Below are 56,328 nucleotides of genomic sequence, written 5' to 3'. Positions count from 1 at the left end.
GCAGGCCGCCAGCCGCGGCGAACGCCTGGCCGACAGCAAGGTGCTCAGCCGTTACGAGCGGCGGCGTATGCCGCACAATCTGGCGCTGATGGCGGCGATGGAGGGCTTCGAGCGGCTGTTCCAGGCCGATCCGCTGCCGCTGCGCTGGTTGCGTAACACCGGGCTGAAAATGGTCGACCAGATGCCCGAAGCCAAGGCGCTGTTCGTGCGTCAGGCGTTGGGCCTCACCGGGGATTTGCCGGAACTGGCCAAGGCCTGAGCAAGCCTGCTTGCAACTCACGCTTGAATCCCGCGCTGCCGATGCGTCAGCAACATCTCGTAACGCCTCGGCCTTCGGTTCAGTTTGAGAAGCTAAATAGTAGTCTTTATCATTTACTTCCCTTTGATTTCGAGAGACTGCTCCCATGTTGGCACCGAAGCGTCTACTGACCGCCCTGGCCCTCACCCTCATTGGCGGTACTGTCCAGGCCGCCGACGAAGTGGTGGTCTACTCCTCGCGTATCGACGAGCTGATCAAGCCGGTCTTCGATCTCTACACCCAGAAAACCGGGGTCCAGGTGAAGTTCATCACCGACAAGGAAGCGCCGCTGATGCAGCGGATCAAGGCCGAGGGCGAGAACGCCACCGCCGACCTGCTGCTCACCGTCGATGCCGGCAACCTGTGGCAAGCCGAGCAGATGGGCATCCTGCAGCCGTTCACCTCCAAGGTGATCGACGCCAACATCCCCCGGCAGTACCGCGCCGCCTCGCACGCCTGGACCGGCTTGAGCCTGCGGGCGCGGACCATCGCCTACTCCACCGCGCGGGTGAAACCGTCCGAACTGAGCACCTACGAAGCCCTGGCTGACAAGCAGTGGGAAGGCCGCCTGTGCCTGCGTACGGCGAAGAAGGTCTACAACCAGTCGCTGACCGCGACCCTGATCGAAACCCACGGCGCGGCGAAAACCGAAGAAATCGTCAAGGGCTGGGTCAACAACCTGTCCACCGACGTGTTCTCCGACGACGTCGCGGTGCTCGAGGCGATCAACGCCGGCCAGTGCGACGTGGGCATCGTCAATACCTACTACTACGGCCGCCTGCACAAGCAGAAGCCGGATCTGCCGGTCAAGCTGTTCTGGCCGAACCAGGGTGACCGCGGCGTGCACGTCAACCTGTCGGGCATCGGCCTGACCAAGCACGCACCGCACCCGGAAGCCGCCAAGGCCCTGGTGGAGTGGATGACCACGGAGGAAGCACAGAAGATCTTCGCCGACGTGAACCAGGAGTTCCCGGCCAACCCTAGCGTGCCGCCGTCCGCCGAAGTGGCCGCCTGGGGCAAGTTCGTGGCTGATACCCTGCCGGTGGAAGTCGCCGGCAAGCGCCAGGCCGAGGCCATTCGCCTGATGGACCGTGCTGGCTGGAACTGATCCGCTGGTTATACTGCGCCCCGCCTTTGCGGGGCGTTTTGTTTAGCCGGTTCGCAATTGCCTTTTATTGATCCTTCTCGTTCGAGAGTCTTTCGTGGCCCATCCCGCCCAACGTCGCTGGTACCCGCTGGTTTTTGCCGTCGCCGCCCTGGTGTTGCTACCGCTGAGTGTGCTGCTGCTATCGTGGCAGGTGGTCGACCAGCAGATCTGGTCGCACCTGTGGGAGACCCAGATGCCGCGCCTGTTGGGCAACACCCTGACCCTGGTGCTGGGCGTCGGTATGGGCGTGACGCTGCTGGGCGTGAGCCTGGCCTGGTTGACCAGCCTGTGCGAGTTTCCCGGAAGGCGCTGGCTGGACTGGGCGCTGATGCTGCCCTTTGCGATTCCGGCCTACGTGCTGGCCTTTGTCTTTGTCGGCCTGCTGGACTTTTCCGGCCCGGTGCAGACCCTGCTGCGCGAATGGTTCGGCACGGGCCTGCGCCTGCCGCGGGTGCGTTCCACCGGCGGGGTGATCCTGGTCCTGGTGCTGGTGTTCTATCCCTATGTGTATCTGCTGGCGCGCACCGCGTTCCTGGCCCAGGGCAAGGGCCTGATGGAGGCCGCGCGGGTGCTTGGGCAGACGCCCTGGCAGGCGTTCTGGCGCGTGGCCTTGCCCATGGCGCGGCCGGCCATCGGCGCCGGTGTGGCGCTGGCGCTGATGGAAACCCTGGCGGACTTCGGCGCGGTGGCGGTGTTCAACTTCGACACCTTCACCACCGCCATCTACAAGGCCTGGTATGGCTTCTTCAGCCTGTCCAGCGCTGCGCAACTGGCCAGCCTGTTGCTGCTGGCGGTGATGCTGGTGCTGTACGGCGAGCGTCGCGCCCGCGGCGCCAGTCGCTCGGGTCACGAGCGGCCGCGGGGCAAGGCGCTGTACCACCTGCATGGCATCAAGGCCTTGGCGGCCACGGGCTGGTGTGCGCTGGTGTTCGCCTGCGCCTTTGTCATCCCGGTGCTGCAACTGGTGGTGTGGTTCTGGCAACGTGGCCGTTTCGACCTCGACGAGCGTTATGCCGGGCTGATCCTGCACACCCTGTACCTGGGCGCCATGGCGGCCTTGATCACGGTCAGCGTGGCCCTGTTGCTGGCGTTCGCCCGACGCCTGGCGCCGACCCGGGCGATCCGTTCCGGCGTCAGCCTGGCCAACCTGGGTTACGCCTTGCCGGGCTCGGTGCTGGCGGTGTCGATCATGCTGGCCTTCAGCTACCTGGACCGCGAGCTGGTGATACCGCTGTCGGGCTGGCTCGGGGGGGCGGGCAAGCCGTTGCTGCTGGGCAGCCTGGCGGCGTTGCTGCTGGCCTACCTGGTGCGGTTTATCGCGGTGGCCTACGGGCCGCTGGAAAGCAGCCTGGCGCGGATCCGCCCCTCGTTGCCGGAAGCGGCGCGCAGCCTGGGGGTCAGTGGACCACGACTGTTTTTCAAAGTGTATCTGCCGCTTTTGCTGCCCGGCACCCTGAGCGCGGCGTTGCTGGTGTTCGTCGATGTGCTCAAGGAAATGCCCGCCACCTTGCTGATGCGCCCGTTCGGCTGGGATACGCTGGCGGTGCGGATCTTCGAGATGACCAGCGAGGGTGAATGGGCGCGTGCCGCGTTGCCGGCCCTGACCCTGGTCCTGGTGGGATTGCTGCCGGTGATCGGACTGATCCGACGCTCCGCTCATCGAATCGGTTAGGTGCCAGTGTCACACCTTGCGGCTACAATGCGCGGCATTCGGTGCGGTCGATCTTTCTGATTGGGTCTCTTGAATTGTCTGAGAGCCATCTATTTCAAGGCTTCCAGCTCATCCGGCGACCGCCCGCACCTTCGCCACGCCCGGAAGGAGAAACCCATGGGACAGCGCACGCCTCTGTATGACCTTCATCTCGCCCTGGGCGCGAAGATGGTCGATTTTGGCGGTTGGGATATGCCTCTGCATTACGGCTCGCAGGTCGAGGAGCACCATCAGGTGCGACGCGATTGCGGGGTTTTCGATGTATCCCACATGACCGTGATCGATGTCGACGGACCCCAGGCCAAGGCATGGCTCCAGCACCTGCTGGCCAACGACGTCGAACGCCTGCAAAGCCCCGGCAGGGCCTTGTACAGCGCCATGCTCAACGAGCACGGCGGCATCGTCGACGACATGCTCGTCTACCGCACCGACGCCGGTTACCGGCTGGTGGTCAACGCCGCCACCCGTGACCAGGACATGGCCTGGATGCAGGCGCAACTGGGTGCTTTCCAGGTGCAACTGCACGAACGCTCCGAGCTGGCGATGCTGGCGATCCAGGGGCCCCACGCCCGCCACAAGATCGCCGAGCTGGTGACCCAGTCGCGCGGCACGCTGATCCAGCAACTCAAGCCCTTCGAAGGCCAGGCCGATGGCGACTGGTTCATCGCGCGCACCGGCTACACCGGTGAGGATGGCTTGGAAATCGTCCTGCCGGCCGACCAGGCCCCGGGGTTCTTCAACGATCTGGTCGGCGCGGGCATCTCGCCGATCGGCCTCGGCGCCCGGGACACCCTGCGCCTGGAGGCCGGCATGAACCTGTACGGCCAGGACATTCACCAGGAGGTTTCACCGCTGGTGGCCAACATGGCCTGGAGCATTGCCTGGGAACCGGCGTCGCGCAAGTTCATCGGGCGCACCGCGCTGGAGGCCGAGCGCGCGGGTGGGGTGAAGCACAAACTGGTCGGCCTGGTGCTGGAAGAACGCGGCGTGCTGCGTGCCCATCAGGTGGTGCGCATCGCCGATGTTGGCGAAGGGGAGATCACCAGTGGTAGTTTCTCTCCTACGCTTAGCAAATCGATCGCCCTGGCACGGGTGCCCATGGCTACCGCCGACCGTGCAGAAGTGGAAATCCGTGGCAAGTGGTACCCGGTCCGGGTGGTAAAACCGACCTTCGTGCGTCATGGCAAAACCTTGATCTAACTTAATTTCCGGCGGGATCTACCGCTGACATTTCTTCTTGAGGACACAGAACATGAGCGATATCCCTGCTGACCTGCGTTTTGCCGAAAGTCACGAGTGGGCCCGTCTGGAAGCCGATGGCACCGTGACCGTGGGCATCAGCGACCATGCTCAGGAAGCCCTGGGCGATGTGGTGTTCGTCGAGCTGACCGAAGTCGGTAATGTCTTCGGCGCTGGCGACCAGGCCGGTGTGGTGGAGTCGGTGAAGGCCGCTTCCGACATCTACGCCCCGGTGGCCGGTGAAGTGATCGCGGTCAACGAAGAGCTGAGCGCCAGCCCGGAGCTGCTCAACAGCGACCCGTACGGCGCCTGGATCTTCAAGCTCAAGCCAAGCAATGGCGCTGACCTGGACAAGCTGCTGGACGCTGCCGGGTACCGGGCCGCCATCGGCGAATAAGGCCTTGCATCGATTGCCAGCCGGCCCGCTCCCTTTGCCGGAGCGGGCCGGCTGGCAATTGCCTTTACCGCTGCAACACTTCCTTTACGGTCGCCACCGACCGCTCTACATCGTCCTTGGTCATGGCCGTGAACATCGGCAACGAGACGATCAGGCGTCCCACCCGTTCCGCCACCGGGAACATGCCCTCCTTGAAGCCGCGCTCGCGGTACAGGCTCAGCAAGTGAATCGGCGGGTAGTGATAGCCGATGCCGATCCCGCGTTCCTGCATCTGCTCCATGAAGGTCGCCCGCGCTGGTTTGCCGTCATGCCGCTCCGGCAGTACCAGCTGGAACAGGTGCCAGTTGCTGTTGCTGAAGTCTGCCGGTGGCAATTGCGCGCCGTAGCGGGCTTCGAAGTCGCTGCCAAAGCATTCGAAGTAGTGCCGGGCCAACTCGCGGCGGTGAGCGGTGAGGGTTTCGAGGTGGGCGAACTGGCCCAGGCCGATGGCGGCCGCGACGTCGGTCATGTTGAATTTGCCGCCCAGCACGTCCACGTCCAGGCCATCGAAGCCGTGGCGGGTCACGCCCTGCAGGCGGTACTTCTCAGCCAGGCGGGCCTCTTCGGCAGTGTTCAGCACCAGGGCGCCGCCCTCGCTGCAGGTGACGTTTTTGTTGGCCTGGAAGCTGAAAGACACCAGGTCGCCGCCGGCGCCGATGCGCTCGCCGTTCCAGCTTGAGCCCAGCGCCTGGGCGGCGTCTTCCACGACCCGCAGGCCGTGTTTGCGCGCCAGGGCATACAGGCGTGGCATGTCCAGCGGCAGGCCGGCGAGAAACACCGGGATGATCGCCTTGGTCCGTGGCGTGATGGCCGCTTCCACCTGGGCCAGGTCGATGTTGCGGGTGACCGGGTCGATGTCGGCGAACACCGGGGTGGCGCCCACTTCGAGAATCACGTTGGCCGTGGCCACCCAGGAAATCGGCGTGGTGATGACTTCGTCGCCAGGACCGATGCCGGCGATACGCAGGGCGATCGCCATGGTGCAGGTGCCGGAATTGAAGGTGCGCACCGGGCGCCCGCCGCAGTACTGCGAGAGTTGCGCTTCGAAGGCCTGGACCTTGGGACCGCTGGTGATCCAGCCCGAACGCAGGACTTCGCCGACGCTGGCGATGGTGGCTTCATCGATGGTGGGTTTGGAGAACGGCAGGAAAGGCAGCTGGCTCATGACGATGGGGTACCCGATAAGCAGAAGTCGAGGCAGGGCGGCGGGCCGCGCCGGAGTCGAGCATCATGCTACCGGTTCGCCCGGGCTGCCACACCGTCGGCGTCCGGGATCGGCTGCTATGCTGCTTTGACCGTGTTCCATCGACGCCGAGCGCCGCCTGAGAGAGAGCCCGTCATGTCCCAGTTGCCGTCCTTGAGCCAGTTACGCGATCCCAATGCCTTTCTGCGGCGTCACCTTGGGCCCGACGCCGCCGAGCAGCAAGCGATGCTCGACAGCCTGGGCCTGGGCAGCCGGGTCGAGCTGATCGAGCAGACGGTGCCGCCGGGCATCCGTTTCAACCGTCCGCTGGACCTGCCGCCGGCGCTGGACGAGCAGGCCGCCCTGGCCAAGCTGCGCGGTTATGCCGAGCAGAACCAGGTCTGGACCAGCCTGATCGGCATGGGTTATCACGGCACCCTGACCCCCACGGTGATCCTGCGCAACGTGCTGGAAAATCCCGGCTGGTACACCGCCTACACACCCTACCAACCGGAAATCGCCCAGGGCCGGCTCGAAGCCCTGCTCAATTTCCAGCAACTGACCATCGACCTCACCGGCCTGGAGCTGGCCAACGCTTCGCTGCTGGACGAAGCCACGGCCGCCGCCGAAGCCATGGCCCTGGCCAAGCGCGTGGCCAAGTCGAAAAGCAATCTGTTCTTCGTCGACCAGAACTGCCATCCGCAGACCCTCTCGGTGGTGCAGACCCGCGCCGAAGGGTTCGGCTTCGAACTGGTGGTCGACACCCTGGACAACCTCAAGCGACACCAGGTGTTCGGCGCCTTGTTGCAGTACCCGGACACCCATGGCGAGATTCGCGACCTGCGGCCGCTGATCGATCACCTGCACGCGCAGCAGGCGCTGGCCTGCGTGGCCGCCGACCTGTTGAGCCTGTTGCTGCTGACGCCGCCGGGCGAGCTGGGGGCCGACGTGGTGTTCGGTTCGTCCCAGCGTTTTGGCGTGCCCATGGGTTACGGCGGGCCCCACGCGGCGTTCTTCGCCAGCCGCGAGGAGTACAAGCGGGCGATTCCGGGGCGGATCATCGGCGTGTCCAGGGATGCCCGGGGCAACGTGGCGCTGCGCATGGCCCTGCAAACCCGCGAGCAACATATCCGCCGCGAGAAGGCCAACTCGAACATCTGTACCGCCCAGGTGCTGCTGGCCAATATCGCCAGTTTCTACGCGGTCTATCACGGCCCGGAAGGTCTGCGGCGCATCGCCCAGCGTGTCCACCGGTTGACCTGCATTCTCGCCGCCGGCCTTGAGCGCAAGGGCATCGAGCGGCTGAACCGGCAGTTCTTCGACACCCTGACGCTGGAGGTCGGCGGCAGCCAGACGGCGATTATCGAGAGCGCCAAGGCCGCACAGATCAATCTGCGGATCCTCGGGCGCGGGCACCTGGGCCTGAGCCTGGATGAAACCTGCGACGAGAGTACCGTTGCCCGCCTGTTCGATGTGTTCCTCGGCGCCGACCACGGGCTGGACGTGGCGCAACTGGACGCTGAAAGCCTGGTCCCGGGCATTCCCCAGGATCTGCTGCGCAGCACGCCTTACCTGAGCCATCCGGTGTTCAACAGCCATCACAGCGAAACCGAGATGCTGCGCTATCTCAAGCAGCTGGAGAACAAGGACCTGGCGCTGAACCAGTCGATGATCCCGCTGGGCTCCTGCACCATGAAGCTCAATGCCAGCAGCGAGATGATCCCCATTACCTGGCCCGGCTTCGCCAACCTGCACCCCTTTGTCCCGCCGGAGCAGGCGCTCGGCTATTCGCTGATGATCGAGGAACTTGAACGCTGGTTATGCGCCATTACCGGCTTCGACGCGATCTGCATGCAGCCCAACTCCGGGGCCCAGGGCGAGTACGCCGGGTTGCTGGCGATCCGCAAATACCACGAGAGCCGCCAGCAGGGAGCGCGCAATATCTGCCTGATTCCCGCCTCGGCCCACGGCACCAACCCGGCCTCGGCGCAGATGGCCGGCATGCAGGTGGTGATCGTCGATTGCGACGACGCCGGCAACGTCGATCTGCAAGACCTGAAAGACAAGGCCCTGGCCGCGGGCGAACACCTGGCGTGCCTGATGGTCACCTATCCGTCGACCCATGGGGTGTACGAGGAGGGCATCGGCGAGATCTGCGAGGTGATCCACAGCCACGGCGGCCAGGTGTACATGGACGGCGCCAACCTCAACGCCCAGGTCGGGCTGACGCGGCCGGCCGACATCGGTGCCGACGTTTCCCACATGAACCTGCACAAGACCTTCTGCATTCCCCACGGCGGGGGCGGGCCGGGAATGGGGCCGATCGGCGTGCGTGAGCACCTGGCGCCGTTCGTGGCCAACCACCCGGTGGTGGCCATCGACGGACCGCTGCCGCAGAACGGCGCAGTCAGCGCGGCGCCCTGGGGCAGCGCGAGCATCCTGCCGATCAGCTGGATGTATATCGCCCTGATGGGACCGCAACTGGCGGATGCCAGCGAGGTGGCGATTCTCGCCGCGAACTACCTGGCCGAACACCTGAGCGGGGCCTTTCCGGTGCTCTACAGCGGGCGCAATGGTCGGGTCGCCCACGAATGCATTCTCGACCTGCGGCCGCTCAAGGCGCAGACCGGCATCAGCGAAGAGGACGTGGCCAAGCGCCTGATGGACTACGGCTTCCATGCGCCGACCATGTCGTTCCCGGTGCCGGGCACGCTGATGGTGGAGCCCACCGAAAGCGAATCCAAGGCCGAGCTGGACCGCTTTATCGAGGCCATGCTGAGCATTCGCGCCGAGATCGCCCAAGTCCAGGAAGGCAACTGGCCGGCCGAAGACAACCCGCTCAAGCGCTCGCCCCATACCCTGGCGGACATTGCCGGGGTCTGGGAGCGGCCCTACAGCATCGAGCAGGCGGTCATCCCCAGCCCCCATGCCAGGGCGCACAAGTACTGGCCGACGGTGAACCGGGTCGACAATGTCTACGGCGACCGCAACCTGTTCTGCGCCTGCGTACCGGTGGATGCCTATCGCTGAGCTCGAACGGCGGGCAAAAAAATGCCGCTCTTGTGAGCGGCATTTTTCGTTGCGTCAGCCTGGCTACAGGCTGGCGGTCACTGCTGGGCGACGGCGTTTTTCGCCAGGATGGCGTTGGCCAGCTCCATGTCGGTGGCCTGCAGGCCCGGGTTGTCGGCACGGACTTTCTGCATCGCGGCTTCCAGGTACGGACCGCGGATGTTGCCTTCACTGGCGACGAAGCTGCTGGCGTCGTCCTGGGCGGCGACGATCAACTTGTGATCCTTGGAAGTCAGGTAGGTGGAAGCGGTGGTGGCGCCGGTGGAAAGGATGTTACGCCAGAAGCTGTCGGCCATTGCCGAACCTACAGGCAGGGAAAGCAGGGCCAGGGTGGCGACAGCTGTTTTGAAACGCATGGTGGGTGACTCCAGCTAGGGGGAAAACTGAGCCCTTTGATAGGCGTTGGCCCGATTGAGTTCCCTGCTGCTCCAACAAGCTTTCGCCGGCGTGGACAGGGGCTGAACGACCTCTTCAGGAGCGGCCGCCGCTCCTCGCTACCAAGCCGATGTACTGGAACGCAGGGGCGGCATTTGCCACCATGGGCGACTTTCTCGACTGCACGGATGCTGGCCTTGATTTTTGGCGCGATGATCTACGCAACCCTGCTGAACCTGGTGTTGCTGTCCTTTATCGGACTGCCCTTGCTGCTGATAGCCTTGCTCATTCCGGCCTTCCGAAACCGGATGCGTCGTCAGCCCCTGCACTTCGGTGCGCTTGCAGGGGTATGCGCAATCATCGTGGTTTGCACACTGTGGAAAATCCACCGTGACGATCAATTGAGTAAGGCGCTCCATCCGCAACTTGAGCAGGACGTACAGCTTGATGGCCTGCCGTTGCCCGCAGGTGCCAAGCTGAATCTGGAAACACTTGAACCTCTGGATTCGCAAGGCCAGCCGCAACCTCACGGACTGCGCAGTCTCTATTACGCCAAATTCGCTGCACCACACACCATCAACGGTGTGGAGGTTACAGAGTTGCAGATGTACGGCAGCGGCCCTTTCTCAAAGATGCTGCTGAGCCGTGACCAGGTCGTCGCGGGCTGGCCCTGCGCCGGCGGCACCTGGGTAACGCTGGACATTGCCGACGCGGACCGCTTGCAGCCGAGCCGCTGGCGCTTCTCTGAATGCACCCTGGTGACCGGGGCCGATGTGGCAGGGGTGAAGTGGCCGAGCTCCAGCGAGGTCAGGCAGTACGACGGCAGGTTCAGCATCGACACCATCGGTCTGGCTTCACCGGCGGTGGTTATCCAGGGGATAGCGCTGTCGAGCCTGAGCCTGGATCTCGACAAGCAGCGGCAACCGGGACGTTGGAGCGGGCAACTGGCGCAAGACCTGACCCTGGGCGATTGGCACTACCCCCACCGCATGAGGGTTCGCCAGGACACGCCGGGTACCCTGATGTTCAGCCCGAGCAAATCGGACTCCGCGCAGAACCTGCGCACGGGGGAAACGCTCGATGCCGGGCGTTCGATACAGCAACGCAGGGAGAACGGCGCGGTGCTGTGGATCAAGCCCAATACCGGGTTGGGTGTCCTCGACTGGTAGCCGGACGGCTCATCGCTGCTCGCTTTGTGGCGTTACCCGCAATATCTCCTCGAGGGTGGTCAGTCCGGCCGCGACTTTCTGCGCCCCGGACAGGCGCAGGCTGCGCATGCCTTCCAAAAAGGCCTGGCGGCGTATGGCGAGCAGGTCGGCGTCGGCGCTGATCAGGGCTTTGAGGCTGTCGCTCAACTGCATGATTTCATACACCCCGGCGCGGCCCCGGTAACCGGTATCGCGGCATTCCAGGCAACCGGTGGCGCCGTGGGCATGGCTGGGCAGCGGTGCCTGCCAGGGCCGGGTCAGGTTTTGCCAGTCGCCTTCGTCCAGGGTCAGCGGGGTCTTGCAGTGCGGGCACAGGGTGCGCACCAGGCGCTGGGCCATGACCCCGAGCAGCGTGGCCTTGATCAGGTAGGGCGCGACGCCCAGCTCCAGCAGGCGGCTGATGGCGCCGGGCGCATCGTTGGTGTGCAGGGTCGACAGCACCAGGTGGCCGGTGAGGGCGGCCTGGATCGCCATCTCCGCGGTTTCCAGGTCGCGGATCTCGCCGATCATGATGATGTCCGGGTCCTGGCGCATCAGCGCGCGCACGCCGCTGGCGAAGGTCAGCTCGATGTTGTGCTGGACCTGCATCTGGTTGAACGCCGGCTCGACCATCTCGATCGGGTCCTCGATGGTGCAGAGGTTGACCTCCGGCGTCGCCAGTTTCTTCAGGGTGGTGTACAGGGTGGTGGTCTTGCCCGAACCGGTGGGGCCGGTGACCAGGATAATGCCGTTGGGCTGGCGGGTCATTTCCTGCCAGCGCCGCAGGTCATCGCTGGAGAACCCCAGCTGGTCGAAGTCCTTGAGCAGCACCTCGGGGTCGAAGATGCGCATGACCATTTTCTCGCCGAAAGCCGTAGGCAGGGTCGACAGGCGCAACTCCACTTCGCCGCCTTCCGGGGTCTTGGTCTTGACCCGGCCGTCCTGGGGTTTGCGTTTTTCCGCGACGTTCATCCGGCCCAGGCTCTTCAGGCGGCTGACCACGGCCATGGTGACCTGGGGCGGGAACTGATAGACGTTGTGCAGCACCCCGTCGATGCGAAAGCGCACGGTGCCTTGCTCGCGGCGCGGCTCGATGTGGATATCGCTGGCCCGCTGCTGGAACGCGTACTGGAACAGCCAGTCGACGATATTGACGATGTGCGCGTCGTTGGCGTCGGGCTCCTGATCGCTGGCGCCGAGGTTGAGCAGTTGTTCGAAGTTGCCCGGGGCGTTGCTTTTCTGGTCGGCGCTGGCCCCGGTGACCGACTTGGCCAGGCGGAAGAATTCCACGGTCAGGCGCTGGATTTCCACCGGGTTGGCCACCACCCGCTTGATCGGCAGTTTCAGCACATGGGTCAGGTCGGCTTCCCAGGCGCTGACGTAAGGCTGGGCGCTGGCCACCGTGACGGCTTCGGCGTCGATCGACACCGCGAGGATCTTGTGGCGTTGGGCGAAGGCGTAGGACATCAGCGGGGTGACGGCGGCGACGTCGATTTTCAGTGGGTCGATGCGCAGGTACGCCTGGCCGGCCTGTTGCGCCAGCCACAGGGTCAGGCTTTCCAGGTCCAGGCGTTTGCCGGGCCGGCGGAGGTCGTCCAGGTGCTGGCTGGCGAGAAACTCCAGCGGGTGCAGCTGACTGTTGGCGGCGTTGCGGCGGGTGGTCAGGGCGTGTTCGGCCGAGTCCTGGCTGATGAAACCCTGGGCGACCAGGTCGCGCAGCAGATCGTTGAGATCCAGCCAGCGGTCCTGGGTAACGAGAGGAACGGACATGCGGGCTCCTTGTGAACAATCCGGCAGCGGGCGGGTTAGATGCGCCTCTGACCACGCAATGCCAAGAATAGTCCCGGGATGGCGACCGTCAGTCGCCCAAGCATTGCAGGGTTTTGCCAGGCGTCCTCAGCCGGCGGCCTGCAGTGGCTCGCGCTCGGCGAGTTGCAGTTGTACCGAGCACACGCTGACCAGGTTGCGCAGTTTTTCCGCGATGACTTGCGCACGGTGCCAGCTCAGGCCGTCGAGCAGCACTTCCATCAGCAGCGAACCGTCCTGCTGTTGCACCTGGACCTGTTGCGGCAGCAGGGACTGCAGGGCGAAATGATTGAGCACCCGGCACAGCACATCGGCTTCGGCATCGGTGACCAGTTGGTAATGCACCCGGCAATGGGTGTTGGCGACATTCCACACATCGGCGCGGGAACTGACGGCTTCGAGAGGGGGCATGGGATTCTCCGGATCAATGGAGAAATTTTTACATTCGGTTGCAGGTATTTCTTATCTAAGATGGGGGTATTTTCGAAGTTGTCGAATCATGTGATTCGTATTTTTTGGTTATTGGGGAATATCTATGCATAGCGAACTGGACGCCTACGACCGCCGCATCCTGGCCCTGCTGCAAGAGGACGCTTCGCTGTCCAGCGCGCAGATCGCCGAGCAGGTGGGGTTGTCCCAGTCACCTTGCTGGCGGCGGATCCAGCGGCTCAAGGAAGAGGGGGTGATCCGTGGCCAGGTGACCTTGCTCGACCGCAAGAAGATCGGCCTCAACACGCAGATCTTCGCCGAGGTCAAACTCAACGCCCACGGCCGTTCCAACTTCACCGAGTTCACCGAGGCGATCCGCGGTTTTCCGGAGGTGCTGGAGTGTTATGTGCTGATGGGCGCGGTGGATTTCCTGCTGCGCATCGTCACGGCGGACATCGAGGCATACGAGCGTTTCTTCTTCGAGAAACTGTCGATGGTGCCGGGGATTCAGGAAGTGAATTCGATCGTGGCGCTGTCGGAGATCAAGTCCACGACGAGTTTGCCTGTTCTGCGTTGATGCGGCTGCGGCCATTGCGAGCAAGCTCGCTCCTACACAGAGCGCTTTCCTGTAGGAGCGAGCTCGCTCGCGATGAAGCTCTTACATGCGCAGCAAGGTCTTCCACGCGCGGTTCTGGAACACCGTGATCGCCTGTTGCTTGCGGGCATCCAGGGCTTCGTCGGTGATCGGCTCGTTGGCCAGTTGCGCCAGCTTGTTCAACTCGCCGTACAGACGGTCCAGCTCCGGGATCTCCAGCACGTGACGCGCGTGATGCAGCCAGGACTGGATGCGTTCGATGCGCGGCAACTGCTCGGCCAGGTCTTCCGGCTGTTGCTGGTAGCGGGGCAGTTGCAGGGCGCTGGCTTCGTCGGCCAGCAGGCGCGGCAACCAGCTGCCCAGTTGCGCCGCACCCTGGCGGTTGCCACGGGTATTGCGCTCGGCGGTCCAGCTACGGGCCAGCAACCAGCGCGAGGTGTTCAGCGAGAACAAGCCCCAGCGCACATCCTGCAGCTCTTCGATGAACTGCTCGGGTGCGGCCTTGCGCACGTCTTCGTCGTCCAGGCCGGCTTGCACCAGCGGGCGCCAGTCTTCCAGCAGGCCGTCCAGCGACGCGCGCAACTCGGCGGTCGCCTGGCGCGGCGCGGCCTGGCCCAGGCTGCTGACCAGGGCGCGCAGTTCCGCCAGGTTCTCGACCCAGTCCTGCAGCAAACGCCAGTGACCGTTGAAGCGATATTGCTCGGCCAGGCGCTGGCTGCTGCCCAGCAGGTGCCAGGTCAGTGCCGCGAAGGCGTCGTCCAGCGACGTTTCCGCGCTCAGTTCCGGGGCGGGCAGGCTCAGGGAGTAGCTGTTGGCGTCGAACAGGCGGTAGCCGCGCTCGGCCTTGCTGATGTCGCAGGGCATCAGCGGCAGGCTGGCGGCCAGTTCGGCGGCCAGGTCCAGCAGGGCGGCCGGTTCGCCTTCGCGCAGTTCCAGTTCCAGCTCGCAGATCTCTTCCTTCTGCTTGCCGGCGATCACGTGGCCCAGGTCCAGGGCGGCTTCGATCACCACCTTGGCCTTGCCGCGGCCCCAGGCGATTTCCGCACGTTCGCGGACGAAGTCGGTGGTGAAGATCGGCTTGAGGGTTTTCTTGTCCAGCCCGGCCAGTTGCTCGGGCCAGCATTCGCCGTCGAGTTTCTTCAGGTCGAGCTTGGCTTTGGCCAGGTGCCAGTCGTACTCGTTGCGTTCCGACAGGCCGGCGACGCTCTGGCCGCGGGTCTTGAGGGTCTGGATCACTTCTTCGCCGTCGCGGCGCAGGCGCAGGGCGACCTTGGCGCGGGCCAGGTCGCGCTCGGGCGTGTCGAAGTACTGGTTCATCAGTTCGCGGTGTTCCCAGCCACTTTTGTTGCGTTTTTTCAGGAGCGGGTGCTCACGCAGGGCGGCGAGGGTTTCGCGGCTGACGCGGAGTTTGATTTCGGTTTCTTTCTGCATGGCCGGAAAATCCAGGATCGGGAGCGCAGCCGGGGGAATGTGTGGCTGCCAAGGTCGTGCAGTGTACAGGACTCGCCGCGTCGAGGTGCCGTGGCGGTTTATTCCTGCCGCAGGATGGCTCTATGATGGACTTCATCTTTGAACCCGGGAGCCAGCGCATGCCATTGCCGTCCATGAAAGAGCAGTTCGCTGCGCTGATTGCCACACCTTCGGTCAGCTGTACCCAGCCGGCGCTGGATCAGTCCAATCGTGCGGTCATCGATCTGCTGGCGAGCTGGCTCGGCGACCTGGGTTTTGCCTGCGACATCCAGCAGGTCAGCCCCGGCAAGTTCAATCTGCTCGCCAGCTTCGGCAGCGGCCCCGGCGGCCTGGTGCTGGCCGGGCACAGTGACACCGTGCCCTACGACGGCGCGCTGTGGCAGACCGACCCGCTGAAGCTCACCGAGGTCGACGGGCGCTGGGTCGGCCTGGGCAGCTGCGACATGAAAGGTTTTTTTGCCCTGGTCATCGAGGCGGTCCGGCCGCTGCTGGAGCAGCCCTTCAAACAACCTTTGCTGATCCTCGCCACCTGCGACGAGGAAAGCTCCATGGCCGGCGCCCGGGCCCTGGCCGAAGCCGGCCGGCCGTTGGGGCGCGCTGCGGTGATCGGCGAGCCGACCGGGTTGCGGCCGATCCGCATGCACAAAGGCGTGATGATGGAGCGCATCGATATTCTCGGGCGCAGCGGCCATTCCTCCGACCCGAGCCTGGGGCACAGCGCCCTGGAAGCCATGCACGATGCCATCGGCGAGCTGCGCGGCTTGCGCCTGGCGTGGCAGCGCGAATTTCGCAACCCGCAGTTCAGTGTGCCGCAGCCGACCCTGAATCTTGGGTGTATCCACGGTGGCGACAACCCGAACCGCATCTGCGGCCAATGCTCGCTGGAATTCGACCTGCGGCCGTTGCCAGGCATGGACCCGCAGGCGCTGCGGGCGGCCATCCGGCAGAAGCTGGAGCCCGTGGCCGAGCGGCACCAGGTGAAGATCGACTATGCGCCGCTGTTCCCCGAAGCACCGGCCTTCGAGCAAGCCGAAGACTGCGAACTGGTGCGGGTGGCCGAGCGCCTGACCGGGCATCGCGCCGAAGCAGTGGCGTTCGGCACCGAAGCGCCTTATCTTCAGCGCCTTGGCTGCGAAACAGTGGTGCTGGGCCCGGGCGACATCGCCTGTGCTCACCAGCCGGGGGAATACCTCGAAATGTCACGCTTGCAGCCTACCGTGCATCTACTACGTGAACTGATTAACCATTACTGCCTGACGCCGGCCTGATTTCTACTAAATCACCGACGGCCAAGCCCGTACCTCAAGGAGAGCGAGCGTGTCGCCAAGCCTGTTCCGACGATAACCACCAGCCCGCTGTGCGTTTTCCCGTTTCGTCCTTTTATAGGCTGCTTCTTATTTACAGGCTCAGGTTATGCCCGATTACGTCAATTGGCTTCGTCACGCTTCTCCTTATATCAATGCCCACCGCGACTGCACCTTCGTGGTCATGCTGCCCGGCGACGGCGTAGAACATCCGAACTTCGGCAACATCGTCCATGACCTGGTGCTGCTGCACAGCATGGGCGTGCGCCTGGTGCTGGTGCATGGCTCGCGTCCACAGATCGAAGCCCGCCTGGCCGCGCGCGGCCTGACCCCGCATTACCACCACGGCATGCGCATCACCGATGCGGCGACCCTGGAATGCGTGATCGACGCCGTCGGCCAGTTGCGCATCGCCATCGAAGCACGGCTGTCCATGGACATGGCGTCCTCGCCCATGCAGGGCTCGCGGCTGCGGGTCGCCAGCGGCAACCTGGTGACCGCCCGGCCGATCGGCGTGCTCGAAGGCATCGACTATCACCACACCGGTGAAGTGCGCCGGGTCGACCGCAAGGGCATCAACCGTCTGCTGGACGAGCGCTCGATTGTCCTGCTGTCGCCCTTGGGCTATTCGCCGACCGGGGAAATCTTCAACCTCGCCTGCGAAGACGTCGCCACCCGCGCGGCCATCGACCTGGCTGCCGACAAGCTGCTGCTGTTCGGCGCCGAGCGTGGCCTGCTGGATGAAAGCGGCAATCTGGTGCGCGAGTTGCGTCCGCAACAGGTGCCGGCGCACTTGCAGCGCCTGGGCAGCAACTATCAGGCGGAGCTGCTGGATGCCGCGGCCGAGGCTTGCCGGGGGGGCGTAGGGCGTAGCCATATCGTCAGTTACGCCGAAGACGGCGCGCTGCTGACCGAACTGTTCACCCGTGACGGTGGCGGTACGCTGGTGGCCCAGGAGCAATTCGAACGGGTCCGCGAGGCGGCCATCGAGGACGTCGGCGGTCTGCTGGATCTGATCAGTCCGCTGGAAGAGCAGGGCATTCTGGTGCGGCGTTCCCGCGAGGTGCTCGAGCGTGAGATCGAGCAGTTCAGCGTAGTCGAGCGCGAGGGGATGATCATCGCCTGTGCCGCGCTCTACCAGATCGCCGACTCCGACGCCGGGGAGTTGGCCTGCCTGGCGGTGAACCCGGAATACCGCCACGGCGGCCGCGGCGACGAACTGTTGGAAAGGATCGAAACCCGGGCCCGGGCCCAGGGCCTGAAAACCCTGTTTGTCCTCACCACCCGTACCGCTCACTGGTTCCGTGAGCGCGGTTTTGCCCCTAGCAGCGTCGAGCGCCTGCCGTCCGCGCGGGCCTCGCTGTACAACTACCAGCGCAACTCGAAAATCTTCGAAAAAGCCCTCTGAGCTTCATCCCGTTCGGCAACCCGCTCTTGACAGGAGCGGGTTTTTCGCTTTCGCTGCCGAGCTTGATTTATGTTTCAGAAAAATAAATGCGTGCGATACAAAAACTGTAACAAATTGACGGGACTATCGGCGCCTAGCCATTATTGCGTCGCCTTTTCGATACTGGTTGACGTATCTGGCTTATGTTTTAACTGATCGATCTAAAGATCAGTGGGGAAATACCATTCAGGAATTAAATGGGGTGCCGATACCTTGTGCCACGGCTCGAATGAGCATGCCTGTATATATTCCTGAATGGTATGAAAAAGGATGAAATAATTCTTTTTGGGATTATGAGAAGTTCATTACCCTGCAAGAACCCAATCACCGCGATTAGACCTTGGTCGTAGACACAGTTGGTTACGATTGACTTATGGGTCACGGTCTGGCGCTAATCGCCCACCGATGGACCCGGGGCAGCAGACCCTGGGCCTGAGTACACAAGAATTAGAAACGAGAGGAGCGAAACATGAACAAGTCCACCTTGGCCCTGGCTGTGGCCGTTGGGGTTCTGGCGCAGCAGGCAGGCGCCGCCGGTTTCATCGAAGACAGCAAGGCCACTCTGGGTCTGCGTAACTTCTATATCAATACCGATAACCGCGATGCCGACACCAAGGCGTCCGGCGCACAGAAAAAGTGGGAAGAGTGGGGCCAGGGCTTCCAGCTCAACTTCACTTCCGGCTACACCGAAGGCACCGTCGGTTTCGGTCTCGACGCCATCGGCCTGTTGGGCATCAAGCTGGATTCGGGCGGCGGCACCAACGGCGCCTCTGCTACCTCTTATGGCGGCACCGTCTTCCCGAGCGAGTCCAACGGCAAAGCGGTCGATAACTACTCCAGCCTGGGCCTGACCGCCAAAGCCAAGATCTCCCAGACCGAACTGAAGCTCGGCACCCTGCAGCCAAAACTGCCAGTCATCGTGACCAACGATGGTCGTATGCTGCCGCAAACCTTCCAGGGCGGTCAGATCACCTCGAACGACATCAAGGACCTGACACTGGTGGGTGGTCAGATCGAGCATGCCAAGGGGCGTAACTCCAGCAACAACGAAGAGCTGTCGATTGCGGGCGCCAACGCTCACACCGCTGCTGGTCGTGACAGCAACAAGTTCATCTACGGTGGTGGTGACTACAAGATCACTAAAGATCTGACCGCCCAGTACTACTACGGCAACCTGAAAGACTTCTACAAGCAGCACTTCGTTGGCCTGCTGCACAACTGGGCTATCGGCCCGGGTGTATTGAAGTCTGACCTGCGCTACTTCAACAGCCGTGACGACGGTGCCAACGGCCACGATCCGGCCTACTACACCACCGGTGACTACGGTACCGGCATCACCAAGGGCAAGGTTGATAACAACCTGATCAGCGGCCTGTTCCTGTACTCGGTTGCCGGCCATACCTTCGGTGGTGGCTATCAGGTGAGTAACGGTGACAGCGATTTCCCTTGGCTGAACCAGGGTGACGGTTCGTCGGCTTACCTGACGACTGACATGCAGATCGCCAAGTTCGCCCGTGCTGGTGAACGTACCTGGCAAGCTCGCTACTCCTACGATTTCGCCAAGGTAGGTCTGCCTGGCCTGACTGCCGGTGTGATCTATCTGCGTGGCGACAACATCGATACGACTGGCAAAGAGGGTTCCGTTACCCCTCAGCGTTCCGTTTCGGCTACCAACGCCAGCGAGTGGGAACGCGACCTGACCGTGGCCTACGTGATTCCGGAAGGTCCGCTGAAGAACCTGGGCCTGACCTGGAAAAACGCCATGTGGCGTAACGACATTCCGGGCCAGCGCTCGCAGGACGAAAACCGCCTGATCGTCAGCTACTCGATCCCGCTGTTGTAATCCGACGTTGAAACCTCGCCCGGCGCAATGCCGGGCGAGGTGTTGTCATCCAGGTCGGACCCACCCCCGCAGGTCCTCCCTGAAACCCCTCTTTACAGCTACTCAAGGCCTTCTCGAACCTTGTCGAGGATGGTGTGCCCTGGGTGTGCGCGAATCCAGTGAAGAGATTTTTAATATTCACTTATCGTCTAAATAAATCGATATTTATTCTTTTTAAATATTCCCAGGCGCAGGCACAGTGGGGCTCATAACGCACTCACAGGAGCAGCAACATGAGCCTCAGACTTGGCGACATCGCCCCCGACTTCGAACAGGATTCCAGTGCTGGCAAGATTCGTTTCCACGAGTGGCTCGGCGACAGTTGGGGCGTGCTGTTTTCCCACCCGGCGGACTTCACCCCGGTGTGCACCACCGAGCTGGGGTTCACCGCCAAGCTCAAGGACCAGTTCGCCGAGCGCGGCGTGAAGGCCATTGCCCTGTCGGTGGACCCGGTGGACTCGCACCACAAGTGGATCGAGGACATCAACGAAACCCAGAACACCCTCGTCAACTTCCCGATCCTGGCCGACGCCGACCGCAAGGTCTCCGACCTGTACGACCTGATCCACCCGAATGCCAACGACACCCTGACCGTGCGTTCGCTGTTCGTCATCGACCCGAACAAGAAGGTGCGCCTGACCATCACCTACCCGGCCAGTACCGGGCGCAACTTCCACGAGATCCTGCGGGTGATCGACTCGCTGCAGCTCACCGACAACTACAAGGTGGCCACCCCGGCCAACTGGCAGGACGGTGACGAAGTGGTGATCGTGCCGTCGCTCAAGGACGAAGAGGAAATCAAGAAACGCTTCCCCAAGGGTTATCGCGCGGTCAAACCCTACCTGCGCCTGACGCCACAACCGAATCGCTGACACCAAGGGCCTGCAGGCGCGAACCGGCATTGCCGCCGCTTGCGGGTCATGTACCGCTTCCACAAAGCAGGGGTTTTAAGGCCGTTTCGACGGCCTGTTTTTTGCCTGGAGAATGGCTTTTCTTATATTCATTTAAAGAATAAACAAATGAATAAATAAGATTTATGGATATATGAATAGGCTGTTAAGGTCTGCTCAGCTCAGCGAGATCGCAAACCGCGAATCGCCCATTACCGCTAAAGGAAACCTCTGCATGCTGGTCGTCTCACTCGGTGGCAGTCCCAGCCAACGCTCCCGCTCCGGGGTGCTGCTGGAACACGCCAAACGCTGGTTGCAGCAACAAGGTGTGGAAGTGGTCGACTATCAGGTCCGGGATTTCCCGGCCGAGGATCTGCTCCACGCGCGCTTCGACAGCCCGATGGTGATCGACCTGTTGCAACAGATCGAACAGGCCGACGGCTTGCTGATCGCCACGCCGGTCTACAAGGCATCGTTTTCCGGCGCGCTGAAAACCGTGCTCGACCTGCTGCCGGAACGCGCCCTGAACCACAAGGTGGTGCTGCCGATGGCCACGGGCGGCAGCATCGCCCACATGCTGGCGGTGGACTACGCGCTCAAGCCGGTGCTGTCGGCCCTCAAGGCCCAGGAGATGCTCCAGGGCATCTTCGCCGAGGACAGCCAGATCGCCTATGGCGAAGGCAGTGCCCAGGCGCAGCTGGCGCCGGCACTGGCACAGCGTCTGCGCGAAGCCCTGGAACAGTTCCACGGCGCCATGGCGCGGCGTCCCAAGCCGCTGGACCCGAATCTGTTGAATGACCGTTTGTTGAGTGCTCGCTGGAGCATTTGAGCCCCACCCGGAATTTGCATCACTCGCCTTACTTAGCCGCCAACGGCCTAGCAGGTGCAGCCAAAACCCAACCGCAAAAAGGAGAGCGCCATGCGCCCTGTGATTTTGCGTCGTGGTCTGGTCGCTCTGTTTGCTGCGGCTGTGTCCTTCGGCGCCATCGTTCAAGCCCAAGCGGCCGAGACCCTGCGTATCGGCTATCAGAAGTACGGCACCCTGGTGCTGCTCAAGGCCAAGGGCTCGCTGGAGAAGCGCCTGGCGGAGCAGGGCGTGCAGGTGCAATGGACCGAGTTCCCCGGTGGCCCGCAACTGCTGGAAGGGCTGAACGTCGGCTCCATCGACTTCGGTGTCACCGGCGAGACCCCGCCGGTATTTGCCCAGGCCGCCGGCGCCGACCTGTTGTACGTGGCCTACGAGCCACCGGCGCCGACCAGCGAAGCGATCCTGGTGCCCAAGGACTCGCCGATCAAATCGGTAGCCGAGCTCAAGGGCAAGAAGGTGGTTCTCAACAAGGGTTCCAACGTGCACTACCTGCTGGTCCGCGCCCTCGAAGACGCCGGCCTCAAGTACAGCGACATCCAGACCGTATTCCTGCCGCCCGCCGATGCCCGCGCCGCCTTCGAGCGTGGCAGCGTCGATGCCTGGGTGATCTGGGACCCCTATCAGGCGGCGGCCGAGAAGCAGCTGCAAGCCCGCACCCTGCGTGACGGCAGCGGCATCGTCGACAACCACCAGTTCTACCTGGCGACCAAACCCTACGCGCAACAACACCCCGAGGTGATCAAGGCCCTGGTGGAGCAAGTGCGCGCGGTGGGCGAATGGTCCAAGGCCAACCCGGACGAGGTGACCCAGCAGGTGGCGCCACTGCTCGGCCTGCCGGCGGACATCACCCTGACCTCGGTGAAACGCCAGGGGTATGGCGCGAACTTCCTGACCCCGGACGTGGTGGCGGCCCAGCAGAAAATCGCCGACAGCTTCCACCTGCTCAAGCTGATTCCCAAGCCCCTGAACATCAAAGACGTGATCTGGACGCCTCCAGCCGCCGTTGCCAAAGCGCCGTAACTCGATCCCCTTAGGAGACAACTCCATGAGCCTCAATATTTTCTGGTTCCTGCCTACCCACGGCGACGGTCATTACCTTGGCACCGCCGAAGGCGCTCGCGCCGTCGACCACGGTTACCTGCAGCAGATCGCCCAGGCGGCCGACCGCCTCGGTTTCGGCGGCGTGCTGATCCCCACCGGGCGTTCCTGCGAGGATTCCTGGCTGGTGGCGGCCTCGCTGATCCCGGTGACCCAGCGCCTGAAATTCCTGGTCGCCCTGCGCCCCGGGATCATTTCCCCGACGGTGGCGGCACGCCAGGCGGCAACCCTGGATCGCCTGTCCGGCGGCCGGGCGCTGTTCAACCTGGTGACCGGTGGCGATCCGGACGAACTGGCCGGCGACGGCCTGTTCCTCAGCCATGAAGAGCGCTACCAGGCTTCGGTGGAATTCACCCGTATCTGGCGTCGGGTGCTGGAAGGCGAAACCGTCGACTACGACGGCCAGCACATCAGCGTGAAGGGCGCCAAGCTGCTCTATCCGCCGCTCCAGCAACCGCGTCCGCCGTTGTACTTCGGCGGCTCCTCGGAAGCCGCGCAGGACCTGGCCGCCGAGCAGGTGGAGATGGTCCTGACCTGGGGCGAACCGCCGGCCGCGGTGGCCGAGAAAATCGAGCAGGTCCGCGCCAAGGCCGCCAAGCAGGGGCGCAGTGTGCGCTTCGGCATTCGCCTGCACGTGATCGTGCGTGAAACCAACGCCGAAGCCTGGCAAGCGGCCGAACGCCTGATCTCCCATCTGGACGACGACACCATCGCCCGGGCCCAGGCTTCCCTGGCGCGCTTCGACTCGGTCGGCCAGCAGCGCATGGCGGCCCTGCACGGCGGGCGCCGCGACAAACTGGAAGTCAGCCCCAATCTCTGGGCCGGTGTCGGCCTGGTACGGGGTGGCGCGGGCACCGCGCTGGTCGGCGATGGCCCGACCGTGGCGGCGCGGATGAAGGAGTACGCGGACCTGGGTATCGACACCTTTATCTTCTCCGGTTATCCCCACCTGGAAGAGTCGTACCGGGTGGCCGAGCTGCTGTTCCCGCACCTGGATATCGAGCGTCCCGAGCTGCCCAAGGGCGCCGGGTACGTCAGCCCGTTCGGCGAAATGGTCGCCAACGACATCATTCCCAAAGCTGCGTCCCAGAGCTGAGGCGTGGCCATGAACAGACAATCCTTGTGCCATCGCCTGGCACCCTGGGCCCTGCCGCTGCTGTTGCTGGCGGTGTGGCAGTTGGCGGTCTCGGCCGGCTGGCTGTCGACGCGAATCCTGCCGGCACCCAGCGCGGTGATCGAAGCCGGGGTCGGCCTGGTGCGCAGCGGCGAAATCTGGACCCACCTGGCGATCAGCGGCTGGCGCGCGGCGATCGGCTTCCTGATCGGCGGCAGCATCGGCCTGGCCCTGGGCTTCATCACCGGCCTGTCGAAGTGGGGCGAACGCCTGCTCGACAGCTCGGTGCAGATGATCCGCAACGTGCCGCACCTGGCGCTGATTCCCCTGGTGATCCTGTGGTTCGGCATCGACGAGTCGGCGAAGATTTTCCTGGTGGCCCTGGGCACCCTGTTCCCGATCTACCTGAACACCTACCACGGCATCCGCAACGTCGACCCGGCGCTGGTGGAAATGGCGCGCAGCTATGGCCTGGCAGGCTTCGCCCTGTTCCGCCAGGTGATCCTGCCCGGCGCCTTGCCTTCGATCCTGGTGGGCGTGCGCTTTGCCCTGGGCTTCATGTGGCTGACGCTGATCGTCGCGGAAACCATCTCCGCCAGCTCCGGCATCGGTTATCTGGCGATGAACGCCCGGGAATTCCTGCAGACCGATGTGGTGGTGCTGGCCATCGTCATGTACGCCGTGCTCGGCAAACTGGCGGACCTCGCCGCGCGCGGCCTGGAACGTGCCTGGCTGCGTTGGCATCCGGCCTATCAAGTGGCCAAGGGCGGTGCGCAATGACGGCTCAACAACCTCCACGCCTGCTGCGCGGCATTCCGCTGGTGGTGCGCAAGCTGCAAAAGACCTTCGGTTCGCGCACGGTGCTGCGCGAGATCGACCTGCATATTCCGGCCGGGCAATTCGTCGCGGTGGTCGGCCGTAGCGGCTGCGGCAAGAGCACCTTGCTGCGCTTGCTGGCCGGCCTCGACAAACCCACTGGCGGCGAACTGCTGGCCGGGGCCGCGCCGCTGAGCCAGGCCATCGAGGACACCCGCTTGATGTTCCAGGAGGCGCGCCTGCTGCCCTGGAAGACAGTCATCGACAACGTCGGCCTGGGCCTCAAGGGCGACTGGCGCCCCCAGGCCCTGGAAGCCCTGGAGGCGGTGGGCCTGGCCGATCGCGCCAATGAGTGGCCGGCCGCCTTGTCCGGCGGCCAGAAGCAGCGCGTGGCCCTGGCCCGGGCACTGATTCACCAGCCGCGCCTGTTGCTGCTGGACGAGCCCCTGGGCGCGCTGGATGCCCTGACCCGGATCGAGATGCAGCAACTGATCGAGCGCCTGTGGCAGCAGCATGGCTTCACCGTCCTGCTGGTGACCCACGATGTCAGCGAAGCGGTGGCGGTGGCCGACCGGGTGATCCTGATCGAAGAAGGCGAGGTCGGTCTCGATCTGCTGGTGGAGCTGCCGCGCCCACGGGTGCGTGGCTCCCATCGACTGGCGGCGCTGGAAGCCGAAGTACTCAACCGCGTGTTATCGCTGCCCGGCTCGCCACCCGAGCCGGAACCCGTTTCACCCTTGCCCACGCAATTGCGCTGGGCCCAGTAAACAACCTCACACCCTCTACCACGACAGGAATCAACATCATGACTATCAAGGCCATCAACGTTCGCAACCAGTTCAAAGGCACCATCAAGGACATCGTCGAAGGCGATGTGCTCTCGGAAATCGACGTGCAGACCGCCTCCGGCATCGTCACGTCGGTGATTACCACCCGTTCGGTGCGGGAGCTGGAACTGGCGATCGGCAGCGAAGTGATCGCGTTCGTGAAATCCACCGAGGTGTCGATCGCCAAGTTGTGATCGGTGCGCGACAACCGGCCCCGGATGGTGTGAGCCTTTCGGGGCTTTTTTGTGGGGCAGGGCTTGAGCGGTGTTGAGAGGTCAAGGCCGCCATCGCGAGCAAGCTTGCTCCAAGGATGGCGCTAACCTTTGTAGGAGCGAGCTGGCTCGCGATAGGGCGTCAGCCCGTCCGCGGTATCTCGCGCTTGGGCAGGTAGGGCGGCAGGTACAGCCCCAGGTAGGCATCGAACACCCGCATGCCTTCCTCGGCCATGCGCTCGGTGATCTGTCCATGCTGCTGGACCGAGCGCGCGTAGACACGGTCGCCCAGTTCCATGGCCAGGGCGAACACATCGACGTCCGCCGGCAGCGCCGGCAGCTGGAAGTGCTGGTCGAACAGCTTATGCATCAGGTCGCCCAGTTCGATGTCGTGCTGGCGGTCGGCCTGGGTGACCTCGGTGAGACCGTGCTGGGCCAGGATCAGCTGGCGGGCCGCGGCGTCGGCACTGTAGATGGCGAGCATGCGCTGTTCGACCAGCCGCGACAGGTCGTGCCAACTGCTCAGGGCCGCATGATCGATGGGCTCTTGCAGGCAGGCGCGGAATGCGGCGTGGATGTCGGCGGTCAGGGCTTCGAGCAGGGCGGGGACACTGGCGAAGAAGTGATAGACCGAGGAGGGCGGAATCTGTGCGCGCTCGGCCACGCTGTAGATCGACAGGCTGGCCACACCCTCGGCGGCAAGCAGGGTGCGGGCGGCATCGAGTATCGAGTCGATCCGGGCCTGGCTGCGTGCGCGGGGTTTGCGGGGGGTGGCTACGCGTGTCATGGGAGTCTCCTGCGGGGCAGCGGGCATTGTACGAGGCTTGCCCGCGATCCGCCGCAAGGCGGCCATAAAAAAACGCCACGGGCCTTTGCGGCCTGTGGCGTCGTTTTTTGCTACAGCCGCTTACACGGTGTGCAGGTACCAGTTGTATTCGAGGTCGGAGATCGAGTGTTCGAACTCCTCCAGCTCGCTTTCTTTACAGGCCACGAAGATATCGATGTATTTCGGGTCGATGTACTTGGCCATGACTTCGCTGTCGTCCAGCTCGCGCAGTGCGTCGCGCAGGTTGTTCGGCAGGCTCTGCTCGTTCTGCTCGTAGCTGTTGCCTTCGGTCGGCGCCGGCGGCTCGATCTTGTTGACCAGACCGTGGTGCACGCCTGCCAGGACCGAAGCCATCAGCAGGTACGGGTTGGCGTCGGCGCCGGCCACACGGTGTTCCAGGCGGACCGCGTCGGCGGAGCCGGTCGGTACGCGCAAGGCGACGGTGCGGTTGTCCAGGCCCCAGCTCGGCGAGTTCGGCACGTAGAACTGCGCGCCGAAACGACGGTAGGAGTTGACGTTCGGGCAGAGGAAAGCCATCTGCGCCGGTAGGGTCTCGAGCACACCGCCGATCGCGTGACGCAGTGCGGCGTTCTGCTCGGGATCCTCGCTGGCAAAAATATTCTTGCCGTCCTTGTCCAGGACCGAAATGTGGACGTGCAGACCATTACCCGCCTGGCCTGGGTAAGGCTTGGCCATGAAGGTGGTGTCCATCTCATGGTCGTAGGCGATGTTCTTGATCAGACGTTTGAGCAGTACCGCATAGTCGCAGGCCTTGATCGGGTCGGCGACGTGGTGCAGGTTCACTTCGAACTGCGCCGGAGCACTTTCCTTGACGATGGCGTCGGCCGGGATGCCTTGTTCTTTCGCGCCTTCGAGAATGTCCTGCAGGCAGTCGACGTATTCGTCGAGGTCGTCGATCAGGTAGACCTGGGTCGAATGCGGGCGCTTGCCGGAGATCGGCGAGCGTGGCGGTTGTGGCCGGCCATTCACGTTTTCCTGGTCGATCAGGTAGAACTCCAGTTCAAACGCGGCGCAGATGGTCAGGCCCAGCTCGTCGAACTTGGCCACGACTTGACGCAGCACTTCGCGCGGGTCGGCGAAGAAAGGGTCGCCTTCGAGTTCGTGCATGGTCATCAGCAGTTGCGCGGTAGGGCGCTTCTGCCAGGGTTCATTGCACAGGGTATCGGGAATTGGATAGCAGATTCGATCGGCGTCGCCGATGTCCAGGCCCAGGCCGGTGCTTTCCACCGTCGAGCCGTTGATATCCAGGGCAAATAAAGAGGCCGGCAGGTTGATGCCTTTCTCGTAAACCTTGTGGAGGCTGGTGCGTTCGATGCGCTTGCCGCGCACCACACCATTCATATCCGCAATCAGAAGGTCAACGTACAGAACCTCAGGATGTTCCTTAAGGAACGCGTTCGCTTCGTTAAGCTGAACGGCACGCGGGGGTACCGACATGATGCAACACCTTTGTTGTTAAAAATATCAATCATTGATCTTTTCAGGTTTCAGTCAACCCGAACGGCATGCCGAAGTCAAGCGAGGCCTTTTTTGCCCTAAAAAAGCGCTTGCGGGGCATTTTTGGGGCGCTTTTCTGGCTTCGAAGGGCTTGGCTGCCGCGGCCTTGAGCGGGCCGTGTTGTATTTTTTACGGGGGTGTTGTGTAAAAAAATGAACAAGGCTAAGCTCGATTTAAACCCATAACAGCAATAATACCGGGGTGTTTCATGTCTCGCCTGCCGTTAATCGGCGTCACCGCCTGCTCCAGGCAGATCGGTCTGCATGCTTATCACATCAGTGGCGACAAGTACGTCCGCGCAGTGGCTGTAGCAGCCAAGGGCGTGCCCATGATCCTCCCGTCCCTGGCCGATATTCTGAGCCCGTCCGATATTCTGGACGGTCTGGATGGCATCCTCTTTACCGGTTCACCCTCCAATATCGAGCCTTTTCACTATAGAGGTCCCGCCAGCGCGCCGGGAACCGCACATGATCCTGCCCGTGATGCCAGCACCCTGCCGCTGATCCGCGCCGCGGTGGCGGCCGGAGTTCCGGTACTGGGGATCTGCCGCGGCTTTCAGGAAATGAACGTGGCCTTCGGCGGCAGCCTGCATCAGCGGGTTCACGAAGCGGGCCCGTTCATGGACCACCGCGAGGACGATAGCCAGCCGGTGGAGGTGCAATACGGTCCGGCCCATGCGCTGCATGTGCAGCCGGGCGGGGTGCTGGCCGGTCTCGGCCTGCCGGCGCAGATTGAAGTCAATTCGATTCATGGCCAAGGCGTTGAACGTCTGGCGCCGGGCCTGAAGATAGAGGCCCTGGCACCCGACGGGTTGATCGAAGCCTTCTCCGTCGAGGGCGCGCCGATCGAGGGAGGCAAGGCTTTTGCTTTGGGGGTGCAATGGCACCCTGAATGGCAGGTAAGCTCTAACCCTCACTACCTCGCCATCTTCCAGGCATTTGGCGATGCCTGTCGCAAGCGGGTAATGCAACGCGACGCCGATGCGTCACAAAAACCTGGCTTATAAGAGCCAGGAAACTCACGCCTAGAGGCATTTATGAGTAACAACCTCGACCAGCTCACCGATTGGTTGAAAGACCACAAGATCACAGAAGTCGAATGCATGATTGGCGACCTGACCGGGATCACCCGGGGCAAGATCTCGCCAACCAACAAGTTCATCGCCGAAAAAGGCATGCGCCTGCCCGAGAGCGTGCTGCTGCAGACGGTGACCGGCGACTATGTCGAAGACGACATCTATTACGAACTGCTGGACCCGGCCGACATCGACATGGTCTGCCGCCCGGACCAGAACGCGGTATTCCTCGTGCCCTGGGCCATCGAACCGACCGCCCAGGTGATCCACGACACCTACGACAAGCAGGGCAACCCGATCGAGCTGTCGCCGCGCAACGTGCTCAAGAAGGTCCTGAAACTCTACGCCGACCACGGCTGGCAGCCAATCGTGGCACCGGAGATGGAGTTCTACCTGACCAAGCGCAGCGACGACCCGGACTACCCGTTGCAGCCACCGGTCGGCCGTTCCGGTCGCCCGGAAACCGGTCGCCAGTCGTTCTCCATCGAAGCGGCCAACGAGTTCGACCCGCTGTTCGAGGACGTCTACGACTGGTGCGAACTGCAGGAGCTGGACCTCGACACGCTGATCCACGAGGACGGCACCGCGCAGATGGAAATCAACTTCCGTCACGGCGACGCCCTGTCCCTGGCCGACCAGATCCTGGTGTTCAAGCGCACCATGCGCGAAGCCGCGCTCAAGCACGACGTGGCCGCCACCTTCATGGCCAAACCGATGACCGGCGAGCCGGGCAGCGCCATGCACCTGCACCAGAGCATCATCGACATCGAGACCGGCAAGAACGTGTTCTCCAATGACGACGGGACCATGAGCCAGCTGTTCCTCAACCATATCGGCGGCTTGCAGAAGTTCATCCCCGAGTTGCTGCCGCTGTTCGCGCCCAACGTCAACTCGTTCCGCCGTTTCCTGCCGGACACCTCGGCGCCGGTGAACGTGGAGTGGGGCGAAGAGAACCGCACCGTGGGCCTGCGTGTGCCGGATGCCGGGCCGCAGAACCGCCGGGTGGAAAACCGCCTGCCGGGCGCCGACGCCAACCCGTACCTGGCCATCGCCGCCAGCCTGCTGTGCGGTTTCATCGGCATGGTCGAAGGCCACAACCCGAGCGCGCCGGTGGTCGGTCGCGGTTACGAGCGCCGCAACCTGCGCCTGCCGTTGACCATCGAGGACGCTCTGGAGCGCATGGAAAACAGCAAGACCATCGAGAAATACCTGGGCAAGAAATTCATCACTGGCTACGTCGCGGTCAAGCGGGCCGAGCATGAAAACTTCAAGCGCGTCATCAGTTCGTGGGAGCGGGAATTCCTGCTCTTCGCCGTCTGATGCGCGGGGCGCCGCCGTCACCGGCGGCGCCCTCACCGGAAAACTAGGAGCGTTCCAATGACCAGCAACAACCCGCAAACCCGTGAGTGGCAAACCCTCAGCAGCGAGCACCACCTGGCACCGTTCAGCGACTTCAAGCAGTTGAAGGAGAAGGGGCCGCGGATCATCACCAATGCCGAGGGCGTTTACCTCTGGGACAGCGAGGGCAACAAGATCCTCGACGGCATGGCCGGGCTGTGGTGCGTGGCCATCGGTTACGGCCGTGAAGAACTGGCCGACGCCGCCAGCAAGCAGATGCGCGAGCTGCCGTACTACAACCTGTTCTTCCAGACCGCCCACCCGCCGGCGCTGGAACTGGCCAAGGCCATCTCCGATGTTGCCCCGCAGGGCATGAATCATGTGTTCTTCACCGGTTCCGGCTCCGAAGGCAATGACACCATGCTGCGCATGGTTCGCCACTACTGGGCGATCAAGGGCCAGCCGAAGAAGAAAACCATCATCAGCCGGGTCAACGGCTATCACGGCTCCACTGTGGCCGGCGCGAGCCTGGGCGGCATGACCTATATGCACGAACAGGGCGACTTGCCGATCCCGGGCATCGTGCATATCCCGCAGCCTTACTGGTTCGGCGAAGGTGGCGACATGACCCCGGACGAGTTCGGGATCTGGGCGGCCAACCAGCTGGAAGAGAAGATTCTCGAAGTCGGCGTCGATAACGTCGGCGCCTTCATTGCCGAACCGATCCAGGGTGCGGGCGGGGTGATCGTGCCGCCGGACAGCTACTGGCCGCGAATCAAGGAGATTCTCGCCAAGTACGACATCCTGTTCGTCGCCGACGAGGTGATCTGTGGTTTCGGGCGTACCGGTGAGTGGTTCGGTAGCGATTTCTACGACCTCAAGCCGGACATGATGACCATCGCCAAGGGCCTGACCTCCGGCTACATCCCCATGGGTGGCCTGGTGGTACGTGACGAAGTGGTGGCGGTGCTCAACGAGGGCGGCGATTTCAACCACGGTTTCACCTATTCCGGGCACCCGGTGGCCGCCGCCGTGGCCCTGGAAAACATCCGCATCATGCGCGACGAAAAAATTATCGAGCGCGTCAAGGCGGAAACGGCACCTTATTTGCAGAAACGTCTGCGGGAACTGAACGATCACCCGCTGGTGGGTGAGGTTCGCGGAGTCGGCCTGTTAGGCGCCATCGAGCTGGTTCAGGACAAGGCCACCCGTGCGCGGTATGTCGGAAAAGGCGTCGGCATGATCTGCCGGCAGTTCTGCTTCGACAACGGCCTGATCATGCGCGCGGTGGGCGACACCATGATCATTGCTCCGCCCCTGGTGATCACCAAGGAGGAGATCGATGAGTTGGTGAGCAAGGCCCGCAAGTGCCTGGACCTGACCTTGAGTGCGTTGCAGGGCTAAGTGCTAGGCTCTGAGCGAAGTATCTCGCGGTACTTCGCCCGGGGCGGCCATAAAGGATGGGGCTTTGGTTGAAAGCCTGCCTTGGAACTTGCCAGACTACCGCCTGTTTTTAGTTGCCTGGCAACCGGTCGCTGAACACAAGGTTAAAAAGAATAATTGGAGCATGACGCATGAAGGCATTAGGTATGAAGAAAGCTGGCAAGACCCTCCTCGCCATGTCCCTGATGGGCGTGATGGCGGCAGCGGCCCAGGCGGACAACAAGGTGTTGCACGTTTACAACTGGTCCGACTACATCGCACCGGACACCATCGCAAACTTCGAGAAAGAGTCCGGGATCAAGGTGGTCTACGACGTTTTCGATAGCAACGAGACCCTGGAAGCCAAACTGCTGGCAGGCAAGTCCGGTTACGACGTGGTCGTGCCGTCGAACAACTTCCTGGCCAAGCAGATCAAGGCCGGTGTCTATCAGGAGCTGGACGTCTCCAAGTTGCCCAACTGGAAAAACCTGAACCAGGATCTGCTCAAGGCGGTTTCGGTCAGTGACCCGGGCAACAAGCACGCTTTCCCATACATGTGGGGTTCCATCGGCATCGGTTACAACCCGGAGAAGGTCAAGGCCGCGCTGGGCGTCGACAAGATCGACTCCTGGGACACCCTGCTCAAGCCCGAGAACATCGCCAAGCTCAAGGGCTGTGGCGTGAGCTTCCTCGACTCGCCAACCGAAATGATCCCGGTCGCCCTGCATTACCTGGGCCTGCCGACCGACAGCCAGAAGAAAGACGACATCAAGAAAGCCGAAGAGCTGTTCCTCAAGATCCGTCCTTCGATCACCTATTTCCACTCCTCCAAGTACATCTCGGACCTGGCCAACGGCAACATCTGCGTAGCGGTCGGTTACTCGGGTGACGTGCAGCAGGCCAAGTCCCGCGCCACCGAAGCCGGCGACAAGGTGAAAGTCAGCTACGTCATTCCGAAAGAAGGCGCCGGCACTTTCTACGACATGGTCGCTATCCCCAAGGATGCGGAAAACGTCGAGGGCGCCTACAAGTTCATGACCTTCCTGCAGAAGCCTGAAGTCATGGCCAGCATCACCAACGCCGTGCGTTTCCCGAACGGCAACGCCGCCGCAACGGCACTGGTGGAAAAGGACATCACCAGCGATCCGGGCATCTACCCGCCAGCCGACGTGCAGGCCAAGCTGTATGCCATCGCCGATCTGCCGGCCGCTACCCAGCGTGAGTTGACCCGCAGCTGGACCAAGATCAAATCCGGCAAATAAGCCGGTTTGAGGCAGCAACCGCTGGCCGTCGTCCCCGCGAGGGCGGTCAGCGGTGCAATTAAATGACAGAAAGTTTTGCTGGATCGGTTTATCGAAGGTAAGTTGCGCGCCGGTTTTGTTGCTGGGCAGCTCTTGGCTGTCATGTAGTGCGGGCAACTCAGGCCCAATTGTTGAGAGGACCTCCACTTGCCTATTTCTTTATTTCGCAAAGCCATGCTGGCGGGCGCCGGGCTGACGCTGGCCGTCAGCGCTTATGCCGCGCCAACCGTGCATATTTATAACTGGTCTGACTATATCGGTCAGAGCACATTGGCGGACTTTGAGAAGGCCACCGGCATCAAGCCGCTGTACGACGTGTTCGACTCCAACGAAACCCTGGAAGGCAAGTTGCTCGCCGGTCGTACCGGCTACGACGTGGTCGTGCCGTCCAACCACTTCCTGGGCAAGCAGATCAAGGCCGGGGCGTTCCAGAAACTCGACAAGGCGCAGTTGCCCAACTATTCGAACCTCGACCCGGTGCTGCTCAAGCGCCTGGAGAAGAACGACCCGGGCAACCAGTACGCCGTGCCTTACCTGTGGGGCACCAATGGCATCGGCTACAACGTCGAGAAGGTCAAGGCCGCGCTGGGCGTGGACAAGATCGACTCCTGGGCCATGCTGTTCGAGCCGGAAAACATCAAGAAGTTGTCGAGCTGCGGCGTGGCCTTCCTCGACTCCGCCGATGAAATGCTCCCGGCGGTACTCAATTACATGGGCCTGGACCCCAACAGCCAGAACCCCGACGACTACAAGAAGGCCGAAGCCAAATTGCTGGCGGTACGGCCTTACGTGACCTACTTCAACTCCTCGAAATACATCTCCGACCTGGCCAACGGCGAAATCTGCGTGGCCGCGGGCTTCTCCGGCGATGTGTTCCAGGCCAAGGCGCGCGCCGCCGAAGCCGGCAAGGGCATCGAGATCGCCTATGCGATTCCCAAGGAAGGCGGCAACCTCTGGTTCGACATGCTGGCCATTCCCAAGGACGCCGGTAACGTCAAGCAGGCCCATGCCTTCATCAATTACCTGCTCAAGCCTGAGGTGATCGCCCAGGTCAGCGACTCCGTCGGCTACGCCAACCCGAACCCCAAGGCCGGCGAGCTGATGGACCCATCGGTGCGCAAGGACGAAGCGGTTTACCCGGCGCAGGAGATTGTCGACAAGCTGTATGTCAACGCGGAGTTGCCACCCAAGATCCAACGACTCATGACCCGCAGCTGGACCAAGGTCAAGTCGGGCAAATAGCGTCAATCGCTCAAACTATCCAGAGTTCGCCCGCATGGGGCGAACTGCAAATTCTGTTGGGAGTTTCGTAAATGGCAGTTGCCTCCGGCGCCTACAAGAAAGCCCTCGAGGGCGACCAGACACCGAAGCAGGTGTTGGTCAAGATCGACCGGGTCACGAAGAAGTTCGACGAGACGATTGCCGTGGACGACGTGTCCCTGGAAATCAAGAAAGGCGAGATCTTCGCCCTGCTCGGCGGTTCTGGCTCGGGTAAGTCCACCCTGCTGCGCATGCTCGCGGGGTTCGAACGGCCCACGGAGGGGCGCATTTACCTGGACGGTGTGGACATCACCGACATGCCGCCCTACGAGCGGCCGATCAACATGATGTTCCAGTCCTACGCCTTGTTCCCGCACATGACCGTGGCGCAGAACATCGCCTTCGGCCTGCAGCAGGACAAGATTCCCAAGGCCGAGATCGATGCCCGCGTGGCCGAGATGCTCAAGCTGGTGCAGATGAGCCAGTACGCCAAGCGCAAGCCGCACCAGCTGTCCGGCGGCCAGCGCCAGCGCGTGGCCCTGGCCCGTTCCCTGGCCAAGCGGCCGAAACTGCTGCTGCTCGACGAGCCGATGGGCGCGCTGGATAAAAAGCTGCGCTCGCAGATGCAACTGGAGCTGGTGGAGATCATCGAGCGGGTCGGCGTGACCTGCGTGATGGTGACCCATGACCAGGAAGAGGCCATGACCATGGCCGAGCGCATCGCCATCATGCACCTGGGCTGGATCGCCCAGATCGGCAGCCCGATCGACATCTACGAAACCCCGACCAGCCGCCTGGTCTGCGAATTCATTGGCAACGTCAACATCTTCGAAGGTGAAGTGATCGACGACGCCGAAGGCCACGCGACCATCACCTGCAAGGACCTGGATCGCAACATCTACGTCGGCCACGGCATCAGCACCTCGGTGCAGGACAAGTCGGTGACCTACGCCATCCGCCCGGAAAAACTCCTGGTGACCCCGGACATGCCGACCTGCGAATACAACTGGTCGAGCGGCAAGGTGCATGACATCGCCTACCTGGGCGGCCACTCGGTGTTCTACGTCGAGCTGCCGAGCGGCAAGCTGGTGCAGTCGTTCGTGGCCAACGCCGAGCGTCGTGGCGCGCGTCCGACCTGGGGCGACCAGGTCTACGTGTGGTGGGAAGACGACAGCGGCGTGGTACTGCGCTCATGAACATGCGAAAGCTCAAGCGCCGCCTCAATCGAATAATTCCCGGTGGCCGCCAGATGGTCATAGGGGTCCCGTTCCTCTGGCTGTTCCTGTTCTTCATGCTGCCGTTCTTCATCGTCCTGAAGATCAGTTTCGCTGAAGCGGACGTGGCCATTCCGCCGTACACCGAGATCTACAGCTTCATCGACCAGAAGCTGCAGGTGCTGCTCAACCTGGGCAACTACGCGATGCTCGGCGACGACGAACTGTACATCGCCGCCTACCTCGGCTCGCTGAAGATGGCGTTCTTCAGCACGCTGCTGTGCCTGTTGATCGGCTACCCGATGGCCTATGCCATCGCCAGCGCCCGCAAAGAGCTGCAGACCGTGCTGGTGCTGCTGATCATGATGCCGACCTGGACCGCGATCCTGATCCGCGTCTATGCCTGGATGGGCATCCTCAGCAACAACGGCTTGCTCAACGGCTTCCTGATGGGCATGGGCTTGATCGACGAGCCGCTGCAGATCCTCAACACCAACCTGGCGGTGTATATCGGCGTGGTCTATTCGTACCTGCCGTTCATGATCCTGCCGCTCTACGCCAACCTGGTGAAGCACGATACCAGCCTGCTGGAAGCCGCTTCGGACCTGGGTTCGAGCCACTTCAACAGCTTCTGGAAAATCACCGTGCCGCTGTCGAAGAACGGCATCATCGCTGGCTGCATGCTGGTGTTCATCCCGGTGGTCGGCGAGTTCGTGATCCCGGAACTGCTCGGCGGTCCGGAAACCCTGATGATCGGTAAAGTGCTCTGGCAAGAGTTCTTCAACAACCGTGACTGGCCGGTGGCGTCGGCCCTGGCAGTGGTGATGCTGGCGATCCTGATTGTGCCGATCATCCTCTTCAACCGCAGTCAGGCCAAAGAAATGGAGGGCAAGGAATGAAGCGCTTCAGTTTCTCGAGCCTGATGCTGGTGGTGGGGTTGCTGTTCATCTACCTGCCGATGCTGATCCTGGTGATCTACTCGTTCAACGCCTCCAAACTGGTGACGGTCTGGGGCGGCTGGTCGGTGAAGTGGTACGTCGGCCTGCTGGACAACTCGCAACTGATGGGCTCGGTGGTGCGTTCCCTGGAGATCGCCTGCTACACCGCGATTGCCGCGGTGGCCCTGGGTACCCTGGCGGCCTTCGTGCTGACCCGTATCACCCACTTCAAGGGCCGCACGCTGTTCGGTGGCCTGGTCACCGCGCCGCTGGTGATGCCGGAAGTGATCACCGGCCTGTCGCTGTTGCTGCTGTTCGTGGCCATGGCGCAGATGATCGGCTGGCCGCAGGAGCGTGGCATTGTCACTATCTGGATCGCCCACACCACGTTCTGCGCAGCCTATGTGGCGGTGGTGGTGTCGGCGCGCCTGCGTGAGCTGGACCTGTCTATCGAAGAGGCGGCCATGGACCTGGGGGCGCGGCCGTGGAAGGTGTTCTTCCTGATCACCATCCCGATGATCGCGCCATCCCTGGCGGCGGGCGGCATGATGTCCTTCGCCCTGTCCCTGGACGACCTGGTGCTGGCGAGCTTCGTTTCCGGCCCGGGTTCCACCACCCTGCCGATGGAAGTGTTCTCGGCGGTGCGCCTGGGGGTGAAGCCGGAGATCAACGCCGTGGCCAGCCTGATCCTGCTGGCGGTGTCGCTGGTGACCTTCCTGGTCTGGTACTTCAGCCGCCAGGCCGAAGAGCGCCGCAAGCGCGCCATCCAGCAGGCCATCGAAGAGGCCGCGGCCGATTCCTGGAAGCAGCCGGACGTGCGCCGCGCACAGGCCCCGGAAGCGGCCTGATACGCGACAGCCGGAAAGCTTTGACCGCGACAAGACATCGCCCCTGTTCAGGGGCGATGTCGTTTTCGGGGGGAGCCACTGCCGCAGGCTGCGAACGACCCGGGCCGCGTTCGGAGAACGGTCGCCGCGGTCTCAAGGTCGCCGAGGTCCTTTGGACCTATCGCAGTCTGCGGTAGCGGCTACAGCGATAGTTTCGAAAACGCCTCAGCTCTTCAGCCAGTCGTATGCCTTCAGGGCGTGCAGTGAATAGACATAGGCCGCTCCGGCATTCAGCGAGATGGCGGTGGCCGCTGCCATGCGCCAGCTCATCACTATTCTGAACACGCGAATGCGCGAAGCCTTCCAGGCTTCCGCGCAAATAACCTGAGAAACACAGTGGCTACAGGTTATGCGTCGTTCACCGCGGGGCTTACTGTGTTGCCCGCGCCGGCAACAGCCTCAGGGTGCTGTGGGTATTGGCCATGACTTCTTCTTCGTTGAAGTGCGCCTGTTGGTACACCCCTTCGATATAGGCCTCGGCCTGATCCTGATAGTGCTTGTCGAACAGCACGCCGCTTTGCCCGACCGGGTTGACGCTCAGGCTGTGGGCCGGGTCGGCGAAGTCGATCAGGCGCCGGGTCGAAGGACCGTAAGTCACCGGCCAGGGCGCCGGGCCGATCTTGGCCGATTGATTGTTCGGCACTTCGTGGGTGCCCGGCGCGGCAAACGGGCCGACGTTGAAGACCCGGTCCAGGGGCTTCTGCAGGCCCAGCGGATGGCCGTGGGTCAGGGTATGCGCCTGGCCCCACCGCCATTGGGTCGGGTCGTCGCCAAAGGTTGCCTTGAGATGAGCGAGGCTGGCGCGCCAGGCGACCCTGACCGTGTCGGCGCGGCTTTCCTGGCCCAGGGTGTTGCGGTTGTCCCACCATGGCGAGTCGGCGGAGGAGGCCAGGCGTGGCAGCGCGGCGTCTATCACCCGGGTGGACAGCAGGGTGTCGAAGAAGGCGTCGCCCAGCTCGTCGTGGAAGGCCGCGTCGGTCAAGTCGAACAGGAACTGGTTGAACAGGGTGGCGCTGGTGGAGTCCAGCGGGTAGTCGCCTTTCCACTGCGCCAGTTGTTCCACCAGCTTGAGTTCCTGCGCGTCGCTCACCACCTCGCGCAACACCGGTAGCAGCGGTGCCAGCAGGCGCGGGCCGTAGGCGGTGGTGGTGCCCAGCTGGAGTTTCTGGCTGGCTTCGATATCCCACTTCACGCTCTTGTCGCTGAGCTGGCGGTCCAGTTGCTGGCCGCGGTCGGCGAGGTTGTAGTAGCCGGGAATCTCCATGCCCGTGGGCGAGACCGGCTGGAAGTTGGCCGAAACGATATAGCCACGCGCCGGGTTTTCTTCCTGCGGGTTGGCGCTGAACGGGTAGAAGCCTTCCTTGTCCGCCAGCGAGGTGCTGCCATCGAGGATGAATGCGCCCTTGGTGCCGGTCGGACGCTTGGGCAATAGCGCCGCGGCCCACCAGCCGATATCGCCCTTGGCGTTGGCCCAGACGATGTTCAAGCCCGGTGCCTGGACCTTGGACGCGGCGCTGCGGGCCTTGGCCAGGGTGTCGGCGCGGTTGAGCTGGTAGAAGCCGTCGAGGATCGGGTTCGGTGTCTCGAGGAAGGCCCACCACATGGCGATCGGCGTCTTGCCGGCATTGGCCCCGAGCACGTCGTTGATAATCGGTCCGTGGGGCGATTGGCGCAGGATCTGGGTGACAGGCGGCTGGCCCTTCACCGCGATCTGCTGCTCGCTGGTGACCAGGTCGACCCACTTGCCGCGGTACCAGACCTGGTTGGCGTTGTTCGGGTTGACCTTCTCGGCGATCAGGTCCAGATCGTCGTTCTGGAACATGGTCAGGCTCCAGCCGAAGTCCAGGTTGTGGCCGAGAAAGGCAAAGGGCACCAGCGGCTGGTGGTGACCGTAGAGCTCGAAACCCGGCGCCGACAGTTGGGCCTCGTACCACACCGACGGCACCGCGAAGCGGATGTGCGGGTCGCCGGCCAGCAATGGCTTGCCGCTCTTGGTGCGGGTGCCGGATACCGCCCAGGCATTGCTGCCCTCGAATTGCGGCAGGCCGGCGTCGGCCAGGGCCTGATCGCTCAGCCGGGCGATGGCGCCCAGGTCCTGCCAGTCGCTGGCGGCCAGGCTTGGCGCCAGCGGGCCACGGCCCTTGGCCAGGGCGCCCTTGGCTTGCCAGTCGAGGTCGAAGACTTTCAGGTAGTCGCTGCCGAGCTGGTCGCGCACGTAGGTCAGCAGCGGCTCGGTGCGGAAGGCCGCGGCGAAGCTGTAGGCCATGTAGCCGGCGACGCTGATGCTGTCTTCGGCGGTGAAGGAACGCTTGGGAATCCCAAGCACGTCGAACTCGATCGGTTGCGGGTGAGTGTTCTGATACTGGTTGACCCCGTCCAGGTAGGCTTGCAGGCCCTTCCAGGCAGGGGACTGGCGGTCCAGCGCGGCGACGTAGCTGTCGGCGCGTTCGCGGATGCGCAGGCTGCGGAACAGTTTGTCGGTGTCGAGCAGTTTGGGGCCGAGTATCTCGGCCAGCTCACCGCGGGCCAGGCGTCGCATGACTTCCATCTGGAACAGCCGGTCCTGGGCGTGGACATAGCCCAGCGCACGGTACAGGTCGGTTTCGTTTTCCGCGCGGATATGCGGCACGCCGCGTTCGTCGTAACGCACCGTGACCGAACCCTGCAGGCGCTCCAGCTCGACCTGGCCCTGGCGCGACGGCTGCTTGCTGTACAGGTACCAGCCTCCTCCCGCGGCGAGGGCGAGAATCAGGACGACGAGTACGGTCAGGCTGCGTTTCATGGTGACTCCTTGTTCTTTCTGCGATTTGCCTGCCGTGGGCAAGGCAGAACATTTAGCACAGGCCTTCTGTGCTGGGCATCCGTTGTCTGCGAAAAGTCGGGAACGCCTTAATCCGTCTGTTTCGGCCATGGACAATAACAGCCCACCGCCAAGGTGTGGGTGGCGCTGACCGTCCGGCCTTCGTGCAGGGCCTGGAGTATAGGTTCGATAAAACTGTTGCTGGAGTTGCAGGTCAGGCCTTCGCTGTAGGGGCCGAAGTAGGCCAGGGTGCCGTTGCGGTCCCAGATCGCCACGGCCGGGCTGGCGGGAATCTGCTCCGAGCCGGGCAGGCCGTCGAGGGGTTTCAGGCGGCTCAGGGTGGCGGGCAACCGGCCGTGGCTGCCGGCCTTCTGCACCGAGTAGAACTCCACGCCCTGCGGGCCGTAGTGCTCGATCAACTCGGCCAGGTGCTGCTGGTTGCCGACATTGCACGGGCAGGCCGGGTCCCAGAAATGCACCAGGCGGATGGCGCCTTCGCCGGCCAACCCGGGAGGCAGTTGCAGCGGATCGCCGGAAAATACCGCGGTGTGTTCGCTGAAGGTCCGCAGGAAACGTCCCTGGAACCAGTCGTAGGCGACCCACAGCACCCCGGCGCACAGGAGGGCGAGCAGGCTGGCAAGCAGGGTCGTGCGGTAGGGCAGACGCATACGGATCATTCCTCGAAGGTCGCGTAGCTTGCCATGCTTGCCCCGACAGATGAATATCGCAGGCCGACAAAGCCTGTTTGCGTTCCGCGCCACCCTAGGAAAACCCTTATGCCTGCGACCTTCGACCCCGACCTTCTGCGCGCCAGCCTGCGGCCCCTGGCCGAGGCGCAGCCGCTCTCGGCCCAGGCGCAGGCCTATCAGCGTTTCTATGGGCTGGATCTGCCGGTCAAGCGTGGGCTGGGGCGTTTCGCGGTCGGCGGTTTTGAGGTGGTCGGCCAGGTCTGGTGGCCCGAACAGCCGGTGGCGACCTTGTTTCTGCTGCACGGTTTCTACGATCACATGGGCTTGTACCGGCATGTGATCGAATGGGCGCTGCAGCGGCAGTGGGTGGTGATTGCCTGCGACTTGCCGGGCCACGGCCTGTCCAGCGGCGAGCGCGCCAGCATCGACGATTTCGCGGTGTACCAGGCGGTGCTGCAAGGCTTGTTCGACGAGGCCCGGTCCCTCGAGCTGCCCCAGCCCTGGCACCTGTGCGGGCAAAGCACGGGCGGGGCGATCGTGATCGACCATCTGCTCAACCAGGGCGCCGAGAGCCCGGCCCAGGGCCAGGTGATCCTGTTGTCGCCGCTGGTACGCCCGCGTGCCTGGGGCTGGTCGAAGCTCAGCTATTACATGCTCAGGCCTTTCGTCAAAGGCATCGCCCGGCGCTTCAGCGAGAACTCCACCGATCCCGATTTCCTGCCGTTCCTGCAACGCGATCCGTTGCAACCCCTGCGCCTGCCGACCGCCTGGGTCGGGGCGCTGGCACGGTGGATCAAGCGTATCGAGCTGGCCCCGCGCAGCAGCCGGCAGCCTTTGATCGTTCAGGGGCAGGCGGACATGACGGTGGATTGGCAGCACAACCTGCAGGTGATCCGACAGAAGTTCCAGCAACCCCAGGTGCTGATGCTGCCCGGGGCGCGGCATCACCTGGCGAACGAGGCGGCGCGCATTCGCCAGGAATACTTCGCTTTCCTGAACCAGCATCTTTGAACGAATTCACGCGCCTGTAGCCGCTGCCGCAGGCTCGGGCCGCGTTCGGACGATCGACCGGTACGGTCGCGGCGATCTTGCAACCGCTGAGGTCCTTCGGACCTATCGCAGCCTGCGGCAGCGGCTACAACAGGCGCTTAGGGCGCGAGGCTGGAAGTGCTCTGGCCGACGGCCAGCCCGGCGCGGATCGCGGCCAGGGCGGCTTGGTAGTAGGCCTTGCCTTCGGCGGACTCGGCGAAATTGGCGAACTCTTCCAGCTCGGGGTCGGACAGGTCGCGATAGACGTACAGCAGGGTGTTGTTCAGGTCGTTGCCGATCTGCGCCATCAGCCGCTGGCGCTGGCCATTGAGCATGTTCTGCGCCTGGCCGGCCCCCAATAGGCCGGGGATCATCTGGCTCAGGCTGTCGGCAGCCACGCCGGCGATCGCCAGGCTGACTTCCGCGCCGGCTTCACGGGCCGGCAGCGCCTGGGCCAGGTGGCCGATGATCAACTGACGGGTATCGCTGGCCTGCATCTTCGGCAGGCCCTGGGCATTCTTCGCCAACTGGTCGCGGCGGGTCGCCAGCAGTTCGGCGGCGACGATCTTGCGCCCCAGCGGCGACTGGAAAAACGCCAGGGCCGGTTTCGGGTCGGCGAGGTTCTGCCGCAGCTGCGCCTGGGCACGGCGGTCCATGGCCTGCGGTGCGAAGCGCTGGTTGCTGTTATCGACCAGCGCCTGGTAGACCGCTGGCGGCAGGCTATTCTGGTAACGCTGCTGGGCAGCGGTGAGGGCATCGTTGAAATGCGCACGTTGTTCCGGCCAGCCGGCGACCTTGTACAACTGGTCGTGGCCGTTTGCCCAGGCGGGCAACACACAGAACATCAACAGTGAAAAAAGCAAACGGCGCATAAGGACTCCTGTCGGCAGCCCACTATTCTCCGGGGCAAGGCGATGGTTGTCGAGAATTCGTATCAGGTTCAGTACGCAAACTGTCCGATCGAACGACGAACAGGGACAGCAGCCAGGCTGCTTGGTCAGAATTATCTAGAGGATCTGTCGGATTCATCTGGGTGTGGATACTATGCGCGCCATGCACATACCCTCTGATCACCCGCTGCTGTTACGCATTGTCGATGACCTGGCCACCCGTGGCTGGTCGCAGCAGAATATCTTCCTGCCAGAAGCCCTGACCCTGGAGCTGGCGGCCGAGTGCCGCAAGCGCGCGGCCGAAGGCGAGCTGGCGCCGGCGGCGGTTGGCCGTGGCCCGGCGCAGGAGATTCGCGAGGGGATCCGTGGCGATCACATCCAGTGGCTCGAACCCGGCCAGGCCGACTGCTGCGATACCTACCTGGGCTTGATGGACAGCCTGCGCGAGGCGCTGAACCGTGGGCTGTTCCTCGGCCTGGAAGACTTCGAAAGCCATTTCGCGCTGTACCCGCCAGGGGCGTTCTACCTCAAGCACGTCGACCGCTTTCGCGACGATGACCGGCGTATGGTGTCGGCGGTGATCTACCTCAACCAGGACTGGCTGCCGGAGCAGGGCGGGCAACTGCGCATGTACTTCGATGGCGAGAGCGAATACGACGTGGATCCCGCCGGCGGCCGGCTGGTGGTGTTCCTCTCCGGCGAGGTGCCCCATGAAGTCCTGCCCGCGACCCGGGAGCGCCTGTCCCTGACGGGCTGGTTCCGCCGGCGCGGCAACGAGCCGTTCTGATCATGCACAAGATCCTGGTCAGCCGCTGCCTGCTGGGCCACCGCGTGCGTTACGACGGTGGCGCCAGCGGGCCGTTCGAGCAACTGGCGAGCTGGCAGGCCGAGGGCCGGGTGGTCGCGTTGTGTCCGGAAGTCGCCGGCGGTTTGCCGACGCCACGGGCAGCCGCGGAAATACCCGGCGGCCAGGGCGGCGAAGTGCTCGATGGCCTGGCGCAAGTCGTCACCACCGAGGGCGAGGATGTCAGCGCCGAGTTCCTCAGCGGTGCCCGGCAGGCGCTGGAGCTGGTGCGCGAACACGGGATTCGCATCGCCGTGCTCAAGGCCAACAGCCCGTCCTGTGGCAACCTGCTGACCTACGATGGCAGCTTCAGCGGGGTCAAGGTCAGCGGCGAGGGCGTCACCGCCGCCTTGCTCAAGCGGGCCGGGGTGCAAGTCTTCAGCGAGCTGGAACTGGCCGAGGCCGCTGCGGCCCTGGCGGCGCTCTCCCTGTAGCCGCTGCCGAAGGCTGCGATCGGCCGGTACGGCCGCGACGATCTTGCGACCGCTGAGGTCCTTCGGACCTATCGCAGCCTGCGGCAGCGGCTACGGTTTCAAGGCTTGGGTGGCTTGCTCGCATCCATGCCGAACCATTTTTCCGACAACGCCATCAGCCGGCCATCGGCCTTGATGCGCTGCAGCGCGCCGTCGAGGCTCGCCTGGAACGCCGGATTACCTTTCTGGAACGGGATCGCCAGGCTCAGGGTCGGCCCGACCTTGGCGCCTTCCTTCACCGGCAGGCGGCTGTCGCGAATGGCGTAGGGAATCAGCAGGCGATCGCTGATGGCCGCGTCGAGCTGCTTGTCCGCCACATCCTTGATGGGTTGCTGGGCGTTCGGGTAGCTGCGCAGGTCGATGCCTTCCACGGTGCGCGCCTGCTCGACGAACTGGCTGCCCTGGGCCACGCCCAGTGCCTGGCCCCGGAGCGCCTGCAGGCTGCCCAGTGCGCGCGCTTCTTCCTTGCGTACGATCAATTGTGCGCTGGAATAACTGTAAGGCTCGCTGAAGTCGAAACGATCCTTGAGTTCCGCAGTCATTGCTATGTGATTGATGGCGACGTCGTAGCGGCCGCTTTCGACGCCAGGCAGCAGGTCGGCGGCGTCGGTGACCACGAAGTCCGCGCGCACATCCAGCTCGCGGGCGAGCAGTTGGCCCAGTTCGACTTCGAAGCCGGTGAGTTTGCCATCGTCCTTGAAGTTGAAGGGCGGGGTGTTGGCTTCCAGCGCGATACGCAGTTCCCCGCGATCATTCACATCGTCGATCAGTTCGGCTTGAGCGTAAGTGCTCACAAGAGGTAGCAAAAGTATCAGGCCAGGCAGGAAACGCATGGTCACTCCTTGAATTTATATGTGCGATGCGCTGTTCAGGCTCGCTTTGCTATGGTGTTGATTGCCTTTCGACAACGATATGCCACGAAGTTGTCATAACCGTACCGATTTTGCGGAAAAACTGGAGAATAGAATGAAAACCTTTATATCTCGTGCTGCATTGGCCGGCCTGATGCTGGGGGCTTCGATGTTGGCTTCTGCGGCGGATATTCCTCGCACCAAGGCGCCGGAAGGCGCTTCTGTATTTATCGTCACCCCGGTCAATGGCGATACCGTGGCCAAGACCTTCAAGGTCAAGTTCGGCGTCAGCGACATCTCCCTGGCTCCCGCCGGCGACCAGACTCCGCACACCGGGCACCACCACCTGCTGGTCGACGTCGACAAGCTGCCGGCCGAAAACATGCCGATCCCGGCCGACGCCCAGCACATCCACTTCGGCAAGGCCCAGACCGAAACCGAACTGACCCTGGCCCCGGGCAAGCACACCCTGCAGCTGGAGCTGGGCGACAAGAATCACGTGCCGTTCGACCCGCCAATCGTTTCGGAAAAGATCACCATCACCGTCAAGTAAGCGCGGGCGGCGAAAACTGTCTGTAAATAACAAGGGAGGCCCGAGGGCCTCCCTTGTCATTGCCAGCGAGTGCTTAGAACAGCACGCGGCTGCGGATGGTGCCGGTGACGTGTTGCAGCTTCTCTTGCGCCAGCTCCGAGTACTCGGCGTCGACGTCGATCACCACGTAGCCGACCTTCTCGTTGGTCTGCAGGAACTGACCGGAGATGTTGATGCCGTTTTCGGCGAAGACCTTGTTGATCTCGCTCATCACACCCGGGATGTTCTCGTGGATGTGCAGCAGGCGGTGCTTGCCAGGGTGAGCCGGCAGGGCCACTTCCGGGAAGTTCACGGACGATACCGAAGTACCGTTGTCACTGTACTTGACCAGCTTCTCCGCCACTTCCAGGCCGATGTTGGCCTGGGCTTCGGCAGTCGAACCACCGATGTGCGGGGTCAGGATCACGTTGTCCAGGCCGCGCAGCGGGCTTTCGAACACTTCATCGTTGGAGCGTGGCTCCACCGGGAACACGTCGATGGCGGCGCCGATCAGGTGCTTGTCCTTGATCGCCGCGGCCAGGTGGTCCAGCTCGACCACGGTGCCGCGCGCGGCGTTGATCAGGATGCCGCCTTTCTTGATGGCGCGGATTTCCTTCTCGCCGATCATCCACTGGGTCGCAGCGGTTTCCGGAACGTGCAGGGTGACGATGTCGGACATGCCCAGCAGCTCGTGCAGGTTGCCGACCTGGGTGGCGTTGCCCAGTGGCAGCTTGGTCACGGTGTCGTAGAAGAACACCTGCATGCCCAGGCCCTCGGCCAGGACCGACAGTTGGGTGCCGATCGAGCCGTAGCCGACGATGCCCAGCTTCTTGCCACGGATCTCGAAGGAGTTGGCCGCGCTCTTGATCCAGCCGCCACGGTGGCAGGAGGCGTTCTTCTCTGGGATACCGCGCAACAGCAGGATCGCTTCGGCCAGCACCAGTTCGGCTACGGAACGGGTGTTGGAGTACGGTGCGTTGAACACCGCGATGCCGCGCTCGCGAGCCGCGTCGAGGTCGACCTGGTTGGTGCCGATGCAGAAGCAGCCAACAGCAACGAGTTTCTTCGCGTGATCGAAGATTTCTTCAGTCAGTTGGGTGCGGGAGCGAATGCCGATGAAGTGCGCGTCGGCGATCTTTTCCTTCAGCTGGGCTTCCGGCAGAGAACCGGTGAGGTACTCGATACTGGTGTAGCCCGCGGCCTTGAGGACGTCGACAGCCGATTGGTGGACGCCTTCGAGAAGAAGGAACTTGATCTTGCTCTTATCGAGAGAAGTCTTGCTCATCTGCGTAAACCTGTGTCCCGGAGAAAAATGGCAGGAAATGGTCAACAGATGCTGACCCGGACGGCAGGAAAGCCGTCGCCGCAGAACGCCCTTCGGCACTATTCTGCGGGGGTCGTATGCTAGCATACGGACCCCGCGAAACACTCGTTCCTGCGACGTGAAGCGTTCTCAGGATGACCATGAATTGTTCGAGAGTTCTGTCGATGACCAATCCTGCGCTGATTGATGAGCTGAAGACCCTGGTCGAGGCTGGCAAGGTCCTGACCGATGCCGACTCCCTGAATGCTTACGGCAAGGATTGGACCAGACACTTCGCCCCGGCGCCGAGCGCCATCGTCTTTCCCAAGACCATCGAGCAGGTCCAGGCCATCGTGCGCTGGGCCAACCGGCACAAGGTTGCGCTGGTGCCGTCCGGCGGCCGTACCGGCCTGTCGGCCGCCGCGGTGGCGGCCAACGGCGAAGTGGTGGTGTCTTTCGACTACATGAACCAGATCCTCGACCTGAACCTGACCGACCGCACCGCGGTCTGCCAGCCGGGCGTGGTGACCGAGCAGTTGCAGAACCTCGCCGAAGAAAACGGCCTGTATTACCCGGTGGACTTCGCTTCCGCCGGTTCCAGCCAGATTGGCGGCAATATCGCCACCAATGCCGGCGGGATCAAGGTGATTCGCTACGGCATGACCCGCAACTGGGTGGCCGGCCTGAAAGTGGTCACCGGCAAGGGCGACCTGCTGGAGCTGAACAAGGACCTGGTCAAGAACGCCACCGGCTACGACCTGCGCCAGCTGTTCATTGGCGCCGAAGGCACCCTGGGCTTCGTGGTCGAGGCCACCATGCGCCTGGAGCGCGCGCCGAACAATCTCACGGCGATGGTGCTCGGGACTCCGGATTTCGATTCGATCATGCCGGTGCTGCATGCCTTCCAGGGCAGGCTCGACCTGACCGCCTTCGAATTCTTCTCCGACAAGGCCCTGGCCAAGATCCTCGGCCGTGGTGACGTACCGGCGCCGTTCGAGACCGACTGTCCGTTCTATGTGTTGCTGGAGTTCGAGGCCAGCAACGAGGATGTGGCCAACGACGCCCTGGCCACCTTCGAGCATTGCGTGGAGCAGGGCTGGGTGCTGGATGGCGTGATGAGCCAGAGCGAGCAGCAACTGCGGAACCTGTGGAAATTGCGCGAGTACATCTCCGAAACCATCTCGCACTGGACCCCGTACAAGAACGACATTTCGGTCACGGTGGCCAAGGTGCCGGCTTTCCTGAAGGATATTGACGCGATCGTCGCCCAAAACTACCCGGACTTCGAAGTGGTCTGGTATGGCCACATCGGCGACGGTAACCTGCACCTGAATATCCTCAAGCCGGATGACCTGAGCAAGGACGAGTTCTTCGCCAAATGCGCCACCGTGAACAAGTGGGTGTTCGAAACCGTCGAGAAGTACAACGGCTCGATTTCCGCCGAGCACGGCGTGGGCATGACCAAGCGCGATTACCTGACTTACAGCCGTTCGCCGGTGGAAATCGACTACATGAAGGCGGTCAAGGCGGTGTTCGACCCGAACGGCATCATGAACCCGGGCAAGATTTTCGCTGTTTGACCCCAGGGGCACTCAAGCAGCGGTACCTGATGAACCAAACGAGCAGGAGTCGGTAATGAGCTATCAGCACCAGTATGTCGACGGTACCCGTATTCATTTCCCGGTCGGCAAGATCGTGTGCATCGGGCGCAACTATGCCGAGCACGCCAAGGAACTGGACAATCCGGTGCCGACCGAGCCGCTGCTGTTTATCAAGCCGGGCAGTTGTGTGGTGCCGCTCGAAGGCGGTTTTGCCATCCCCACCGAGCGTGGCTCCGTGCATTACGAGGCGGAAATCGCGGTATTGATCGGCAAGCCGTTGTCGACCAGGCCCAGCCGCGAGGAAGTGCTGGATGCCATCTCCGGTTTCGCTCCGGCCCTGGACCTGACCCTGCGCGACAAGCAGGCCGAACTGAAAGCCAAGGGGCTGCCCTGGGAAATCTCCAAGTGCTTCGACGGTGCCTGCGTGCTGGCGCCATTCGTGGTCGGCAGCACCTTCCCGGACCTGACCGACATCAATATTCGCCTGACCATCAACGGCGAGGTCCGCCAGGACGGCAACAGCAGCATCATGCTCAACCCGATCGTACCGATGATCCAGTACATGGCCGGCTGCTTCTCCCTGCAGGCGGGCGACGTGATCCTGACCGGTACGCCGGTGGGCGTCGGCCCGCTGAACGTGGGCGATGAGCTGGTGCTGGAGCTGCCGGGCGTCAGCCGCTTCGAAAGCCGCGTCAGCTGATCCGGCGGTTTTCGACGCGAGGCTCGCCTGCAATGGGCGGGCCTCTTCAGCGAAAGTGCTGACATCTGGGGTGTTTCAGACCTTTTGCCGTTTTTTTCACATCCGTTCTGGATAATTTTCCGATTACAGACGTCTGAGTCTGCCTTGATGTGCTATTACCCATAGCTGGCTTTCTGGAACGCGCTCCCCATGTCCGTGCCTCACACCCCTGAGCTTCAAACTGTTCGCCGTCGTGGTTTGTTCGCCATGCGCTGGTATTCCTGGCTGCTGCTGGCGGGCGTGGTGATGTATGGCATTGCGATCGCCATGCACTGGGACGACCGTGGCCTGCTCTGGGTGCTGGAGCGTTTCGAAACCCCGGCCGAGCGCCAGGAAAGTGTCTGGCTGCCGGATTACCGCGCGGTGATCGACGCCAAGGCGCTGCCGGGCATGGAGAAGGACGAGGCCTCCGACCTGGCCTACAACCCACAGACCAAGACCCTGTTTTCGGTGATGGGCAAGAACCCGTTCCTGGTCGAGTTGAACCTGCAGGGCGATGTGCTGCGCAAGATGCCGCTGGTGGGCTGGAGCAACCCGGAAGGGGTGACGGTCATGGAGAACGGCCTGCTGGGGATTGTCGACGAGCGCGAGCACCTGCTGACCATCGTCAAGGTGGATGCCGGTACCCGCGAGTTGAATATTTCCGACTTCCCGAAATACGACCTGGGGCCTTCGCAGGACCAGAACAAGGCGTTCGAAGCCGTGGCCTGGGACCCACGCAAGCAGCAGTTGCTGCTGGGCGAGGAGCGTCCGCCAGCGCTGTTCACCTGGAACAGCGACGGCAGCCAGACCCTCAAGGGCGACAAGCAGAAGCTGGAAAGCGATGAGCTGGACCTGCGCAACCTGTCCGCCCTGAGCATCGACCCACGCACCGGGCACACCCTGGTGCTGTCCGCCGACTCGCACCTGTTGCTGGAGCTGGACGAAACCGGCGAGCAGGTCAGCTTCATGACCTTGCTGGGCGGTTTCAACGGCCTGAAAGACACCATTCCGCGGGCCGAGGGCGTGGCCATGGATGAGCAGGGCACCCTGTACATGGTCAGCGAACCCAACCTGTTCTATCGCTTTGAGAAGCGCTGATTCAGCCGTTTCTGGCGGTAAAAGGCCGTAATCTGGCATACGCCCGCTGCGATTAAGCTTAAATTCATCCGGCTGTGATATTTCATCCGCCTGATTTGTATTTGAGCTTGCCAGCATGCGTCGACTCGCCTATCCCAAACCGCTGTTCCTCCTCCTGTGTTTTATCGTGCTGGTGCTGCTGGGCATTGCCGGGCAGCAGCACCGCTACTTCGAGCGCCTGTGGTTCAACTGGCGGGTCATGTCGCAGCCGGTCAATACCGATGCCATTGGCCTGGATGGCTATCGGGTGACCCTCGAGGCGCAAAAGATCGAAGGCCTGGATGACGTCTCGGCGCTGACCTACGACCCGGTGCGCAAAAGCCTGTTCACCGTGACCAACAAGAATGCCGAGCTGATCGAGCTGTCGCTCGACGGGCGCATCCTGCGGCGCATCGCCCTGACCGGTTTTGGCGACCCGGAAGCGGTCGAGTTCATCAGCGCCGACACCTACGTGATCACCGACGAGCGCCAGCAGCGGCTGATCAAGATTCATCTGGAGGAGGACACGGTGTTCCTCGACGCGGCGGACGCCGAGCAGATGACCCTGGGTGTGCACATGAGCGGCAACAAGGGTTTCGAGGGCCTGGCCTACGATTCGGTGGGCAAGCGCCTGTTCGTCGCCAAGGAGCGCGACCCGATGCTGATCTACGAGGTCAAGGGTTTCCCGCATTACGACCCGGAGAAGTCCTACGCGGTACATGTGGTCAACAACCCCAAGCGCGATGCCGGGTTGTTCGTGCGTGACCTGTCCAGCCTGCAATACGACGAGCGCACCGGGCATCTGCTGGCGCTGTCGGATGAGTCATGGCTGGTGCTGGAGCTGGATGTGGATGGCCGCCCCCTGAGCACCCTGTCGCTGCGCAAGGGGCGGCAGGGGTTGCAGGCCACGGTGCCGCAGGCCGAAGGCATTGCCATGGACGACGACGGCACCTTGTACCTGGTCAGCGAGCCGAACCTGTTCTACGTCTTCAAGAAGCCGGCCCAGTAACCCCTTAGAACTGCCACTGCACGCCGAGGGAGTAGCCGGTCTGGCTGCCTTCGGCATGACCGATCCGGCCGTTGACCTCGGCGTACAGCCCCAGCTGTGGCGTAATCGCCAACTGGCTGCCGAGCTGGGCGCGGCCGAAGCTCTTGTCCACACCACCCAGGCGAGCCACGCGCACTTGACCATCGGCGCGGCTGGTCAGGTCCAGGTCGTCCAGGCGGCCATCCCCCAACTCCTTGACCCAGGCCAGGTCGCCATAAGGCAGCAGGCTCATGCCGTAGGGCAGGGCGACGGCGCCGCGAACGCGCCAGCCGAGGCTGGCTTCCAGCGAATCGAATGACTGTTCCTCATAACTCAGCGCCGTGCGCAGGTCCTGTTTCTCGTGGAAGCGGTCGATGCGGTAGTGGGTGTAATCGAGGCCGGCGAAGGGGCCGCTCTTGATCGCGCCGAAATCCAGGTCGTAACCACCGAGCACGCGGGCGCCCAGGGTCAGGGCATCGGTATCGCCCGTCAGTTTCTGGTTCAGCAGCACCGGGCCGCCGTTGGCCTGGATCACCAGGTTGCGCTTGGATTCGAAGCGGGTGCGGCCGACGCTCAGGTCGCCGGCCAGCCATTGCGGGCCGCCGTCATTGAGCAAGGCGTAGACCGCCGCCTGCCAGGTATCGCTGTCGAGCTTGCCGCGATGCTCGAGCTTGTCGCGACCGTTCTGGTAGCTGAGGCTGGCGCCGACGTTCAGGCTCGAATTGAGCTGGTAGTCGCCCAGGGCATGCACCCCCAGCCGACGCGCCTCGGGGTTCGGCGCGCTGTCGAAACCGCTGTCGGGGCTGTATTCGCCGTCGATGCCGATCTCGCCATCGAAACTGCCGACTTCCCGACCCATCGCCTGCAAGGTCAGCCAGCGCCGGTCATGCAGCCGGACCATGGCCTGATGCTGGCGCTGCAGATGATCCTGCTGGTTGCGCGCCACGGCGCCGCCGGAAGCGGTGGAGGCCAGCAGGTCGGCGTTGGTCAGCTCCAGGACCAGGCGGCTGAGCAGGCGCGAGTAATCGCGCAGGCGCTGGTCGATGCGTTCCTGGCCGAAGGCGTTGGTCAGCACCGCCTTATTGTCCTCGGCGGGATCGTGCCAGGTGGAGCCGCCAGGGATGGCCGGGTTGGTGGTCTGGGTGTAGCCGTCCAGGTCGCCGATTTCCCAATTCGTAGCCTCGATGTAGAGAATCGGGATGTTCAGCCCTTCGAAGGCCTCGCCGTCGCTGCAGCAGCCAGTGCCCGCGGGGTATGCCGGGTCGAGGCCGGGGTTGGTGAACAGATTGATCTGCAGTTCCCTGGCGATCTGCAGGGTGTGTTCGCGCAACGAGGCCAGGGCCGGGTTGGCGGTGCTGTTCTGGCCGGCGTGGGCATACATCATGTCGCCGGTGATCAGGCTGTCGAGGTTGATCATGGCCAGCATGTTGGCGCGCTGGCTGGCGCTGAGGGCGTCGACGAACGCCCTGGAGCCGCGCAGGCCCTCTTCCTCGGCGCCGAAGCCGACCACCTGCAAGCCGTTTTCCAGCTGCAGCCCGCCGAGGTTGCGGGCGATCTCGGTCAGGACGCTGGCGCCGGAGCCGTTGTCGTCCAGGCCTTGCAGGGTCGGGCGGCCGAAATAGGTATCGAAGTGCGCGCCGACCACCACGTACTGCGGCTTGGTCCCGGCGGCGTAGGCCACCACGTTTTGCGAGCGGCGGCTATTGCCACCGGCAGTCCAGGAAAAGTCCTGGCGGCTGATGTCGTAGGCGCTGCCCATCTGGCTCTGCATCCAGTCGGCGGCTCCGGCGAAGTTGGCGGTGCCACGGTAGCGGCCCGGGTAGTCGTTGATCAGTTTGTCGAGGGTGGTAGCCGCATGTTCGCCATATTCATAGGCAAAGGCCTGGGTGGACAGCAGGACGCTGGCAAGACTGACAGCAAGCGTGAGGGGTTTGAGCACGATGATCTTCCTTGAGGGGTGAAAAACGGGGGCTGCTGCACAATGCGCGCCTCTTTCCCTGGGCGACCCTGGATTGGCGCATTGCTTAAACCGAACGTCGCCTGGCGGTAATTTGTAACGGATTTGATACCGGAAGTCGTGGGCCGCACTGAGACCTGGTGCGCGAATCTGGATATTTCTGCGGCTAAATGCGGCGAAAAGTAGCGGTATGGAGGAAGTTGCTGCGGGAGGGGCGGATCGGGTAGGAACCGAGGGCATTCGCCCCTGCCATTGCGGCAGGGGCGAAATCGGCTGCATCAGGCGGTGAGGGTCTTCACGCCTTCGCGGGTGCCCAGCAGCAGTACGTCGGCCGGACGGGCGGCGAACAGGCCGTTGGTGACCACGCCGACAATCGCATTGATCTGCGCTTCCAGCTCCACCGGGTTGGTGATCTGCATGTTGTGCACATCGAGGATGATGTTGCCGTTGTCGGTGATCACGCCTTCCCGGTAGACCGGGTCGCCACCGAGCTTCACCAGCTCGCGGGCCACGTGGCTGCGGGCCATCGGGATCACTTCCACTGGCAGCGGGAAGGCGCCCAGCACCGGCACCAGCTTGCTGGCGTCGGCGATGCAGATGAAAGTCTTGGCCACGGCCGCGACGATCTTCTCGCGGGTCAGGGCCGCGCCGCCGCCCTTGATCAGGTTCAGGTGCTCGTCGCTTTCGTCGGCGCCGTCGATGTAGAACTCCAGGTCGCTGACGGTGTTCAGTTCGTACACCGGAATGCCGTGGCCCTTGAGGCGCGCCGCGGTGGCTTCGGAGCTGGCGACCGCTCCGTCGAAGGCGGCCTTGTGCTGGGCCAGGGCGTCGATGAAGCAGTTGGCGGTGGAGCCGGTGCCGACCCCGACGATGCTCTTGTCATCGAGTTTCGGGAGGATGAGGTCGACGGCAGCCTGGGCCACGGCCTGTTTGAGTTGATCCTGGGTCATGCGGGCTCCGGAAGCGGGCAAGGGGGAACGGAAAGGCCGGCATTATAGGCCGGTGTCCTGAGCAGGTCATTGCCCGTTTGGCGAACCGCTTTTGGTAGCCGCTGCCGAAGGCTGCGATCGACCGTCAGATCGTGACGGACGAGAGTGCGCAGCCTCCGGCAGCGGTTACAGAGATCTTGAAACCTCAGGATTCGTGTGGTCGCCCGGGCAAACGCTGGGTTAGACTCGCTGGCCCTGCCCAACCCGCTCAGTGATGCTTTCCGATGCTCGAACAGTACGTCAAAAAGATCCTCACCTCGCGCGTTTACGACGTTGCCGTAGAAACCCCGTTGCAGACTGCCCGCCAGCTCTCCGAGCGGCTGGGCAATCAGATCTGGCTCAAGCGCGAAGACTTGCAGCCGGTGTTCTCGTTCAAGATTCGCGGCGCCTACAACAAGCTGACCCAGCTCAGCGACGCGGAGCGCGCCCGGGGCGTGGTCACCGCCTCGGCTGGCAACCATGCCCAGGGCCTGGCCCTGGCGGCCAAGGTGCTGGGGGTGAAGGCGACCATCGTGATGCCCAAGACCACCCCGGAGATCAAGGTCGAAGGCGTGCGCTCGCGCGGCGGCAAAGTGGTGCTGCATGGCGATTCCTTTCCGGAAGCCCTGGCCTACTCGCTGAAGCTGGTGGACGAAAAAGGCTACGTCTATATCCACCCGTACGACGATCCGCACACCATCGCCGGGCAGGGCACCGTGGCGATGGAAATCCTGCGCCAGCATCCGGGGCGCCTGGACGCGATCTTCGTGCCGGTCGGCGGTGGCGGCCTGATCGCCGGGATCGCGGCCTACGTCAAATACCTGCGGCCGGAAATCAAGATCATCGGCGTCGAGCCGGACGACTCCAACTGCCTGCAAGCGGCCATGGCCGCCGGCGAGCGCGTGGTGCTGCCGACCGTGGGCATCTTCGCCGACGGCGTCGCGGTGGCGCAGATCGGCCAGCACACCTTCGACATCTGCAAGGATTACGTGGATGAAGTGATTACCGTCAGCACCGACGAGATCTGCGCGGCGATCAAGGACATCTACGACGACACCCGCTCCATCACCGAACCGGCTGGCGCCCTGGGCGTGGCCGGGATCAAGAAATACGTCGAGCAGCGTGGCGTCAGCGGGCAGACCCTGGTGGCCATCGACTCCGGTGCCAACATCAACTTCGACCGCCTGCGCCATGTCGCCGAACGCGCCGAACTGGGCGAGGGCCGCGAAGCCATCATCGCCGTGACCATTCCCGAGCGGCCGGGCAGCTTCAAGGCGTTCTGCGAAGCCATCGGTAAGCGCCAGATCACCGAGTTCAACTACCGCTACAACACCGGCAGCGAAGCGCACATCTTCGTTGGCGTGCAGACCCACCCGGAAAACGATCCGCGCAGCGCGCTGATCGCCAGCCTGTCCGAACAGGGCTTCCCGGTGATCGACCTGACCGACAACGAACTGGCCAAGCTGCATATCCGTCATATGGTCGGCGGGCATGCCGCGCGGGTCAGCGACGAAGTGGTGTTTCGCTTCGAGTTCCCGGAACGCCCGGGCGCGCTGTTCAACTTCCTCAACAAGCTCGGCGGGCGCTGGAACATCTCGATGTTCCACTACCGCAACCATGGCGCGGCCGATGGCCGGGTGGTCGCCGGCCTGCAAGTGCCGGCGAGCGAACGCCACCTGGTGCCGGCAGCGCTGGCGCAGATCGGGTACCCGTACTGGGACGAGAGTGATAACCCGGCGTATCAGCTGTTCCTCGGCTGAACGGCTACGCTGGTGGGCAAGGCCAAGGCCTCAAGGAGTCGATTACATGGAAACGCTGACCGTCCTCAAAACCGTCCATATCCTGGCCACCGTGCTGCTGCTGGGCAGCGCGCTGGGGCTGGCGATCTGGGTCTGGCGCGCTCGTAGCAAGGGTGACGCGAGCATCTACAGCCGGCTGTTGCGCCGGCCGCTGGTGTTCGTCTGGCTGTTGCTGGTGATCTGCCTGGCCAGCCTGCCGTTCAGCGGCTGGTGGCTGGTGCACCTGATGGGCTGGTCGCTGGGGCAGACCTGGATCCTGGCCTCCAGCCTGATCTACACCCTGGGGGCCCTGAGCTGTTTCTGGCTGCTGGCGCGGCTCAATCGGCTGCGGATCGCCTCGGGTGTGGGCAGTCCGAAGTTCACCCTGGCGCTGGCGGTGTTCAGCTTCGTGTGTTTCTTCGCCATTGCCGGGTTGATGGGCGCCAAGCCGGTCTGATCGGCTTTTAGAGGGTTATCGCGAACCAGCTCGCTCCTGCAGGGATTGGCGTAGGAGCGGGCTTGCTCGCG

Annotated in this window: 50 protein-coding genes and 1 pseudogene (1 of these 51 only partly in view); 36 read left to right on the top strand and 15 right to left on the bottom strand. The window is 63.3% G+C overall.

Going from position 1 to position 56,328, the window contains the following annotated elements:
* The 5 genes from IF690_RS28575 to gcvH all read left to right on the top strand — a co-directional run.
* Positions 1-259, top strand: partial view of a 2-octaprenyl-3-methyl-6-methoxy-1,4-benzoquinol hydroxylase gene (locus tag IF690_RS28575; RefSeq protein WP_202701767.1) — the 3' portion only. Its footprint begins 959 nt before the window's first position; 259 of the gene's 1,218 nt are visible here — the last part of the coding sequence; the start codon falls outside the window, past its left edge; the stop codon is at positions 257-259.
* 145 nt (positions 260-404) lie between these two features.
* Positions 405-1,406, top strand: a complete 1,002-nt coding sequence (locus IF690_RS28570; RefSeq protein ID WP_202698319.1) for an extracellular solute-binding protein — start codon at positions 405-407, stop codon at positions 1,404-1,406.
* 94 nt (positions 1,407-1,500) lie between these two features.
* The gene (locus IF690_RS28565) at positions 1,501-3,117 is read left to right on the top strand and encodes an ABC transporter permease (protein ID WP_202698318.1); all 1,617 of its coding nucleotides are present in this window, start codon (positions 1,501-1,503) and stop codon (positions 3,115-3,117) included.
* Positions 3,118-3,273: 156 nt separating this feature from the next.
* The gene (gcvT, locus tag IF690_RS28560; RefSeq protein ID WP_202698317.1) at positions 3,274-4,356 is read left to right on the top strand and encodes a glycine cleavage system aminomethyltransferase GcvT; all 1,083 of its coding nucleotides are present in this window, start codon (positions 3,274-3,276) and stop codon (positions 4,354-4,356) included.
* Positions 4,357-4,408: 52 nt separating this feature from the next.
* Complete coding sequence (gene gcvH, locus IF690_RS28555) at positions 4,409-4,792, top strand: glycine cleavage system protein GcvH (protein WP_202698316.1); 384 nt, start codon at positions 4,409-4,411, stop codon at positions 4,790-4,792.
* Between the two features lie 64 nt (positions 4,793-4,856).
* Here the strand turns inward: gcvH and IF690_RS28550 are convergent, their stop codons facing one another.
* The gene (locus IF690_RS28550) at positions 4,857-5,996 is read right to left on the bottom strand and encodes a DegT/DnrJ/EryC1/StrS family aminotransferase (protein WP_202698315.1); all 1,140 of its coding nucleotides are present in this window, start codon (positions 5,994-5,996) and stop codon (positions 4,857-4,859) included.
* 174 nt (positions 5,997-6,170) lie between these two features.
* Between IF690_RS28550 and gcvP the strand changes: the two genes are divergently transcribed.
* Complete coding sequence (gene gcvP / locus IF690_RS28545; RefSeq protein WP_202698314.1) at positions 6,171-9,044, top strand: aminomethyl-transferring glycine dehydrogenase; 2,874 nt, start codon at positions 6,171-6,173, stop codon at positions 9,042-9,044.
* Positions 9,045-9,121: 77 nt separating this feature from the next.
* Here gcvP and IF690_RS28540 read toward each other — a convergent pair whose 3' ends face one another.
* The gene (locus IF690_RS28540; protein ID WP_202698313.1) at positions 9,122-9,439 is read right to left on the bottom strand and encodes a DUF2388 domain-containing protein; all 318 of its coding nucleotides are present in this window, start codon (positions 9,437-9,439) and stop codon (positions 9,122-9,124) included.
* A gap of 207 nt (positions 9,440-9,646) precedes the next feature.
* Between IF690_RS28540 and IF690_RS28535 the strand changes: the two genes are divergently transcribed.
* Positions 9,647-10,627, top strand: coding sequence for a hypothetical protein (locus IF690_RS28535; protein WP_202698312.1), 981 nt, complete (start codon positions 9,647-9,649; stop codon positions 10,625-10,627).
* Between the two features lie 9 nt (positions 10,628-10,636).
* Here IF690_RS28535 and tfpB read toward each other — a convergent pair whose 3' ends face one another.
* Both tfpB and IF690_RS28525 read right to left on the bottom strand, forming a co-directional pair.
* Positions 10,637-12,415 (bottom strand): type IV pilus assembly ATPase TfpB, encoded by a 1,779-nt coding sequence (gene tfpB, locus IF690_RS28530; RefSeq protein WP_202698311.1) that lies wholly within the window; start codon positions 12,413-12,415, stop codon positions 10,637-10,639.
* 126 nt (positions 12,416-12,541) lie between these two features.
* Complete coding sequence (locus IF690_RS28525; protein WP_009051391.1) at positions 12,542-12,862, bottom strand: ACT-like domain-containing protein; 321 nt, start codon at positions 12,860-12,862, stop codon at positions 12,542-12,544.
* Between the two features lie 124 nt (positions 12,863-12,986).
* Between IF690_RS28525 and IF690_RS28520 the strand changes: the two genes are divergently transcribed.
* Positions 12,987-13,457, top strand: coding sequence for an Lrp/AsnC family transcriptional regulator (locus IF690_RS28520; RefSeq protein WP_007928270.1), 471 nt, complete (start codon positions 12,987-12,989; stop codon positions 13,455-13,457).
* 81 nt (positions 13,458-13,538) lie between these two features.
* On the opposite strand, the gene IF690_RS28515 is transcribed toward IF690_RS28520, so the two are convergent.
* The gene (locus IF690_RS28515; RefSeq protein WP_202698310.1) at positions 13,539-14,906 is read right to left on the bottom strand and encodes a CYTH domain-containing protein; all 1,368 of its coding nucleotides are present in this window, start codon (positions 14,904-14,906) and stop codon (positions 13,539-13,541) included.
* Positions 14,907-15,064: 158 nt separating this feature from the next.
* Between IF690_RS28515 and argE the strand changes: the two genes are divergently transcribed.
* The 10 genes from argE to IF690_RS28465 all read left to right on the top strand — a co-directional run bounded on the left by argE (position 15,065) and on the right by IF690_RS28465 (position 25,385).
* A complete protein-coding gene (gene argE, locus IF690_RS28510) occupies positions 15,065-16,213 on the top strand; it encodes an acetylornithine deacetylase (protein ID WP_202701765.1) in 1,149 nt (382 codons plus the stop codon).
* Between the two features lie 145 nt (positions 16,214-16,358).
* Positions 16,359-17,657 (top strand): amino-acid N-acetyltransferase, encoded by a 1,299-nt coding sequence (gene argA / locus IF690_RS28505; RefSeq protein WP_202698309.1) that lies wholly within the window; start codon positions 16,359-16,361, stop codon positions 17,655-17,657.
* Between the two features lie 508 nt (positions 17,658-18,165).
* Positions 18,166-19,539, top strand: a complete 1,374-nt coding sequence (locus IF690_RS28500; protein ID WP_202698308.1) for an OprD family porin — start codon at positions 18,166-18,168, stop codon at positions 19,537-19,539.
* Between the two features lie 272 nt (positions 19,540-19,811).
* Positions 19,812-20,450, top strand: coding sequence for a peroxiredoxin (locus IF690_RS28495; RefSeq protein WP_009051386.1), 639 nt, complete (start codon positions 19,812-19,814; stop codon positions 20,448-20,450).
* Positions 20,451-20,703: 253 nt separating this feature from the next.
* Positions 20,704-21,297 carry an NADPH-dependent FMN reductase gene (gene ssuE, locus IF690_RS28490; protein WP_202698307.1) on the top strand — a complete coding sequence of 198 codons (594 nt, stop codon included), beginning with the start codon at positions 20,704-20,706 and terminating at the stop codon, positions 21,295-21,297.
* A gap of 90 nt (positions 21,298-21,387) precedes the next feature.
* Positions 21,388-22,356 carry a sulfonate ABC transporter substrate-binding protein gene (locus IF690_RS28485; protein ID WP_023967917.1) on the top strand — a complete coding sequence of 323 codons (969 nt, stop codon included), beginning with the start codon at positions 21,388-21,390 and terminating at the stop codon, positions 22,354-22,356.
* 25 nt (positions 22,357-22,381) lie between these two features.
* Complete coding sequence (gene ssuD / locus IF690_RS28480) at positions 22,382-23,530, top strand: FMNH2-dependent alkanesulfonate monooxygenase (RefSeq protein ID WP_202698306.1); 1,149 nt, start codon at positions 22,382-22,384, stop codon at positions 23,528-23,530.
* A 9-nt stretch (positions 23,531-23,539) separates the two neighbouring features.
* Positions 23,540-24,328, top strand: a complete 789-nt coding sequence (gene ssuC, locus IF690_RS28475) for an aliphatic sulfonate ABC transporter permease SsuC (RefSeq protein WP_502710159.1) — start codon at positions 23,540-23,542, stop codon at positions 24,326-24,328.
* Positions 24,325-25,131, top strand: coding sequence for an aliphatic sulfonates ABC transporter ATP-binding protein (gene ssuB / locus IF690_RS28470; RefSeq protein WP_202698304.1), 807 nt, complete (start codon positions 24,325-24,327; stop codon positions 25,129-25,131). The genes ssuC and ssuB overlap by 4 nt, the downstream gene beginning before the upstream one ends.
* A gap of 38 nt (positions 25,132-25,169) precedes the next feature.
* Positions 25,170-25,385, top strand: a complete 216-nt coding sequence (locus IF690_RS28465; protein ID WP_023967920.1) for a TOBE domain-containing protein — start codon at positions 25,170-25,172, stop codon at positions 25,383-25,385.
* Positions 25,386-25,545: 160 nt separating this feature from the next.
* On the opposite strand, the gene IF690_RS28460 is transcribed toward IF690_RS28465, so the two are convergent.
* Both IF690_RS28460 and IF690_RS28455 read right to left on the bottom strand, forming a co-directional pair.
* Positions 25,546-26,190 carry a TetR/AcrR family transcriptional regulator gene (locus IF690_RS28460; protein WP_202698303.1) on the bottom strand — a complete coding sequence of 215 codons (645 nt, stop codon included), beginning with the start codon at positions 26,188-26,190 and terminating at the stop codon, positions 25,546-25,548.
* Positions 26,191-26,310: 120 nt separating this feature from the next.
* On the bottom strand, positions 26,311-27,687 hold the full coding sequence (locus IF690_RS28455; RefSeq protein WP_202698302.1) for a glutamine synthetase family protein: 1,377 nt from the start codon (positions 27,685-27,687) through the stop codon (positions 26,311-26,313).
* Positions 27,688-27,955: 268 nt separating this feature from the next.
* On the opposite strand from IF690_RS28455, the gene IF690_RS28450 reads away from it, so the two are divergent.
* From IF690_RS28450 to IF690_RS28415, 8 genes are all read left to right on the top strand, one after another.
* The gene (locus tag IF690_RS28450) at positions 27,956-28,753 is read left to right on the top strand and encodes a gamma-glutamyl-gamma-aminobutyrate hydrolase family protein (RefSeq protein ID WP_202698301.1); all 798 of its coding nucleotides are present in this window, start codon (positions 27,956-27,958) and stop codon (positions 28,751-28,753) included.
* 30 nt (positions 28,754-28,783) lie between these two features.
* Positions 28,784-30,142 (top strand): glutamine synthetase family protein, encoded by a 1,359-nt coding sequence (locus IF690_RS28445; RefSeq protein ID WP_023967923.1) that lies wholly within the window; start codon positions 28,784-28,786, stop codon positions 30,140-30,142.
* A 57-nt stretch (positions 30,143-30,199) separates the two neighbouring features.
* Positions 30,200-31,564, top strand: coding sequence for an aspartate aminotransferase family protein (locus IF690_RS28440; RefSeq protein ID WP_124325733.1), 1,365 nt, complete (start codon positions 30,200-30,202; stop codon positions 31,562-31,564).
* Between the two features lie 185 nt (positions 31,565-31,749).
* Positions 31,750-32,844, top strand: a complete 1,095-nt coding sequence (locus IF690_RS28435; protein ID WP_202701763.1) for a polyamine ABC transporter substrate-binding protein — start codon at positions 31,750-31,752, stop codon at positions 32,842-32,844.
* 186 nt (positions 32,845-33,030) lie between these two features.
* Positions 33,031-34,125, top strand: a complete 1,095-nt coding sequence (locus IF690_RS28430; RefSeq protein ID WP_202698300.1) for a polyamine ABC transporter substrate-binding protein — start codon at positions 33,031-33,033, stop codon at positions 34,123-34,125.
* 71 nt (positions 34,126-34,196) lie between these two features.
* The gene (locus IF690_RS28425; protein WP_007928322.1) at positions 34,197-35,339 is read left to right on the top strand and encodes an ABC transporter ATP-binding protein; all 1,143 of its coding nucleotides are present in this window, start codon (positions 34,197-34,199) and stop codon (positions 35,337-35,339) included.
* Between the two features lie 35 nt (positions 35,340-35,374).
* Entirely contained in the window at positions 35,375-36,256 is an 882-nt protein-coding gene (locus IF690_RS28420; protein WP_193725263.1) for an ABC transporter permease subunit, read from the top strand.
* Positions 36,253-37,143 (top strand): ABC transporter permease subunit, encoded by an 891-nt coding sequence (locus IF690_RS28415; protein WP_053281324.1) that lies wholly within the window; start codon positions 36,253-36,255, stop codon positions 37,141-37,143. The genes IF690_RS28420 and IF690_RS28415 overlap by 4 nt, the downstream gene beginning before the upstream one ends.
* A 204-nt stretch (positions 37,144-37,347) precedes the next feature.
* On the opposite strand, the pseudogene IF690_RS28410 reads toward IF690_RS28415, so the two are convergent.
* The 3 genes and pseudogenes from IF690_RS28410 to IF690_RS28400 form a co-directional block, all read right to left on the bottom strand.
* Positions 37,348-37,431, bottom strand: a pseudogene (locus tag IF690_RS28410) (carboxymuconolactone decarboxylase family protein); the annotation flags it as partial.
* Positions 37,432-37,552: 121 nt separating this feature from the next.
* The gene (locus IF690_RS28405) at positions 37,553-39,964 is read right to left on the bottom strand and encodes a penicillin acylase family protein (RefSeq protein WP_202698299.1); all 2,412 of its coding nucleotides are present in this window, start codon (positions 39,962-39,964) and stop codon (positions 37,553-37,555) included.
* 107 nt (positions 39,965-40,071) lie between these two features.
* A complete protein-coding gene (locus tag IF690_RS28400; RefSeq protein WP_202698298.1) occupies positions 40,072-40,650 on the bottom strand; it encodes a DUF6436 domain-containing protein in 579 nt (192 codons plus the stop codon).
* A 108-nt stretch (positions 40,651-40,758) separates the two neighbouring features.
* On the opposite strand from IF690_RS28400, the gene bipL reads away from it, so the two are divergent.
* Positions 40,759-41,682 carry a phospholipase BipL gene (gene bipL, locus IF690_RS28395; RefSeq protein WP_202698297.1) on the top strand — a complete coding sequence of 308 codons (924 nt, stop codon included), beginning with the start codon at positions 40,759-40,761 and terminating at the stop codon, positions 41,680-41,682.
* A 137-nt stretch (positions 41,683-41,819) separates the two neighbouring features.
* Here the strand turns inward: bipL and IF690_RS28390 are convergent, their stop codons facing one another.
* Positions 41,820-42,572, bottom strand: coding sequence for a DUF2059 domain-containing protein (locus IF690_RS28390; RefSeq protein WP_202698296.1), 753 nt, complete (start codon positions 42,570-42,572; stop codon positions 41,820-41,822).
* Positions 42,573-42,744: 172 nt separating this feature from the next.
* Between IF690_RS28390 and IF690_RS28385 the strand changes: the two genes are divergently transcribed.
* The gene (locus IF690_RS28385) at positions 42,745-43,377 is read left to right on the top strand and encodes a 2OG-Fe(II) oxygenase (RefSeq protein ID WP_202698295.1); all 633 of its coding nucleotides are present in this window, start codon (positions 42,745-42,747) and stop codon (positions 43,375-43,377) included.
* Positions 43,378-43,379: 2 nt separating this feature from the next.
* Positions 43,380-43,868: a 2-thiouracil desulfurase family protein gene (locus IF690_RS28380; RefSeq protein WP_202698294.1), complete on the top strand. Its 489-nt coding sequence runs from the start codon at positions 43,380-43,382 to the stop codon at positions 43,866-43,868.
* A gap of 98 nt (positions 43,869-43,966) precedes the next feature.
* Here IF690_RS28380 and IF690_RS28375 read toward each other — a convergent pair whose 3' ends face one another.
* A complete protein-coding gene (locus IF690_RS28375) occupies positions 43,967-44,740 on the bottom strand; it encodes a transporter substrate-binding domain-containing protein (protein WP_202698293.1) in 774 nt (257 codons plus the stop codon).
* Positions 44,741-44,873: 133 nt separating this feature from the next.
* Between IF690_RS28375 and IF690_RS28370 the strand changes: the two genes are divergently transcribed.
* Positions 44,874-45,311, top strand: a complete 438-nt coding sequence (locus tag IF690_RS28370; RefSeq protein ID WP_009051365.1) for a DUF4399 domain-containing protein — start codon at positions 44,874-44,876, stop codon at positions 45,309-45,311.
* 73 nt (positions 45,312-45,384) lie between these two features.
* On the opposite strand, the gene serA is transcribed toward IF690_RS28370, so the two are convergent.
* The gene (serA, locus tag IF690_RS28365) at positions 45,385-46,614 is read right to left on the bottom strand and encodes a phosphoglycerate dehydrogenase (RefSeq protein WP_023967938.1); all 1,230 of its coding nucleotides are present in this window, start codon (positions 46,612-46,614) and stop codon (positions 45,385-45,387) included.
* Between the two features lie 203 nt (positions 46,615-46,817).
* Between serA and IF690_RS28360 the strand changes: the two genes are divergently transcribed.
* From IF690_RS28360 to IF690_RS28345, 4 genes are all read left to right on the top strand, one after another.
* Complete coding sequence (locus IF690_RS28360; RefSeq protein ID WP_202698292.1) at positions 46,818-48,212, top strand: D-2-hydroxyglutarate dehydrogenase; 1,395 nt, start codon at positions 46,818-46,820, stop codon at positions 48,210-48,212.
* A 55-nt stretch (positions 48,213-48,267) separates the two neighbouring features.
* Positions 48,268-48,933, top strand: a complete 666-nt coding sequence (locus tag IF690_RS28355; protein ID WP_124353011.1) for a fumarylacetoacetate hydrolase family protein — start codon at positions 48,268-48,270, stop codon at positions 48,931-48,933.
* 189 nt (positions 48,934-49,122) lie between these two features.
* Positions 49,123-50,052, top strand: a complete 930-nt coding sequence (locus IF690_RS28350; RefSeq protein ID WP_202698291.1) for an SdiA-regulated domain-containing protein — start codon at positions 49,123-49,125, stop codon at positions 50,050-50,052.
* 115 nt (positions 50,053-50,167) lie between these two features.
* Complete coding sequence (locus IF690_RS28345) at positions 50,168-51,079, top strand: SdiA-regulated domain-containing protein (RefSeq protein ID WP_202698290.1); 912 nt, start codon at positions 50,168-50,170, stop codon at positions 51,077-51,079.
* Positions 51,080-51,083: 4 nt separating this feature from the next.
* Here IF690_RS28345 and IF690_RS28340 read toward each other — a convergent pair whose 3' ends face one another.
* Positions 51,084-53,036 (bottom strand): autotransporter domain-containing protein, encoded by a 1,953-nt coding sequence (locus tag IF690_RS28340; protein ID WP_202698289.1) that lies wholly within the window; start codon positions 53,034-53,036, stop codon positions 51,084-51,086.
* 296 nt (positions 53,037-53,332) lie between these two features.
* Entirely contained in the window at positions 53,333-54,004 is a 672-nt protein-coding gene (gene rpiA / locus IF690_RS28335; protein ID WP_023967944.1) for a ribose-5-phosphate isomerase RpiA, read from the bottom strand.
* Positions 54,005-54,267: 263 nt separating this feature from the next.
* Here rpiA and ilvA point away from each other — a divergent pair, with 263 nt between their 5' ends.
* Entirely contained in the window at positions 54,268-55,782 is a 1,515-nt protein-coding gene (gene ilvA, locus IF690_RS28330) for a threonine ammonia-lyase, biosynthetic (protein ID WP_202698288.1), read from the top strand.
* Between the two features lie 46 nt (positions 55,783-55,828).
* Positions 55,829-56,257, top strand: a complete 429-nt coding sequence (locus IF690_RS28325; RefSeq protein ID WP_202698287.1) for a DUF2269 family protein — start codon at positions 55,829-55,831, stop codon at positions 56,255-56,257.
* Positions 56,258-56,328: the final 71 nt, after the last annotated feature.

Source organism: Pseudomonas sp. SK3(2021), assembly GCF_016772375.1.
Taxonomy (GTDB): Bacteria; Pseudomonadota; Gammaproteobacteria; order Pseudomonadales; family Pseudomonadaceae; genus Aquipseudomonas; species Aquipseudomonas chlororaphis_I.
Note: the sequence above shows the minus strand (reverse complement) of the source record. Positions and strands in the feature narration are given on the sequence as shown.

Bases quoted from the DNA above. Each gene is read 5' to 3' on its own strand.
- gcvT (WP_202698317.1), top strand. From the start codon at position 3,274: ATGGGACAGCGCACGCCTCTGTATGACCTTCATCTCGCCCTGGGCGCG.
- IF690_RS28425 (WP_007928322.1), top strand. From the start codon at position 34,197: ATGGCAGTTGCCTCCGGCGCCTACAAGAAAGCCCTCGAGGGCGACCAG.
- IF690_RS28525 (WP_009051391.1), bottom strand. From the start codon at position 12,862: ATGCCCCCTCTCGAAGCCGTCAGTTCCCGCGCCGATGTGTGGAATGTC.
- IF690_RS28405 (WP_202698299.1), bottom strand. From the start codon at position 39,964: ATGAAACGCAGCCTGACCGTACTCGTCGTCCTGATTCTCGCCCTCGCC.
- IF690_RS28460 (WP_202698303.1), bottom strand. From the start codon at position 26,190: ATGACACGCGTAGCCACCCCCCGCAAACCCCGCGCACGCAGCCAGGCC.
- IF690_RS28360 (WP_202698292.1), top strand. From the start codon at position 46,818: ATGACCAATCCTGCGCTGATTGATGAGCTGAAGACCCTGGTCGAGGCT.
- IF690_RS28570 (WP_202698319.1), top strand. From the start codon at position 405: ATGTTGGCACCGAAGCGTCTACTGACCGCCCTGGCCCTCACCCTCATT.
- rpiA (WP_023967944.1), bottom strand. From the start codon at position 54,004: ATGACCCAGGATCAACTCAAACAGGCCGTGGCCCAGGCTGCCGTCGAC.
- IF690_RS28535 (WP_202698312.1), top strand. From the start codon at position 9,647: ATGCTGGCCTTGATTTTTGGCGCGATGATCTACGCAACCCTGCTGAAC.
- IF690_RS28485 (WP_023967917.1), top strand. From the start codon at position 21,388: ATGCGCCCTGTGATTTTGCGTCGTGGTCTGGTCGCTCTGTTTGCTGCG.
- IF690_RS28325 (WP_202698287.1), top strand. From the start codon at position 55,829: ATGGAAACGCTGACCGTCCTCAAAACCGTCCATATCCTGGCCACCGTG.
- IF690_RS28400 (WP_202698298.1), bottom strand. From the start codon at position 40,650: ATGCGTCTGCCCTACCGCACGACCCTGCTTGCCAGCCTGCTCGCCCTC.
- IF690_RS28500 (WP_202698308.1), top strand. From the start codon at position 18,166: ATGAACAAGTCCACCTTGGCCCTGGCTGTGGCCGTTGGGGTTCTGGCG.
- IF690_RS28380 (WP_202698294.1), top strand. From the start codon at position 43,380: ATGCACAAGATCCTGGTCAGCCGCTGCCTGCTGGGCCACCGCGTGCGT.
- gcvH (WP_202698316.1), top strand. From the start codon at position 4,409: ATGAGCGATATCCCTGCTGACCTGCGTTTTGCCGAAAGTCACGAGTGG.
- ssuE (WP_202698307.1), top strand. From the start codon at position 20,704: ATGCTGGTCGTCTCACTCGGTGGCAGTCCCAGCCAACGCTCCCGCTCC.
- ssuD (WP_202698306.1), top strand. From the start codon at position 22,382: ATGAGCCTCAATATTTTCTGGTTCCTGCCTACCCACGGCGACGGTCAT.
- IF690_RS28350 (WP_202698291.1), top strand. From the start codon at position 49,123: ATGTCCGTGCCTCACACCCCTGAGCTTCAAACTGTTCGCCGTCGTGGT.
- ssuB (WP_202698304.1), top strand. From the start codon at position 24,325: ATGACGGCTCAACAACCTCCACGCCTGCTGCGCGGCATTCCGCTGGTG.
- IF690_RS28415 (WP_053281324.1), top strand. From the start codon at position 36,253: ATGAAGCGCTTCAGTTTCTCGAGCCTGATGCTGGTGGTGGGGTTGCTG.
- IF690_RS28385 (WP_202698295.1), top strand. From the start codon at position 42,745: ATGCGCGCCATGCACATACCCTCTGATCACCCGCTGCTGTTACGCATT.
- IF690_RS28495 (WP_009051386.1), top strand. From the start codon at position 19,812: ATGAGCCTCAGACTTGGCGACATCGCCCCCGACTTCGAACAGGATTCC.
- bipL (WP_202698297.1), top strand. From the start codon at position 40,759: ATGCCTGCGACCTTCGACCCCGACCTTCTGCGCGCCAGCCTGCGGCCC.
- IF690_RS28345 (WP_202698290.1), top strand. From the start codon at position 50,168: ATGCGTCGACTCGCCTATCCCAAACCGCTGTTCCTCCTCCTGTGTTTT.
- IF690_RS28515 (WP_202698310.1), bottom strand. From the start codon at position 14,906: ATGCAGAAAGAAACCGAAATCAAACTCCGCGTCAGCCGCGAAACCCTC.
- serA (WP_023967938.1), bottom strand. From the start codon at position 46,614: ATGAGCAAGACTTCTCTCGATAAGAGCAAGATCAAGTTCCTTCTTCTC.
- IF690_RS28445 (WP_023967923.1), top strand. From the start codon at position 28,784: ATGAGTAACAACCTCGACCAGCTCACCGATTGGTTGAAAGACCACAAG.
- IF690_RS28540 (WP_202698313.1), bottom strand. From the start codon at position 9,439: ATGCGTTTCAAAACAGCTGTCGCCACCCTGGCCCTGCTTTCCCTGCCT.
- IF690_RS28440 (WP_124325733.1), top strand. From the start codon at position 30,200: ATGACCAGCAACAACCCGCAAACCCGTGAGTGGCAAACCCTCAGCAGC.
- IF690_RS28465 (WP_023967920.1), top strand. From the start codon at position 25,170: ATGACTATCAAGGCCATCAACGTTCGCAACCAGTTCAAAGGCACCATC.
- ilvA (WP_202698288.1), top strand. From the start codon at position 54,268: ATGCTCGAACAGTACGTCAAAAAGATCCTCACCTCGCGCGTTTACGAC.
- IF690_RS28450 (WP_202698301.1), top strand. From the start codon at position 27,956: ATGTCTCGCCTGCCGTTAATCGGCGTCACCGCCTGCTCCAGGCAGATC.
- IF690_RS28390 (WP_202698296.1), bottom strand. From the start codon at position 42,572: ATGCGCCGTTTGCTTTTTTCACTGTTGATGTTCTGTGTGTTGCCCGCC.
- tfpB (WP_202698311.1), bottom strand. From the start codon at position 12,415: ATGTCCGTTCCTCTCGTTACCCAGGACCGCTGGCTGGATCTCAACGAT.
- IF690_RS28435 (WP_202701763.1), top strand. From the start codon at position 31,750: ATGAAGAAAGCTGGCAAGACCCTCCTCGCCATGTCCCTGATGGGCGTG.
- argE (WP_202701765.1), top strand. From the start codon at position 15,065: ATGCCATTGCCGTCCATGAAAGAGCAGTTCGCTGCGCTGATTGCCACA.
- IF690_RS28520 (WP_007928270.1), top strand. From the start codon at position 12,987: ATGCATAGCGAACTGGACGCCTACGACCGCCGCATCCTGGCCCTGCTG.
- IF690_RS28455 (WP_202698302.1), bottom strand. From the start codon at position 27,687: ATGTCGGTACCCCCGCGTGCCGTTCAGCTTAACGAAGCGAACGCGTTC.
- IF690_RS28370 (WP_009051365.1), top strand. From the start codon at position 44,874: ATGAAAACCTTTATATCTCGTGCTGCATTGGCCGGCCTGATGCTGGGG.
- IF690_RS28550 (WP_202698315.1), bottom strand. From the start codon at position 5,996: ATGAGCCAGCTGCCTTTCCTGCCGTTCTCCAAACCCACCATCGATGAA.
- gcvP (WP_202698314.1), top strand. From the start codon at position 6,171: ATGTCCCAGTTGCCGTCCTTGAGCCAGTTACGCGATCCCAATGCCTTT.
- IF690_RS28355 (WP_124353011.1), top strand. From the start codon at position 48,268: ATGAGCTATCAGCACCAGTATGTCGACGGTACCCGTATTCATTTCCCG.
- argA (WP_202698309.1), top strand. From the start codon at position 16,359: ATGCCCGATTACGTCAATTGGCTTCGTCACGCTTCTCCTTATATCAAT.
- IF690_RS28375 (WP_202698293.1), bottom strand. From the start codon at position 44,740: ATGCGTTTCCTGCCTGGCCTGATACTTTTGCTACCTCTTGTGAGCACT.
- ssuC (WP_502710159.1), top strand. From the start codon at position 23,540: ATGAACAGACAATCCTTGTGCCATCGCCTGGCACCCTGGGCCCTGCCG.